Annotated in this window: 65 protein-coding genes and 5 tRNA genes (2 of these 70 running past the window's edge); 29 read left to right on the top strand and 41 right to left on the bottom strand. The window is 43.3% G+C overall.

From position 1 onward, the window contains the following. From rplS to PHS53_01905, 10 genes are all read right to left on the bottom strand, one after another. Window positions 1–354, bottom strand: the 5' portion of a protein-coding gene (gene rplS, locus PHS53_01950; GenBank protein ID MDD5356889.1) for a 50S ribosomal protein L19. Its footprint begins 159 nt before the window's first position; only the first 354 of its 513 coding nucleotides appear in the window; it begins with the start codon at window positions 352–354; its stop codon lies off the left edge, out of view. A 209-nt stretch (window positions 355–563) separates the two neighbouring features. Then, on the bottom strand, window positions 564–1193 hold the full coding sequence (locus tag PHS53_01945) for a hypothetical protein (GenBank protein ID MDD5356888.1): 630 nt from the start codon (window positions 1191–1193) through the stop codon (window positions 564–566). 263 nt (window positions 1194–1456) lie between these two features. Then, window positions 1457–2260, bottom strand: coding sequence for a hypothetical protein (locus PHS53_01940; GenBank protein ID MDD5356887.1), 804 nt, complete (start codon window positions 2258–2260; stop codon window positions 1457–1459). Window positions 2261–2264: 4 nt separating this feature from the next. Then, window positions 2265–2987, bottom strand: coding sequence for an RluA family pseudouridine synthase (locus PHS53_01935; GenBank protein MDD5356886.1), 723 nt, complete (start codon window positions 2985–2987; stop codon window positions 2265–2267). After that, a complete protein-coding gene (locus PHS53_01930; GenBank protein ID MDD5356885.1) occupies window positions 2984–4027 on the bottom strand; it encodes a polyprenyl synthetase family protein in 1044 nt (347 codons plus the stop codon). Before PHS53_01930 ends, PHS53_01935 begins: the two co-directional genes overlap by 4 nt. Next, window positions 4024–4728, bottom strand: coding sequence for a polyprenyl diphosphate synthase (gene uppS / locus PHS53_01925; GenBank protein MDD5356884.1), 705 nt, complete (start codon window positions 4726–4728; stop codon window positions 4024–4026). Before uppS ends, PHS53_01930 begins: the two co-directional genes overlap by 4 nt. Window positions 4729–4730: 2 nt before the next feature. Further along, window positions 4731–5018, bottom strand: a complete 288-nt coding sequence (locus tag PHS53_01920; protein MDD5356883.1) for an acylphosphatase — start codon at window positions 5016–5018, stop codon at window positions 4731–4733. 132 nt (window positions 5019–5150) lie between these two features. Beyond that, a complete protein-coding gene (locus PHS53_01915; protein ID MDD5356882.1) occupies window positions 5151–6152 on the bottom strand; it encodes a YvcK family protein in 1002 nt (333 codons plus the stop codon). Window positions 6153–6220: 68 nt separating this feature from the next. Then, window positions 6221–7690: an ATP-grasp domain-containing protein gene (locus tag PHS53_01910; GenBank protein MDD5356881.1), complete on the bottom strand. Its 1470-nt coding sequence runs from the start codon at window positions 7688–7690 to the stop codon at window positions 6221–6223. 128 nt (window positions 7691–7818) lie between these two features. Further along, on the bottom strand, window positions 7819–8643 hold the full coding sequence (locus PHS53_01905; GenBank protein MDD5356880.1) for a cold shock domain-containing protein: 825 nt from the start codon (window positions 8641–8643) through the stop codon (window positions 7819–7821). A gap of 293 nt (window positions 8644–8936) precedes the next feature. Between PHS53_01905 and PHS53_01900 the strand changes: the two genes are divergently transcribed. After that, a complete protein-coding gene (locus tag PHS53_01900; protein MDD5356879.1) occupies window positions 8937–9677 on the top strand; it encodes an alpha/beta fold hydrolase in 741 nt (246 codons plus the stop codon). A 6-nt stretch (window positions 9678–9683) separates the two neighbouring features. On the opposite strand, the gene PHS53_01895 is transcribed toward PHS53_01900, so the two are convergent. Beyond that, a complete protein-coding gene (locus tag PHS53_01895; GenBank protein ID MDD5356878.1) occupies window positions 9684–10358 on the bottom strand; it encodes a hypothetical protein in 675 nt (224 codons plus the stop codon). Between the two features lie 89 nt (window positions 10359–10447). On the opposite strand from PHS53_01895, the gene PHS53_01890 reads away from it, so the two are divergent. Then, window positions 10448–10520: transfer RNA gene (locus PHS53_01890), tRNA-Val, on the top strand. A gap of 177 nt (window positions 10521–10697) precedes the next feature. Here PHS53_01890 and PHS53_01885 read toward each other — a convergent pair. The 13 genes from PHS53_01885 to PHS53_01825 all read right to left on the bottom strand — a co-directional run bounded on the left by PHS53_01885 (window position 10698) and on the right by PHS53_01825 (window position 18322). Further along, window positions 10698–10769, bottom strand: a tRNA-Arg gene (locus PHS53_01885). Between the two features lie 42 nt (window positions 10770–10811). Next, the gene (locus PHS53_01880) at window positions 10812–11132 is read right to left on the bottom strand and encodes a hypothetical protein (GenBank protein MDD5356877.1); all 321 of its coding nucleotides are present in this window, start codon (window positions 11130–11132) and stop codon (window positions 10812–10814) included. Window positions 11133–11142: 10 nt separating this feature from the next. Continuing rightward, complete coding sequence (locus PHS53_01875; protein ID MDD5356876.1) at window positions 11143–11706, bottom strand: hypothetical protein; 564 nt, start codon at window positions 11704–11706, stop codon at window positions 11143–11145. Then, window positions 11687–12223 carry a PilN domain-containing protein gene (locus PHS53_01870; protein ID MDD5356875.1) on the bottom strand — a complete coding sequence of 179 codons (537 nt, stop codon included), beginning with the start codon at window positions 12221–12223 and terminating at the stop codon, window positions 11687–11689. The genes PHS53_01875 and PHS53_01870 overlap by 20 nt, the downstream gene beginning before the upstream one ends. Further along, complete coding sequence (gene pilM / locus PHS53_01865; GenBank protein MDD5356874.1) at window positions 12216–13340, bottom strand: pilus assembly protein PilM; 1125 nt, start codon at window positions 13338–13340, stop codon at window positions 12216–12218. Before pilM ends, PHS53_01870 begins: the two co-directional genes overlap by 8 nt. Window positions 13341–13433: 93 nt before the next feature. Next, on the bottom strand, window positions 13434–13817 hold the full coding sequence (locus PHS53_01860; protein ID MDD5356873.1) for a hypothetical protein: 384 nt from the start codon (window positions 13815–13817) through the stop codon (window positions 13434–13436). Window position 13818: 1 nt separating this feature from the next. Then, window positions 13819–14256: a Holliday junction resolvase RuvX gene (ruvX, locus tag PHS53_01855; protein ID MDD5356872.1), complete on the bottom strand. Its 438-nt coding sequence runs from the start codon at window positions 14254–14256 to the stop codon at window positions 13819–13821. 3 nt (window positions 14257–14259) lie between these two features. Continuing rightward, window positions 14260–14652: a hypothetical protein gene (locus tag PHS53_01850; protein MDD5356871.1), complete on the bottom strand. Its 393-nt coding sequence runs from the start codon at window positions 14650–14652 to the stop codon at window positions 14260–14262. Between the two features lie 5 nt (window positions 14653–14657). Continuing rightward, on the bottom strand, window positions 14658–15743 hold the full coding sequence (gene ribD, locus PHS53_01845; protein MDD5356870.1) for a bifunctional diaminohydroxyphosphoribosylaminopyrimidine deaminase/5-amino-6-(5-phosphoribosylamino)uracil reductase RibD: 1086 nt from the start codon (window positions 15741–15743) through the stop codon (window positions 14658–14660). A 5-nt stretch (window positions 15744–15748) separates the two neighbouring features. Next, entirely contained in the window at window positions 15749–16354 is a 606-nt protein-coding gene (gene ribA, locus PHS53_01840) for a GTP cyclohydrolase II (GenBank protein MDD5356869.1), read from the bottom strand. Then, window positions 16347–16841, bottom strand: coding sequence for a 6,7-dimethyl-8-ribityllumazine synthase (gene ribH / locus PHS53_01835; protein ID MDD5356868.1), 495 nt, complete (start codon window positions 16839–16841; stop codon window positions 16347–16349). Before ribH ends, ribA begins: the two co-directional genes overlap by 8 nt. Continuing rightward, on the bottom strand, window positions 16816–17394 hold the full coding sequence (locus tag PHS53_01830) for a riboflavin synthase (protein MDD5356867.1): 579 nt from the start codon (window positions 17392–17394) through the stop codon (window positions 16816–16818). The genes ribH and PHS53_01830 overlap by 26 nt, the downstream gene beginning before the upstream one ends. Window position 17395: 1 nt before the next feature. After that, window positions 17396–18322 (bottom strand): DHH family phosphoesterase, encoded by a 927-nt coding sequence (locus tag PHS53_01825; protein ID MDD5356866.1) that lies wholly within the window; start codon window positions 18320–18322, stop codon window positions 17396–17398. A gap of 209 nt (window positions 18323–18531) precedes the next feature. On the opposite strand from PHS53_01825, the gene PHS53_01820 reads away from it, so the two are divergent. The 5 genes from PHS53_01820 to PHS53_01800 all read left to right on the top strand — a co-directional run bounded on the left by PHS53_01820 (window position 18532) and on the right by PHS53_01800 (window position 22006). Beyond that, the gene (locus tag PHS53_01820; GenBank protein ID MDD5356865.1) at window positions 18532–19392 is read left to right on the top strand and encodes an LAGLIDADG family homing endonuclease; all 861 of its coding nucleotides are present in this window, start codon (window positions 18532–18534) and stop codon (window positions 19390–19392) included. Next, window positions 19379–19465: transfer RNA gene (locus PHS53_01815), tRNA-Ser, on the top strand. The genes PHS53_01820 and PHS53_01815 overlap by 14 nt, the downstream gene beginning before the upstream one ends. A gap of 3 nt (window positions 19466–19468) precedes the next feature. Then, window positions 19469–21232, top strand: coding sequence for an ABC transporter ATP-binding protein (locus PHS53_01810; GenBank protein ID MDD5356864.1), 1764 nt, complete (start codon window positions 19469–19471; stop codon window positions 21230–21232). A 27-nt stretch (window positions 21233–21259) separates the two neighbouring features. Further along, a complete protein-coding gene (locus tag PHS53_01805; protein ID MDD5356863.1) occupies window positions 21260–21766 on the top strand; it encodes a metalloprotease family protein in 507 nt (168 codons plus the stop codon). Window positions 21767–21775: 9 nt separating this feature from the next. Then, window positions 21776–22006 (top strand): hypothetical protein, encoded by a 231-nt coding sequence (locus PHS53_01800; GenBank protein MDD5356862.1) that lies wholly within the window; start codon window positions 21776–21778, stop codon window positions 22004–22006. A gap of 162 nt (window positions 22007–22168) precedes the next feature. Here the strand turns inward: PHS53_01800 and PHS53_01795 are convergent, their stop codons facing one another. Next, a complete protein-coding gene (locus PHS53_01795; GenBank protein ID MDD5356861.1) occupies window positions 22169–23356 on the bottom strand; it encodes a hypothetical protein in 1188 nt (395 codons plus the stop codon). Window positions 23357–23617: 261 nt separating this feature from the next. Here PHS53_01795 and PHS53_01790 point away from each other — a divergent pair, with 261 nt between their 5' ends. From PHS53_01790 to pyrB, 6 genes are all read left to right on the top strand, one after another. Beyond that, window positions 23618–24082 (top strand): hypothetical protein, encoded by a 465-nt coding sequence (locus PHS53_01790; protein MDD5356860.1) that lies wholly within the window; start codon window positions 23618–23620, stop codon window positions 24080–24082. A 36-nt stretch (window positions 24083–24118) separates the two neighbouring features. Further along, a tRNA-Arg gene (locus PHS53_01785) sits at window positions 24119–24190 on the top strand. Window positions 24191–24241: 51 nt separating this feature from the next. Next, a complete protein-coding gene (locus tag PHS53_01780; protein MDD5356859.1) occupies window positions 24242–24520 on the top strand; it encodes a YerC/YecD family TrpR-related protein in 279 nt (92 codons plus the stop codon). Further along, a complete protein-coding gene (locus tag PHS53_01775) occupies window positions 24521–25075 on the top strand; it encodes a TIGR00725 family protein (protein MDD5356858.1) in 555 nt (184 codons plus the stop codon). It begins immediately after the preceding gene. Window positions 25076–25205: 130 nt separating this feature from the next. Further along, on the top strand, window positions 25206–26099 hold the full coding sequence (locus PHS53_01770) for a hypothetical protein (GenBank protein MDD5356857.1): 894 nt from the start codon (window positions 25206–25208) through the stop codon (window positions 26097–26099). A 54-nt stretch (window positions 26100–26153) separates the two neighbouring features. Next, window positions 26154–27053: an aspartate carbamoyltransferase gene (gene pyrB, locus PHS53_01765; GenBank protein MDD5356856.1), complete on the top strand. Its 900-nt coding sequence runs from the start codon at window positions 26154–26156 to the stop codon at window positions 27051–27053. Between the two features lie 32 nt (window positions 27054–27085). Here pyrB and rpsT read toward each other — a convergent pair whose 3' ends face one another. Continuing rightward, window positions 27086–27352 (bottom strand): 30S ribosomal protein S20, encoded by a 267-nt coding sequence (gene rpsT, locus PHS53_01760; protein MDD5356855.1) that lies wholly within the window; start codon window positions 27350–27352, stop codon window positions 27086–27088. A 123-nt stretch (window positions 27353–27475) separates the two neighbouring features. On the opposite strand from rpsT, the gene ruvA reads away from it, so the two are divergent. Together ruvA and murE are read left to right on the top strand one after the other, a co-directional pair. Then, entirely contained in the window at window positions 27476–28057 is a 582-nt protein-coding gene (ruvA, locus tag PHS53_01755; protein ID MDD5356854.1) for a Holliday junction branch migration protein RuvA, read from the top strand. Next, window positions 28058–29335: a UDP-N-acetylmuramyl-tripeptide synthetase gene (murE, locus tag PHS53_01750; GenBank protein MDD5356853.1), complete on the top strand. Its 1278-nt coding sequence runs from the start codon at window positions 28058–28060 to the stop codon at window positions 29333–29335. 2 nt (window positions 29336–29337) lie between these two features. Here the strand turns inward: murE and PHS53_01745 are convergent, their stop codons facing one another. Further along, on the bottom strand, window positions 29338–30288 hold the full coding sequence (locus PHS53_01745; GenBank protein MDD5356852.1) for an N-acetylmuramoyl-L-alanine amidase: 951 nt from the start codon (window positions 30286–30288) through the stop codon (window positions 29338–29340). Between the two features lie 25 nt (window positions 30289–30313). Here PHS53_01745 and mutM point away from each other — a divergent pair, with 25 nt between their 5' ends. Together mutM and PHS53_01735 are read left to right on the top strand one after the other, a co-directional pair. Next, entirely contained in the window at window positions 30314–31222 is a 909-nt protein-coding gene (gene mutM, locus PHS53_01740) for a bifunctional DNA-formamidopyrimidine glycosylase/DNA-(apurinic or apyrimidinic site) lyase (protein ID MDD5356851.1), read from the top strand. A gap of 31 nt (window positions 31223–31253) precedes the next feature. Beyond that, window positions 31254–31433, top strand: coding sequence for a hypothetical protein (locus PHS53_01735; protein MDD5356850.1), 180 nt, complete (start codon window positions 31254–31256; stop codon window positions 31431–31433). A 177-nt stretch (window positions 31434–31610) separates the two neighbouring features. Here the strand turns inward: PHS53_01735 and PHS53_01730 are convergent, their stop codons facing one another. Continuing rightward, window positions 31611–32084, bottom strand: a complete 474-nt coding sequence (locus PHS53_01730) for a TrmH family RNA methyltransferase (GenBank protein MDD5356849.1) — start codon at window positions 32082–32084, stop codon at window positions 31611–31613. A gap of 77 nt (window positions 32085–32161) precedes the next feature. On the opposite strand from PHS53_01730, the gene PHS53_01725 reads away from it, so the two are divergent. After that, window positions 32162–32234, top strand: a tRNA-Lys gene (locus tag PHS53_01725). A 154-nt stretch (window positions 32235–32388) separates the two neighbouring features. Here the strand turns inward: PHS53_01725 and PHS53_01720 are convergent. Together PHS53_01720 and PHS53_01715 are read right to left on the bottom strand one after the other, a co-directional pair. After that, the gene (locus tag PHS53_01720) at window positions 32389–33039 is read right to left on the bottom strand and encodes a hypothetical protein (GenBank protein MDD5356848.1); all 651 of its coding nucleotides are present in this window, start codon (window positions 33037–33039) and stop codon (window positions 32389–32391) included. A 57-nt stretch (window positions 33040–33096) separates the two neighbouring features. Beyond that, window positions 33097–33534, bottom strand: a complete 438-nt coding sequence (locus PHS53_01715; protein ID MDD5356847.1) for a GNAT family N-acetyltransferase — start codon at window positions 33532–33534, stop codon at window positions 33097–33099. Window positions 33535–33677: 143 nt separating this feature from the next. On the opposite strand from PHS53_01715, the gene PHS53_01710 reads away from it, so the two are divergent. Then, on the top strand, window positions 33678–34220 hold the full coding sequence (locus PHS53_01710; protein MDD5356846.1) for a hypothetical protein: 543 nt from the start codon (window positions 33678–33680) through the stop codon (window positions 34218–34220). Window positions 34221–34253: 33 nt separating this feature from the next. Here the strand turns inward: PHS53_01710 and PHS53_01705 are convergent, their stop codons facing one another. From PHS53_01705 to PHS53_01680, 6 genes are all read right to left on the bottom strand, one after another. Then, window positions 34254–34628, bottom strand: a complete 375-nt coding sequence (locus PHS53_01705) for a hypothetical protein (GenBank protein ID MDD5356845.1) — start codon at window positions 34626–34628, stop codon at window positions 34254–34256. Between the two features lie 18 nt (window positions 34629–34646). Continuing rightward, window positions 34647–37070: a DNA polymerase gene (locus tag PHS53_01700; protein ID MDD5356844.1), complete on the bottom strand. Its 2424-nt coding sequence runs from the start codon at window positions 37068–37070 to the stop codon at window positions 34647–34649. A gap of 4 nt (window positions 37071–37074) precedes the next feature. Then, window positions 37075–37515 carry a tRNA (adenosine(37)-N6)-threonylcarbamoyltransferase complex ATPase subunit type 1 TsaE gene (tsaE, locus tag PHS53_01695; protein ID MDD5356843.1) on the bottom strand — a complete coding sequence of 147 codons (441 nt, stop codon included), beginning with the start codon at window positions 37513–37515 and terminating at the stop codon, window positions 37075–37077. Between the two features lie 123 nt (window positions 37516–37638). Beyond that, a complete protein-coding gene (locus PHS53_01690) occupies window positions 37639–38523 on the bottom strand; it encodes a hypothetical protein (protein MDD5356842.1) in 885 nt (294 codons plus the stop codon). Between the two features lie 286 nt (window positions 38524–38809). After that, window positions 38810–39745, bottom strand: coding sequence for a hypothetical protein (locus tag PHS53_01685; GenBank protein ID MDD5356841.1), 936 nt, complete (start codon window positions 39743–39745; stop codon window positions 38810–38812). Between the two features lie 181 nt (window positions 39746–39926). Continuing rightward, window positions 39927–40340 carry a hypothetical protein gene (locus PHS53_01680; protein MDD5356840.1) on the bottom strand — a complete coding sequence of 138 codons (414 nt, stop codon included), beginning with the start codon at window positions 40338–40340 and terminating at the stop codon, window positions 39927–39929. A gap of 161 nt (window positions 40341–40501) precedes the next feature. Between PHS53_01680 and PHS53_01675 the strand changes: the two genes are divergently transcribed. From PHS53_01675 to PHS53_01655, 5 genes are all read left to right on the top strand, one after another. After that, window positions 40502–42178, top strand: a complete 1677-nt coding sequence (locus tag PHS53_01675) for a GspE/PulE family protein (GenBank protein ID MDD5356839.1) — start codon at window positions 40502–40504, stop codon at window positions 42176–42178. A 410-nt stretch (window positions 42179–42588) separates the two neighbouring features. Beyond that, entirely contained in the window at window positions 42589–43617 is a 1029-nt protein-coding gene (gene ruvB / locus PHS53_01670) for a Holliday junction branch migration DNA helicase RuvB (protein MDD5356838.1), read from the top strand. A 12-nt stretch (window positions 43618–43629) separates the two neighbouring features. Beyond that, the gene (locus tag PHS53_01665) at window positions 43630–44160 is read left to right on the top strand and encodes a YebC/PmpR family DNA-binding transcriptional regulator (protein ID MDD5356837.1); all 531 of its coding nucleotides are present in this window, start codon (window positions 43630–43632) and stop codon (window positions 44158–44160) included. 5 nt (window positions 44161–44165) lie between these two features. Continuing rightward, on the top strand, window positions 44166–44642 hold the full coding sequence (locus PHS53_01660; GenBank protein ID MDD5356836.1) for a crossover junction endodeoxyribonuclease RuvC: 477 nt from the start codon (window positions 44166–44168) through the stop codon (window positions 44640–44642). Window positions 44643–44787: 145 nt separating this feature from the next. Beyond that, window positions 44788–44961 (top strand): hypothetical protein, encoded by a 174-nt coding sequence (locus PHS53_01655; protein ID MDD5356835.1) that lies wholly within the window; start codon window positions 44788–44790, stop codon window positions 44959–44961. Window positions 44962–45011: 50 nt separating this feature from the next. Here PHS53_01655 and tyrS read toward each other — a convergent pair whose 3' ends face one another. Beyond that, the gene (gene tyrS, locus PHS53_01650; GenBank protein ID MDD5356834.1) at window positions 45012–46214 is read right to left on the bottom strand and encodes a tyrosine--tRNA ligase; all 1203 of its coding nucleotides are present in this window, start codon (window positions 46212–46214) and stop codon (window positions 45012–45014) included. Window positions 46215–46279: 65 nt separating this feature from the next. On the opposite strand from tyrS, the gene PHS53_01645 reads away from it, so the two are divergent. Then, window positions 46280–48793 carry a PBP1A family penicillin-binding protein gene (locus PHS53_01645; GenBank protein ID MDD5356833.1) on the top strand — a complete coding sequence of 838 codons (2514 nt, stop codon included), beginning with the start codon at window positions 46280–46282 and terminating at the stop codon, window positions 48791–48793. A gap of 6 nt (window positions 48794–48799) precedes the next feature. Here the strand turns inward: PHS53_01645 and PHS53_01640 are convergent, their stop codons facing one another. From PHS53_01640 to dnaA, 3 genes are all read right to left on the bottom strand, one after another. Next, window positions 48800–49063, bottom strand: coding sequence for a hypothetical protein (locus PHS53_01640; protein MDD5356832.1), 264 nt, complete (start codon window positions 49061–49063; stop codon window positions 48800–48802). Window positions 49064–49134: 71 nt separating this feature from the next. After that, entirely contained in the window at window positions 49135–50235 is a 1101-nt protein-coding gene (dnaN, locus tag PHS53_01635) for a DNA polymerase III subunit beta (protein ID MDD5356831.1), read from the bottom strand. A gap of 286 nt (window positions 50236–50521) precedes the next feature. Further along, window positions 50522–51868 carry a chromosomal replication initiator protein DnaA gene (gene dnaA / locus PHS53_01630; protein MDD5356830.1) on the bottom strand — a complete coding sequence of 449 codons (1347 nt, stop codon included), beginning with the start codon at window positions 51866–51868 and terminating at the stop codon, window positions 50522–50524. A 192-nt stretch (window positions 51869–52060) separates the two neighbouring features. Here dnaA and rpmH point away from each other — a divergent pair, with 192 nt between their 5' ends. The 4 genes from rpmH to PHS53_01610 all read left to right on the top strand — a co-directional run bounded on the left by rpmH (window position 52061) and on the right by PHS53_01610 (window position 53922). Continuing rightward, window positions 52061–52195, top strand: coding sequence for a 50S ribosomal protein L34 (gene rpmH / locus PHS53_01625; protein ID MDD5356829.1), 135 nt, complete (start codon window positions 52061–52063; stop codon window positions 52193–52195). Between the two features lie 127 nt (window positions 52196–52322). Next, window positions 52323–52631: a ribonuclease P protein component gene (rnpA, locus tag PHS53_01620; GenBank protein ID MDD5356828.1), complete on the top strand. Its 309-nt coding sequence runs from the start codon at window positions 52323–52325 to the stop codon at window positions 52629–52631. Between the two features lie 68 nt (window positions 52632–52699). Then, complete coding sequence (locus PHS53_01615; GenBank protein ID MDD5356827.1) at window positions 52700–53455, top strand: YidC/Oxa1 family membrane protein insertase; 756 nt, start codon at window positions 52700–52702, stop codon at window positions 53453–53455. 5 nt (window positions 53456–53460) lie between these two features. Continuing rightward, window positions 53461–53922 (top strand): hypothetical protein, encoded by a 462-nt coding sequence (locus PHS53_01610; GenBank protein ID MDD5356826.1) that lies wholly within the window; start codon window positions 53461–53463, stop codon window positions 53920–53922. A gap of 81 nt (window positions 53923–54003) precedes the next feature. Here the strand turns inward: PHS53_01610 and PHS53_01605 are convergent, their stop codons facing one another. Beyond that, window positions 54004–54452 carry the end of a hypothetical protein gene (locus PHS53_01605; protein MDD5356825.1) on the bottom strand. It continues 820 nt past the right edge of the window, so 449 of the gene's 1269 nt are visible here — the last part of the coding sequence; the start codon falls outside the window, past its right edge — the gene reads right to left on this strand; it ends in the stop codon at window positions 54004–54006.

Raw genomic sequence — 54452 nt, 5'->3', positions numbered from 1 at the left:
CATTTCTCGGCTGATTTCTTTCGCAGCCTTGTCTCGGATGTGGTAGAGCTTTGCTTGTCGCACCTTTGCTCGGCGAATCATTTCAATCTTATCAATCGTTGGAGAATACAAAGGGAAAATTCTTTCTACTCCTACTCCGCTCGCAACTCGTCGGACAATGAATGTCCCGCCAGCTTCCGTTCCGTGTTTTCGAGCAAGAACGAGGCCTTCAAAAGCCTGAAGTCGCTTCTTTTCTTTGATCTTATCCTTTTCCTTGTATCGTTCAGTAATTTTCTGCCAAACGCGAATAGTATCGCCTGGGCGAATGTCAAGATTCTTTCTTTCTTCAACGTTTATCGGGGAATGAATAGTCATGATTTTATGAGATTTTCCAAAATGTGAACGCATACCAATCTAACACAGGGAGCCTAAATCCGCAACTTTTTTGATTATAGAAATGTTGAAGCCCATATGGTTAGTATGGGCTGGGAGGTTGAAACGCTATTCCCCCAAAGCGGTTTGACAAAAATTGCCGAAAAGACAAAGATTCAGGAATCAAAATTAGAGGTTCTGAATCCACAGTGCTACTTGCGAAAAGCAAACCAGCAGTACACGTCGTCAAGACTTTCAACACAGAACAGGCTCGACTTGCGCTCCGAAGCGTCCAACCAGACACAGAAGGCAAGCCGGTCGCCCTTTACGAGACCCTCCTTCCCCACGATACACTCCGTCGCCACGACAGACACCGGGGCCATCTCGTGCTTTGTATGCAGGCGAAAATGATTTTCGCCAATCGCAGACACTTCACACGGGACCGTGCGCTTGAGGCCAGCACCTTCGGCCCATGCCAAAGCCTTGTCCCAATTCCCATCGTCTTTCGGGCAATTGAGCAAAATGAGACATTCTTCAATCTCCTCGGTGTCAATCGATGAGTATTGATCGCCCACCTTCCGGACACCGAAGTTCTCCGCAGTATTCGAGCCACCTTTAGTGATGGCCTCCTGCCACTGCCGATCCGGTTTGAAGCGGATGCGGACGACCTCGATGCGCGCACCTTTGGGCGGCACATACTCGCCCATCTTCAATCCGTCCAGAAACCGGGCGAATCGACCATCGTCCAAAGCCTGCTGAAATGCGACGCGACCGACATGCTTGTCGTTTGCGATCTTCTGCACGCACTGCCCTTGCGGTAAAGTTACGGGCTCTTCGCTCATAACTCCTCCTTTTTTTTAGTCCACCTCAAGCTCCAACATACGTTGGTACCAGAAGCAGACACCTTTGCAAAATGGCTAGACCACAGTGGTTTCGCCACACAAGAAAATCTCGAGTCCCTCGGGACTTTTTTGTGTGGCAAATCCTATTTTCGCAAGTATTTGAAAGTTCTAAACTGATGGGTATTATACTGCAAATCATTGACAAAATCAAGGATTTGCGGTGGTTTACAAGCTTTATTTGAGGCTATTTTTTAGAAAGAAACTTAAGCACCCTTTCTATAATGCTCAGCCAGCATAGTAGCCATTAACTTAACGTCTTTTCGAGATTCTTCCACTACAGCCTGAAATAACTCTTTGTGATCTGGATTCGCACGATGATTCTTCGAAACAGTGGAGTGCAAACTTTTAGATTGATTGAACACTCCTTCATAGGGGTGCGAATCCGGGGAATATGCAATGTTGGGTGCCCCATTGCAGGCGGAGTATATGGTAGTACCAAATTTTTTCTGAAGGTCATTTCTCATCTTAAAATATTCCTCGACAGTCAAAGGTTTTTCTCTTCCCCCAGTTATACCGATTGTCATAACATCATGCTTTATGGGAAGTTTAGCAAAAGCATTTTCAAACTGTGTGAGTGTTCGACCGGTCTGAATAGCTTCAGTGATAAAAAGAATATCACCCTTACCGGAATATCTTTTTTCTATACCATGAGCAACTTCTTCCGCATTTTGATTTAAAAAAGACGCATCTGTCTCACCATGGTGTCCAGAAAAAAACAGTGCTTCGGGAACTTTTTGAGAAGTCCCTTCATACATTTGCCTAAGAAATTCTCTGAATATAAGAGTTGGAATACGGCCAGAAACATCATCTCCAACAAGAAGAGTGTAGGCACCAGAATCTATTTTGGATCGCATCTGATCAAGAAGGGCTTCGAAAGGTTTCTTTAACTCATAGATGTCTTCAAAAAGGAGCCCCTCTCCATCTTCCGGTTTTCGATTTTCTATCGCCGCTTTTTGAAAAGCTTCCAAACTCTCTATTTGAGGCTTTTCATCTTTTGGTGATTCCATATCTTTATTTTAACATAAGCTTTTTTGCCTCGAGAAAATCTTTCGGAATTGGAGCTTCAAGGGACATTTCTTTTCCGCTCGGAAGAGTAAATTTTATCTGATACGCGTGAAGCGCGAGGCGACTGAAGCCGAGCGCGTAGCCAAGTTTCGGAGCGTAGAGAGCATCGCCCAAAATCGGATGCTGAACAAATTTGAAATGCACGCGGATCTGGTGAGTCCGACCAGTCTTCGGTTTTACTTCCACATACGAATATCCCTTCCCTGTTTCGAGTGTCGTGTAGGCAGTTACCGCATCGCGAAGCGTGCCTCGTGCACCCTTCCCGCTCGTCCATCTGCGGAAATCAGTCGAGCTTCTGCCGATCGGCTTATCAATAACACCTTTTTTATTTTTCAATTCCCCGCTTACAAATGCGAGATAGGTTTTCTCTATCGTCCTGTCCTGAAATTGTTTTTTCAAATATTCAAATGCTTTTTGATTTTTGGCGAGAAGTAAAATTCCGGAAGTTTCTCGGTCAATACGATGCACGATTCCTGGTCTCAAAATTTTGTCTCCGTTTGCGAGAACAGTCGGCTCCCCTACCTCTTTCATTTTCGGATAGTTTTTCAAAACCCAGTCCGCGACAGTCGCCTCTTTCGTCTTCCCATCAGCATGAACAACAAGCCCGGAAGGCTTATTTAAAACCAAGACATCTTTGTCTTCAAAAATAATAGGAATTTTTTTCATCATACGAGCGGGATAAGAGCATCAATAATAGTAAGCAGTATGTCCTTTTTTTCATTTGGAAGCGAGGTCGCTTTGGCGGCGTCGCGAGAAAGTACGACAGCCTTTTGAATCGCAGATTTTGTATATTCTTTCGCGTCAGTTGCATTAATAAGACGGAGTACTTTTTGAACCGACGTACTCGTTAGCGACGAAGAAGCGTTATACATCTTCGCGAAACTCTTCCGTTCACTTTCTGAAAGGGATTGAAATGCGTGTATGACAGGAAGCGTCTTTTTCTTTTCTTTCAAATCGCGGCCTAAATCTCTCCCGGATACTTCTTGACCACCCCAAATATCAGCATAATCATCATAAAGCTGGTAGGCAAAACCAAGCGATTGCCCGAAGCGGAAAAATTGTTCACTCTCTTTCGGAGAACATCCTCCGGCAAGTGCGCCCGCTTTCGCTGAAGCGCCTACCAAAACAGCGGTCTTTTTCTCTATCATTGCGCGGTATGCTTTTTCAGTGACACCGCTGTCATCTATCGGTAATTTCGCCAAAGCAAAATCCAAATGCTGACCCTCTGCAACTTCTCTATAAAAAGAGACCAGCGATTCTGCAATCCTTACTCCGGTATCAGGATATTTTTGCGCACACTCGATAAGTTTTTGACAAGCGAGGAGCGACTGCGCGTCTCCAGTATTTATTGCCTCATCGACTCCCCAAATTTTCCAAACGGTCTCGCGCCCGCGCCGTAGCGTATCGCCATCGACGATATCATCATGGATAAGGGTGAAATTATGAAAAAGTTCGATAGACATTGCAGCATCCATAACGCGTTTCTTTGCGTTGAATGCATCGGCGATGAAAAGTGCTAGCGCCGGACGAAAACGCTTCCCTCCATATACTTTCGTAGGGCGAAAAGACACATCGGTAAATCCCATGAAATACCGCATCATGCCATACATCTTCGAACTTCCCCGACTCTTTAGGTATGCTTCGATAAGAGGATCGAGTTCTTTTTGATATCGCTCGAACAGAGCCAGCACCTGATTTGGTTTTTTCATACGCCGAAGTTACGCTTTCGCTCCCTAAAAGTGGAAAGAATGGATAGAAATTCTTCGTGAGAAAAATCCGGCCACAAAGTCTTCGTAAAAAATAATTCACTATAGACCGATTGCCACGGAAGAAAATTGGAAAGACGCATTTCCCCGCCGGTACGGATAATCAAATCCGGATCTGGAATTTCAGCGGTGTAGAGATATTTTTCAAACTCTTTCTCCGTGATCGCAGAAATTTTCTCGGGAACCTTTTTTGCCGCTTCTTGAATAGCTTGTAAAATTTCTTCCCTTCCTCCGTAGGAGATGCAGACATAGAGCGTAATGCCTTCGTAGTCGGCAGTTTCTTTTTCTGTTTTAGCAATCGCTTCCTGCAAATCTTTTGATAACCGCGAAAGATCGCCGATGCATCGCACTCGAATTTTCTCATTTCGAATCGAATCAGCACTGTCTCCAAAAACAAACCGCGCAAGATTCATGAGAAATGACACCTCTTCTTTTTCTCGCTTCCAATTTTCAGTTGAAAAAGCGTAGACGATCAAGTTTTGTACGCCCGACTCTTTTGACCATTTAATGAGATCTTTCAATCTCTGGTAGCCCTCTTCATGTCCTTTCCAAGGGAAAAGGTTTTTGGCTTTTGCCCATCGGCGATTGCCATCCATGATAACTCCGACAGATCGTATTGTTGGCTCTCCCATGTTTCCTGCCATAATCAGTAGAGGATATCAAACTTGGTGAAAGTGTGCACGGGTTCACTCCACACCGCCTCTATATTTTCAATTCGAGACACAATTCGGGACAAAAGAGGCCTTCGCTCTAATTTTTTAAGAAAGGTCTGAAGATCCGATTCTTCGCCTACTGCAACAATTCGTACCGAGCCGTCTTTCATATTCTGAACCGTACCCACAAGCCGAAGGCCTCTCGCGTTTCTTTGAGCGAAATCACGAAACATCACCCCTTGCACTCTCCCAGTAACCGTAACTACAATTTCTTTTTTCATATTCGATATATTAGAACTTTTCAGATTTGAGGAAAATTCGAGACGCCTGCGAGGCTTGCGACTAAAATGTAGTATTCTACATTGCAGGAGCAAACGAGCGGGCAACGAAGAAGTTTACCAAATATGAAAGTTCTAGCTGAAATAGATTTTCATAAGGAGGCGAGCAACCCTATTCCCATCATGACGAATAAGCGGACGAGGTATCTTATCCCCCGCTTTCGGCTGTATCACTTTTGAAGAAACCAGATTCTCTCCAACTGGTACATATCTCTTTCCTTCAAAATCTTTTTTATCAGATGAAACAAGCTGTTCACCCTGACGCGCGTAAGCATCTATGAATTCCTGCGGGGGTTTCTTGTTATTGAACACAACAAAATCAAACAGATCTTTCCCTCCATATTTTTCTACTTCATCCACAAAATCCGCCACAGTATAGAGCTCTGTCTGTCCTGGCTGAGTCATCATATTGCAGATATATATCTTCTTTGCTCTCGCCCTTTTCAAAGCTTCTGAAACTCCAGCGACAAGAAGAATAGGCACAAGCGATGAATGAAGATTCCCGGGGCCGAGAATTATCATATCGGCTTCGAGGATTGCTTTTTCTGCAGCTGGATTTATTTTAGCTTCCGGCTCGAGATAAAAAGTATTATTCTCTCCCTTCTTAAAGCCGGATGAAATCATATATTTCTGCCCCTTCACAACTTCTCCATTTTCTCTGCGGACACTTAAACGAATATCATCTGTCGTTACTGGCACAACATTTCCCGTGATCTGCAAGATCTCTCCCGCAGTCTGCACAGCTTTTGGAAAACTTCCCGTAATTTTCTCAAGCGCAGAAAGAAAAAGATTCCCAAATGCGTGGCCAGAAAATACTCCGGTCGAATAGCGATAATTAAAAAGTTCGCGCATCACTTCCGATGAAGAAGAGAGCGCGACAAGAGACTGGCGAATATCTCCGGGAGGAAGGACGCCGTATTCATCGCGTAGTACTCCAGTGGAGCCCCCGTCATCCGCCATCGTCACGATTGCAGTAATATCGCTTATGAAATGTTTGAGCGAAGAAAGCACCATGAAGGTCCCCGTGCCTCCGCCCATTACTACAGCCTTTATTCCATTATGATTCTTGCCTCGCATGATTTGAAACGAATATCGCTAGTCTAGCGTATTTTAGACAGAAAAGGTAGACAGAAACACTCCCTTATTTATTCCCTATTTTCTTTTGCTGCTTCAATCAAAGAGAGCGAAAATCGCTCGAGAAGATACCCCGCTTCCTTATCTATTTCATAGGAGGATTTAGCAATGCTTCGCTTGAAAATAAATTTAAATAGTCGCGGCACATTTTGTTCAATGGGAGCTTTCATGGTTGGGACAGTATCGATCACCAAAAAATCCTTTTCATCTTTGAGATCATGGAGTGAAATGCCCGCACCTTTGTACGATAATTCTGATTTTGAAGAATTATACGAATAGAGGCCCGCAAGCAAGGGCAAATTCATAAAAGGAATATCTTTTGGAGAAAAAGCGATGTGGGCACAGGGCAATCTTTTTTTTAAACTCACATTCACTTTTTCAAAATCATACGATGATTCAATTCCAAGATGCGCCATAAGATGAAAAAACTCCAGGGGAGGGACTCCGATTTCAAGGAGCATCAAGGAATACAAAGTAGTCGAGCCTGGACTTCTAGGGTTGCACTCATTTGGAAATATTTTGTTGCGTCTTTTATCATACAAAAAATCTATGCCGAATATCCCCAAATAGCCTTTCTCTCTTAAATGCTCACCGATCCTCTCGACGACTTTTTGAGCAGTTGATTCAATTTCAGCATCCCAAGGATGATACCCCATATCATTGCCGAAAAAACATCCGCCCGGTTTCATTCCGTGCAAAGATTGCGGTATATCGATAAGTTGCAATTGCAGAGGTCCAGTCAAGATCCCTTTCGGCATAACGCATCCAAGCACAGAGGTAGAATCTCCTTCTATAAAGGCAGTTACGACTACTGTGGTAAATCCTGTCTCTTGAGAGAGAAGTGCGGTGCAGTATTCAAATTGTTTTTTCTCGTGGATAAAAAAAGTTCCATCATTTCCGCCCACCTCCTTATCTCCTCTTTGAACAACGAAAGGGCCTTCGAATTTTTGCCAAAGGGCATCGAAAGAAGAAGCGAGAAAGTCCTGAAGTGCATATGTTTCAGATGGAAGAGAAGGAAGTCCGTATTGCCTGACTAATTCCCTAAAAGACCCTTTGTATACAACACTTTCAAAAGTTTTCGGCGCGTTCCCAAGCCAGGGCACCTTTAGACCCTCAAGCGTTTGGATGGTCTTTTCATTTATTGTATTAAAAACGAGTGCGGGTCTTCTGCGCCATGACCGCAAGAAACTTTGAAAAACATGATTGCCGACAAGATAGCCGGTGCCGTGCACTTTTTTAGCAATAGCAGGATGGTGGTCTTCAAGCACATGCATGCGCAGATATTCCTGCAATATATCCACATCGCTTGAATGCTGGACGGTATAGATAGAATACGTATTCAAAAAAAATGCGGGAATGATGCGAGTATAGGGAGTAACACCTACCGAGAGAACATCCGTCTTCTCCATCTCCCGTATTACAGAATCGATATCAGGAATAAGCTCTTTCCATTTGCTCCAAGGGTAAGGGTTTTTATTCATTGAGAATATAGTAACAAAAAATGCTCCTCCCCGCATATAAAATTGGAGACAAATGAAAAGGCGGAACGCAACCTTTTCAGTTGTGCGTTCCGCCTACTACTTTTTCCCTCCTTGTTGTTTTGGTTTGGTCAGACCATGCGAACTTCGCTGGCCTGGGTTGTCCCGGGTTTCTGACCGGGAATCTGCTTGAATACGACGCGCGCTTCCGGGCGAAGTGCGAACTCCTCGATCTTCGAGAAGTGGACGAAGATGTCCTTCTCACTGTCGCGGCAGCGGATAAACCCGATGCCCAAGACCATATTGAACCACGTCACGATGCCCATTTCTTCGGTGCCCATGAGCGTCATGTCTTCTCCATCTTCGGGATTCCACTGCGCCGCCGTGAATTCGCCTTCCTTCACGTACCCGATTCGCTGCGCGTAAGGGATGAGGCTTCCGGCGTTCGTGTGGCAGTTCTTTGCAAAACCGCTCCCCGGATAAGCATTGCCGGAATAAACCGGAATCCCGCCCACGTTGCCATCGGCGCCATGCACCAACTGACCGCCGTACTTCTCCTGACAACAGATGTAGAAACTGCCGTCGCGGGTGACCAGCGATATTTGGAGCACCAGGAACGCGCCGTTCGGAGCGAGGAGCAACAAATCGATGTTGTCCGCGTCCGTCTTGCGTGTATACGGAACTGTCTCGCCCCTCTTCCACGTAACCTCGACGTCGAGCTGTGGGATTGCGCCCGTGGTAACGTCGGTCATGGCACTCCCCACGTAGTGGAGAAGTTTGATCCCTTCCGCCAAGTGTGCCGCAAACGTGAGCGACAACTTGGCAGGATGCTGATCCTCTCCCGCATCCATGTTGATGCTCGCCGAGTGGTTCGGGCCGTCAGATTCCGGAGCAAAAATTTCCCGCCCCGTGACGCCGATCTCGATTTCGCCGAGCGCCGGATGTGAATAGACCATGTTGCCATTCCGGAATGCCCACTGTGCTGCTCCCTCGCGACCCATTGCCGCAACGACCGCCGCACAAGCTGACAAAACTCTCGTTGTAACCATGTTCCAACCCCTTCCTTTCAGAGACCAAACCTATCCGCTCCGTACCAATACGGAAGCGATAAAACAACATAGGTTCTGGGTTAATGATAGCATATTTAGAGTTAAAAGTCAAGTGCTTCACTTGAGAGAATATGGCTCTATTGCTTGCTAAAATCTTCGTTTATTAGGGTCAAAATATGATATGCGCTACAATCAATCTTATGGAAAAAACTGAGATTCCGGGGAATGGCTATTCCCTTGATGGACATATCTTCAGGCCTGATTCAAAAGTGGCCAAAAAAGCTGCCGTTTTGCTTCTCCATGGGTGGAATAGTACGCAAGAAAGAATGTTTGATACGGCAAAAATGCTTGCGGAGAAATTCGGCTTCGTCTGTCTCACTTTGGATTTACGAGGACACGGGAAAAGCGCGGATGATAAAAATTCCCTCTCCCGCAGAGATTTCCTTCAAGATGTAATTGCCGGATATGATTTCCTTGCGAAACGGTCTGAAGTAGATACAGAAAAAATTGGAGTAAGCGGAAGCTCTTTTGGAGGATACCTCGCGCTCCTCCTTAGTCAAAAAAGAAATCTGAATTTCATAATACTTCGAGCTCCGGCAGATTATCCTGACGAGACGTTTGAAACACCGAAAGGAATGATCTTCGAACAAGCAAAAATAAATGAATGGCGTGAACACAAAAGAGATTCTGAATCCACATTTGCTTTGCGAGCCATACATACATTCCCCGGAGAAATTCTCATTATCGAATCAGAAAAAGACGAAATGGTCCCCCACCAGACAATTCTTAATTTCAAAAATGCGATAACAGATTCGAAACATCTCGAACACGCGCTTATAAAAAATGCACCGCATAGTCTCTCGAAATATCCAGAACTTCAAAAAGAAGCGAATGAAATAATAGCGAGATGGATTCAAAAGAGACAAAGACTTTCTAGTTAATATTTCTTAGTTCTCACCCAAAGAAGGGACAGAGCCGATTTTTCGAATCCAACCCATAAGTTGCAAAAAAAGCTTCGTATCATGGATAGAAACATCAATAGTTCCGTACGGAAGGGTATCTCGTTTGCCCAAACTTGCTTTGCTCGGTTTAGAATAAGTTTTAAAAAATTGCGTTAGCGGTATGCGAGTTATGCGCGACCAGTACTCTTCAGATTTGGAAACATTCAAATGTGAATAAGTATGAATATGACATCTAAATCTATCTTCTTTCACTCGGCATATTGTACGGAAAAATCTCATCATTAAGCGAATCATATACGGATCGCTATTAGAAAATCTCGCTCCCCCGCTTCTTGTCTTTCCTCCTTCTGCCCAATAGAGGCAAATACCAGCAATACGAAGTGTTGCAGGAGTAAGTGTTTCTATTTCTTTCTCGGCTTGTTTTATAACAGAAATTCTTTTTTGTTTTTCGTTCGAAAGCCGAGACTTCCTTCTTTTTTCTATCGCGTCTCTTGTAAAGGGTTGCTCGGAAAGCTTCTTCTTCAGTTTTGGATCAAGTATCACATCCCTAAGCCATAAACTTAGACTGCTTTTTGCCACACCAATCTCTTTCGCAATTTGCCTAAATGACTTCCCGTTCCTTCGCAAAATGATAGCCTTGTCTCTTTCTATTTTTTTCATACCATTGAGTTATGTATTATATACACTATATTCTATATTATCTTTAAGTTTTTGAAAAGACGTGCTACTATTATTTGCAGTCTGATCATGGGCGATTAGCTCAGTTGGTAGAGCGCTTCATTTACACTGAAGATGCCGCAGGTTCGAGTCCTGCATCGCCCACAAAATAGAAAACCAGCATGTGCTGGTTTTTTATTTTATCTGTGGTCACGAATAATTTACTCGTCGTCACTCACAAATTTCCGCAACCCCGACTCGCGGCCTCGCCTACTGGCTCGGCAACGCTCCGTCCGGCCCATGTAAAAGAAAAAGCCAACTGTTTGGCTTTTTCTTTTCATGTGCCCCCGGTAAGAATCGAACTTACATAACTGGCTTAGAAGTCCAGTGTTCTATCCATTGAACTACGGGGGCGAGAAACTTCATTATCTTACTTGATTCCGTAAATTAGTCTATTTACAGCGACGGATCCCCAATCACCTTCGAGTGAGTAGTAATCTCCTTCAAATTCAGCGCCTTATTCTCATAGAAATCAATCGTCTTTTTCAAAAGCTCGCTATCGATAATCGAAGTGTCATCTTGCGAAGATTTTTGAATCTGGAAAATTTCTCCGCGGGAAATGTTAAGAAACAGAAAGCCTGAAGCGATAGCTCCCGCAATGAGAAGAAAGAGGAAACCGCCAAGAAGAATTTCCCAATCCCTTTTCGAGCGAGGCCAAGCTCGCCTCACAAGCTGTTTTTCTTTCTTTTTAAAGAGATTTTTTAGAAAATGTTCCATGGTGTGTGTATTATTCTGCTTCAAGGACAGTGAAATCAAACGTCCCTATCCAAGCGCGCTTTGCTTTAGCCTGAACCGATTCTGTCTCTAGAGAAGCCACCAGAGAAGCATTTTTTAGCTCTATTTTATAAGGAATGGAGAGAAGCGCCGAGAAAAAAGTATGGAGTGAGCTCCAAGGACAATTTGCAGAAACAACAAGATGTATTTTGGATACTTTTGGATCTTTAATCTCCTCCACAGTTTTCACCTTTGTCTCACAGCCAGTCGTTTTCCCAAGCGCATCGACGCTTTCCAAAAAAGCTACAACATTATCCTTCCCCACCAAAAATGAATTGAGAGTTTTGCTGTCCGCCTCGATAGCACTCACCTCTTTCTGAAGCGATTGCATATCACTTTTTTCTGTAAGAGCTCGTTCCAGATCGTTATTCACAATTGATGCGTGTTCATTCTTGTCGCGAATCATAATGAAAAGGAAAGCCACGCCCGCGATCGCGAGAAGATTCAAAACAAACACAAGCGCAAAAAGCGATTTGGTCTTGGTCCGAGGAATTTTTTCAGAATGTTCCGGTTGCATTGATGGTGAAATTAATATCTTTATCCGAAGCAAGATTCGAAATCGGGAAATCAACTTTGCTGAAAAATCTCTGGCTTTGAAGCATTTTTACATAACTCACGATTGCATCGCGGCTAGAAGCAGTGCCGATAATCTGGAGAGCGCCTGAACCAGTTAGCTTTGCATACTGGAAAGACTCGATCTGTATTCCGGAAGGCCGGTTCAACGCGGCATCAATAACTTCAGTAGGCAAAGGAGATGAATCTGAAACAATCTTTAGACTTCCCAAATTTTTCTTGAGAGACGCCAAGCTCGCATGGAGCGATTTGCTTTTCTGAAAATCCTCCGAAGAGAGAACTGGCTTGGCCCGCTCGACTGCTACATTTTCTTTGACTTGTGATAGGAAAAAAGAAGGCAGAAGAAAAGCACCATACAGAACAAAAAGCATGAACGAAAGAAGGAAGCCGAGCGTTGCTACCCGAAGCGCGTATTCGTTCTTCAAAAACTTTTTTATTTCTTTTGGAAGAAAATCAAGCATGATAGATTTGTGCAGAAACGGGCCATGGAAGCGCGAGACCGACAGTGGACGCGAATGAGAGAGATTCGAGTAAAGAGATAGGGGGAATATATACATCTTGCGAGGCAACGTTCGTCCAAATATTGGCGACATCGACTTTTTTGTTCATCTCAAGCGCCATATGTTCCCGAAGTCCTGACATCGCGGCATTTTTCCCAGAAAGAATGATTCTTTCGATCTTTTTGGCAGAACCTTTAGGATCGCTCACTTTATCTTCCCAGTACCCATTCACTTTTCGCATTTCATCCTTAATAACTGAAACAGAACTTAAAAGAGAGGAGAAAAATTCCTGATTATTCGTCGTATTTATGAAACTCTTTTTCTCTTTCATCTGACTCGCTTCTTCATTTGACACGGAAAAAGTCCGGGCGACTGCTGCAGTGAGCGTTGTCCCTCCAACAGCAACGACGGAAGAAAATTGCACAGCGCCTCCCTGAACGACGGCAATGGTGGTTTTTGAATGACCAATATGTACAAGAAGTGTCGCGCGCATATCACCCCTTTGTAAAACCGCGTTAGCGAGCGCTTGGGACCTTATTTCAAATGAAATAGGGAGGAGCCCCGCAGAATGAAAAAGTGAAAGATACGAAGAGACTACATCTTTCGGCACTACAGAGACGATGACAGGGATGCGCTCATGCGGAAGTGTTCCTGGCATCACAGCATATTCAAACAATGCGTCGGTTGGATTCAGAGGCACGTTTTCTTCCAAAAGAAATTCAATGCTCTCTTTCAAATCCGAGCCTTGTATAAATGGAACATCTGCGCGGAAGAGATATGTTTTCTCGTCAGGCAAAGACACTTTCACAAATTGAACCTTGAACGCTCGGCGAAGTGCTCGGATCGCCTCGGCAATTGGCCCTGGCCGCTCCACAGAACCAGAGAGAATCGTTCCGGGAGGCAAAACTTGCTCGAAATATTTTTCGACATGGAAGCCGAATGCTGTCTTTTCAAGTTTTACAGCCCGAATTGCTCCTTCGGAGATATCGACTCCAGCGAAAGGCATTTCGAGAAATTTTGGAACGGGAAAAAATTTTGCCGCGTCCGGATGAGGATGTTTTGAAGAAACAAAGGACATAAAAAATAGCTTATAGCTTGTAGCTGTTAGCTTGTAGCTTCATAGAGATAGTATACCAAAGAAAAAAGGGTCCTTATACACACCAATGCCGAATTATTTAGCTTTTGTTCCGGGAACAATCCCCTCCTTCGGCTCGAGAAGAGAGAAGACACCTTCTGGAGTACTTATTGCGAAAAGCATACCATTGCTTTCAAAGCCTTTTATTGTCCTAGGCTCAAGATTCGTCACAAACATACAAGTTTTTCCGACTAAAACAGCAGGATCAGGAAAATATGCTGAAATACCAGAAACAATTTGGCGAGGCGTGCCTTCGGCGAAATCCACCATAAGCTTCAAAAGTTTATCAGTATCAGGAATTTTTTCGGCAGAAAGTATTTTTCCCGCGCGAATTTCTACTTTTGCAAAATCATCATAAGAAATTTTTGCCGGCGCAGCGGGTTTTGATTCGATCTTTTTCTCTTCTTTTTTTTCTTCCATATTATTTTTTCTTGTCTAAAAAGTTCTGTAAAATGAGCGCTGCTGCAGATGCATCTACTGATTCTTTCGCTTGCGGTTTTCGTCCTGCTCTGCCGTCTTCCCTTTCATTCGCCATTGTCTGCATTCTATTTTTATTTTTCGAAGCCTCGTGGGAAGTCATGAATTCTGGTTCGAAATGGACTGGCAGAGAAACTTTTCCCAAAAGAGCAGTTTTGAAAATTAAAATATCTTTCATGATCGAGTTAGGCTGTCCTTTGTAATCAACTGACTCACCTATCACAATTTCGCCGATTTCTTCTTCGGTGCAGATTTTTTGAATTTCATCGAGGAGTTTCGCATCTCGAGGCAAAATCACCTTCGGAAAAGCAATTTTGCCTCCTTCATCCGAGGTCGCGATCCCTACCCTTTTTGAACCATAATCAATTCCGAGGTATTTCATAAATTAAATATGCTTAATATCGCCGTCCCAATATCCCTCTACTCCCTCGATAGAAATTGGTTCTTTAAGATATTCAACAGAGTTTCCTTTCATAGCTCGCTCTAGCAACTCATTCGATTCAATAGGATGGCCAGTCGGAGAACAAGAAAGCGTTATGTGCGGATATTTTAATTTTGATTTTTTGTTTTCTACAATGAGCACATCACATTTTTCATCTGACACTCTGCCCATAATTTTAAGTGTGCAATGTTTCCCAACTTCTACATCATCTAAGGAAACTGGATCATACGCAATTGAAGAATGAGTTCCGAAAAGTTTGGTATGTCTTGGCGGGAATTTTTGAAATAATTCCTCAGGGTTAACGAAAATAGCAGTTACAATTTTAGGCGGTTTCATTTTAATTAGCTTAAAGAACCTATGACAAGAAAATTATCTTCAAAATGCTTGATGGAAAAATTTTTGAAGGTTATTGCATCCCGCATTTTTTGTATTCCATCTCCTTGAATCGTTACGGCTTTCTCACCGCCAACGAGAATCGGCGCATAAAAAGCATACAACTTATCAGCGATTTTTGCATCAACAAAACTTCCCAAGACTTTTCCGCCTCCTTCTACAAAAACACTGATGATTTCCCTCTCTCGCAATGCCGAGATGAGTTTCGGAATTGGTACTTGTTTGCCTTTAAAAGTGAGAATCGTAATGCCACGTTTTGCCAAGAGTTTTTTCTTTCCCGCTTGAGCATGCTCAGTCGTTGCGATTATAACATTGGTATCCCTCAATACTTGGGCATTCAGGGGGATGTCCAGCTTGGAATCTAAAATAATCCGGATTGGGTCTTTTTTCCCGCTTTGGCGCGCGCCGAGATTTGGATCGTCGTGTATAACGGTATTAATCCCCACGAGAATAGCCTGGTATTCACTCCGAAGTGCCCGAGCAAAACGGCGAGCCTTTTCATTCGTAATCCATTTTGAATCTCCCGTAGAGGTCGCCATTTTCCCGTCGAGGCTAGCTGCGAACTTGAGGGCAATAAAGGGGCGTCTTTTCTCATGGAAAGTAAGAAATGCTTCATTGAGCACCCTCGCCTCTTTTTCTCTGACACCTACAGAAACTGCGATTCCGGCTTTTTTTAATTTCGCTATCCCGCGACCGCGCACTTTTTTGTTTGGATCGAGCGTTGAGCAGACAACGCGCTTGAAACCCGCTTTGATAACTGCGTCGACACATGGAGGTGTTCTTCCGTAATGACTGCACGGCTCGAGATTCACATACAGTGTGGCTCCTCGAACGCTCTCCTTGGCCGCCTTGAGCGCTTCAACTTCAGCATGATGAGAACCCACTCGCTTATGATATCCACGGGCAATAATTTTACCGTTCTTTACAATCACCGCCCCAACCATCGGATTGGGATTGGTCCAGCTCTGCGCTCGTCTGGCGAGCTTCAACGTCTCATCGATAAAATATTCGTCGGAAAGACGGGGAGATTTCATAGAAATTATCTAATTTTTAATCGGTGTCCTAGTTTATTTTTTTTAACCAAAAGATAACCCTTATTAGAGCGGGTAGGAGGAACCTCGAGAGGCAGTTGCTCAACAACTTTAATACCACGGCCTTCCAAAGCTTTCACCTTTGCCGGATTATTAGTGAGAAGCTTCACTCTTTTTTTGCCCAAAACGGCGAGGATGGAAATTGCCACACCATAATCCCGAAGGTCGGCAGGAAAATTGAGTGCTTCGTTTGCTTCAACCGTATCAAGACCGCCTGCCTGAAGTTTGTATGCGCGAATTTTATTGGTCAAACCAATGCCCCGTCCTTCTTCTTGAAGATAAATGATTGCACCGCCTTTTTCGGAAATTATTTTCATAGCCTTGAGAAGCTGGCCGCGACAGTCGCATTTCCCCGAGAGAAATATTTCACTGGTGATACATGACGAATGGATACGGAGCAAAAGCGGATCATTTTTTTTGATATTCCCAGCGGAGAGGACAATATGTTCGCGACCCTGCGCGTCTTCAAACACATCAAATGTAAAATCGCCGTAGACGGTCGGTAAAAGAGTCGAGGCTACTTTTTTTACTTTCGGCAAATCTTTTTTACGCATGTTTTCTGTTTATATCCTGAAGCGTAGAGGCGATTGCGAGAGCTCCATGCGCTGCTTCAATGCCTTTATTGAATCCATTATTCCCCGTGCGAGCCTTGGCCTGCTGCATATTATAAACAGAGAGAATCTGGCAGATGATGGGAATATTCCATTTGAGAGAGACGTCCATGCAGCCGCGCGCGGATTCATTGGCCACTAGTTCGAAATGATAAGTATCTCCTTTAAAGACTACACCGAGAGCAATAAGCACATCATACCGCTTCTTTTTCGCTAAAGTTTGAGCAGTGATCGGAATTTCAAGCGCACCCGGCACGGTCGTAGTGGTAATATTTTTCTCTTGTACTCCAGCTTTCAATAAAGTTTTTCGGCAAGCATCTTCCAGACTCTCCGTCATTTCCGAATTAAAAACACTTCGGACAATGCCGATCTTTATTTTGCCCGCAAAAACGCGCGGGATGTTTTTAGTACTTTGAGATTTTTTCAGCATATTTTGCAAGAATATCGACTTCTATGTTCACCTTGTCCCCTAATTTTATTCCCTTAAGCATCGTATGTTCCCATGTATAAGGAATAATACCGAAGGTAAAACTTTTCTGCTTTGCCTCGATAACCGTAAGTGAGATCCCATTCACTGCGACAGAACCTTGATCCACAATATAGCGCATTAATTTCCTCTCGACGACTATTTCCAAAACCCTGCTACTCCCTTTCTTTTCCATTTTCGAAAGAGTCCCGATTCCATCGATGTGCCCTTGCACGATATGCCCAGCAAGAAACGAACGAGGCGTTGCAGGCAATTCCAGATTTACGACAGTCTTGGGAAGCAAAGTCCCGAGCATCGTTCTTTTTACTGTTTCAGGCATAAGATTCACTAAAAATTCTCCCTTGGTTTTTTTCACCACAGTCAGGCACGTGCCGTTTACCGCCACACTATCGCTTGAATGGAGCATATCGAGGAAAGATGCCGAGGCAGAGAAGAAAAATTTCTCCTTCTCGTTTCGTTCGAATTTTCCAAGATGTGTAATGATTCCAGTAAACATATTATTTTTCTAAAGCTTTTTTGAAAAGCGGGGTGATTTCTTTTCTCATAAGAAAACCTTTCTTTTCTGCAATATTATTTTTAAATTCCACATGCAAAATATCCTCTAGAATCCGCATTGTATCTTTTTCGTCGCAAATGAGGAAGGCCTCCCCTTTTTCAAGATCGACAGCATTCAAAAATATCATATCGAGCTTCTCGTTCTTTTTAATGCGATGGAGAAGCTCAAGAATTTCTGAAAGCCGGCTTTGAATCAAAGCTTCTGCGCCGATCATCTCGAGTTGCGCCATTCCGACTCTCTTGCCGTATAGATTTTTTAATGAAAAATCCCCGTCCATTTTCTCCCAGAGTTTCTCTCCTGTCATATCAGATTTCGCCTCGAAAAGTTCCCTCCAGAAATTTTCCGGCAATTTGGCGATGGCATTCAGCCACTTTGCCGCTTCCTTGTCGCGATCTGTTGTAACAGTGGCTTTGAAATTGAATGTGTTTGAAATGATTCCGGTAGACAAAAGTATCGCGGATTCTTTTGAAATCTCAACTTTGTTTGCGATAAATTTCTCCGCTACAAGCGTTGCCGCCGCTCCAACAAGCTCAATTTGCGCTATGGCATTTGGGAATTTTTCAAGCTCGTGCGTTTGACGGTGATCAATGATTTCAATGACTTGTTCCGGTTTAATCCTGTTTTCAGTTACGGCAATAGAACTCCCGTCGAGCATAATCACCTGATCGAATGCATCCGTATTTTTAAATGTCTCGGGGTATGAAATCTTAAAACGATCGAAAACATATCTCGCTTCTTCGTGGGGAATGCCGATAATTCCCGCGACGACATTTTTCCCCTGGCTTTTCAAAAATTCTGTGTAAGCAAAGAGGCAAGAGAGCCCGTCGAGATCAGGGTTGACGTATGAAGTGACAAGGATTGGTTTCATAAAGAAGTATTGTATATCTTTTCCGTAGGAAGTATAATAGAGGTATGGCAAAGTCGTCTAAATATAATAGAGTTTTGTTCTCCGAAGGTAGGCAAAGAAAATTTTTACAGAAGGCACTAAGCTCTCTGTCTTTATCTCAAAGCAAGCTGGCTTCTCTCCTTAAAATCCATCCCCGCTCTTTTTCAGATTGGCTCCGAGAAAAGAATACGATGACCCTTTCTTCTCTTGAAACTTTATGTACCCTTTGTAAATTAGCAAGACCTAAAAATATAGAAATAAAGGAGAGATACTGGTACGCGAAGATTGGGGCGCCAATCGGAGGAAAAGTTGTGCATGAAAAATACGGACCTCTAATCGGGAACCAGGAATACAGAAAATCTCAATGGAAAAAGTGGTGGGATACGAAGGGTAAATTCCGGATGAATTCTGTTCTTTTGGAAAAGAGGGTCCATTTACCCAAACAAAGTCCGCTTCTCGCAGAATTCATGGGAATAATGCTTGGGGACGGAGGTATAACAAAATATCAGTTTCGTATTTCATTAAATGGAAAAACTGACAAAAAGTATTCTCTTTACGTCCGAAATCTAATCAAAAAATTATTCAGAATCAGGGCAAAAAAACAGCTAAGAAAACAATCTGATGGGATAGACATTGTTGTCTCAAGAAAAGGGATAAATAAGTATCTCATCCTTCTTGGCCTCAAGTCGGGAGACAAATTAAAACAAAATCTTGATATTCCTGAGTGGATTATGAAAAATAAAAAATACCAAAAAATGTGCCTGCGCGGACTTATCGATACCGATGGGTGTTTATTTTACGAAACACATCTCATAAAAGGTAAAAAATATTCCTATCCTCGGCTGAACTTTGTGACAGCCTCCCCATCGCTAGCAACTTCAGTTTTTAATATTCTTATCGATCTAAATTTCAAAGCACGATTAAGAAAAAACGGCCGCAATTCAGCAGTACAACTTGAAAATAAGGCGGAAATATGGCAGTATTTCAAAACTATCGGCACGAGTAACCCCAAACACTTGAACCGATGGCATATATTAGGGAGGCGTGTCTGAGCGGTCTAAAGAGACAGTCTTGAAAACTGTTACCTGGGCAACTGGGTCGTGAGTTCGAATCTCACCGCCTCCGCAAATGAAATCCTATTTTTCAAGAATTCTCTTCTATCTCAAGCCTCATATCAAAAAATATAAGGTCTCTTTCTTTTTGATTTTTTTCAGCTACGCATTCGGAATTATTTTCGACAGCATCGTAAAACCCTACCTCTACAAGGAAATCATAGACAACGTTTCTTCCGGCGTCGCACCCGACGCGATTCTCGCTGCACTTATGCCAATCGTGGGATTTTTGGTACTTAGCATCATTCTGCACAACGTCGGCTTTCGTGTTGGTGATTATGCGAGCTCGTACTTTCAAAGCAAAGTCATGAAAGATCTCTATGATTCCACCTTTGATCGGCTTCTGAAACATTCGTATTATTTCTTCTCAAATAATTTCTCCGGAAGCATCGTCGCAAAAACAAAACGCTTTACCAGGTCATTCGAGACTCTGGCAGACATCATCTCGTACCAAATATTCTTTTCTCTGGTTACTGTTTCGGGAATCATTACGATACTTTTCATAAAAGCACCTCTTCTCGCTTGGATATTTTTGGCCTGGGCGCTTCTCTATATCGCGATCACTATCCTCTTCATAAAAAGAAAGATGTCATACGACATAGAGGAAGCGGCCGCCGATTCTCGTGTTACCGCCCGGCTTTCAGACGCAATCCTTAACGTTCTTACAATAAAAATATTTGCGAGAGACAAAGAAGAAAGCAATGCGTTCCAAGGAGTAACTTTAGACGAAGAGAAAAGACGCAGGCATGCGTGGTATATGGGGAATTTCCAAAATGCCATGCAAGCTTTTCTCATGGCAATTCTTCAAATCACTGTGATATACGTAAGCATCGGTTTATGGTATCGGGGATTACTGTCTATCGGAACTTTTGCTCTCATGGTTTTTTACATGTTCAATCTTTTTGACATTCTCTGGAGCTTGGGAAAATCTCTCACAAAAGCAATAAAAGCGAGTACGGATATGAAAGAGATAGTGGATATTTTTGATTTGGAGATAGATGTCTCAGATTCTCCAAAACCAGAGCAGGCGAAAATCGGAAAGGGTGAAATTCTCTTCGATGATGTGTCTTTCGTATATAAAGGAGGAATAAAAGTGCTTGAACATTTTACCCTCGCTATTCGCTCTGGAGAACGAATAGGCGTTGTCGGGCATTCTGGAGCCGGGAAATCAACCATCACGAAACTACTCCTCCGATTCATCGATGTCACAGAAGGCGCAGTGAAGATTGACGGACAAGATATAAAGGAAATCACACAGAACGATCTGCGATCAGTAATCTCTTACGTACCGCAAGATTCGATTCTTTTTCACCGAACCATCCGAGAAAACATATCCTACGGAAAACCGGAAGCAAGTGAGGAGGAAATACAAGACGTGGCGAAAAAGGCGCACGCTCATGAATTCATAATAAAACTTCCAAAAAGATACGAGACCCTAGTCGGAGAAAGAGGAGTAAAGCTCTCCGGGGGGGAGAGACAGCGGGTCGCGATCGCCAGAGCAATGCTTAAAAATGCGCCGATCCTTATTCTCGATGAGGCTACGAGTTCCCTTGATAGCGTGAGCGAATCATATATTCAAGAGGCGTTCACAGAACTTATGAAAAACAAGACCACTATCGTCATCGCGCACAGATTAAGCACTGTGCAGACAATGGACAGAATTGTGGTTCTCGAAAATGGCGAGATCGCGGGAATGGGAACGCATGCCGAGCTTGTAGCCGAAAACAAAGTTTACGCAGAATTGTGGAATCATCAGACAGGTGGATTTTTGCAGGAATGAAAAACGTGAAGGTGTTATAATTTTTGGATGGCATGGTTCATCTGCTTTCTCACCTTCCCCGGCGTTATACTCCACGAATTCGCCCACAAGAAATTTTGCGATTGGTTCGGTGTGGCGGTTTTTAAAGTTTCATACTTCCGCCTCGGAAATCCTGTCGGGCAAGTCATTCACGCCGAGCCGACGAAATACCGCCAAGTGTTCTGGATTTCTTCAGGACCCCTCATCTTAAATACGATCATTGCTCTCGTCGCCGGCTATCTTGCTTTTCACGGGGATACAGAAATGAATTTGCGCATATTTTTAATTTGGATCTCTTTTTCGGCAGGCCTCAACGCATTTCCAAGCGATCAGGATATGGACAATATTATAGATGCTTCGAGAACGCCCTTGCGGTTTATGGATCTCGTCACTCTGGGATTTGTCTTCCGCTACGCATCGCTTCTCTTTGTATACCCCATGAAATGGGTAAATAATGCGAGGTATCTCTGGTTTTTGTATGCAATTCTCCTTGTAACGATAAGCTTTTATCTTTAAACTATAGCTATGGCAGACTTCAATCTAGATGAATCGAGAAAATATCAGAATCAGGTCATAGACCAGTTGCGGGTCATTCGCGACGAGATGGATCGGGATGTTATCAATTATTACTACACTGACGGCGCGCAGGATGAAGGAGAAGCACAAAGCAATCTCCGAGGAATCCACCGATATCTCAAAGATGTATATCAGAAAATTGACCGGATGCTTACGGACCTAGAAAGACATACGTATTGATTTCAAAAAGCTCCGAGCACTTTGTGCTCGGAGCTTTTTTTAAAACAAATTAAATAGCCCTGAATGCGAGGCGCGGAATATATTTTCGAAAGAGACGTACGGATGCTACGTTGAGAGAGAAAATATGTTTCGCAACGAAGCAGACGGGTTATTTTATTTGTTTTACATCCTCTTTAAATACATATCCCACACTGCCGAGGCGACATTAGAAGGCTTCCCTTCGAGCGGATCATGATGAAGATTAATGAACGGCACCGCATTGCATTCGATAATTCCCCACTTCTGCATATCCGGGTCTTTCGTAATATCTTCGGCAATAAAATCAAAGCCCAAGATTGGGTCATCAATAAATTGCGCAGCTTTATTTAAAGCCGGAATAAATTTCGGATGAGCAATATCCATAACCTCAATGCTTTTCCCTCCGTACGAAACCCCGATCTTTTCAGTCAGATCAATCTCTTTCCCTTTCGGTAAAACGCTGTCCCGAGAAAAACCCCGCCTCTTTAAATAGCCGTCTAGAAGAGCGTGTACAGGAACATCTTTTACTTCGCCAGTTTTGCGAGCATCTTTTTCACGAATAAGCTCAAGAATAGTATGAATTCCATCTCCAATGATTCGCGGAGGCTCTCCGGCAAGAAGTCCTCTGACTTCTCCATCAATAGCAGTCGCGCGAAAAACCGGTCCCACAAGATGCTCTTCAACTATGACAAATGGACAAAGTGTTTTTGTAACTTTAAATGCTCTCCTAAATTCTTCTTCTGTCGAAACAAAAGTGGTCGTATGTCTTCCGCGGGAACCAAACCTCGGCTTCACCACGACCGGCTTTTCTAATTTCCGAAACATCCGCAGTGCGCTCCAGTACCAAAAAAACCCAGCGCCTTTGGAAACGGAAACTCCTGCTCTCGCAAGTTTTTTCTTAAGCACCGCTTTATCATCTATCCACGCAGCAGCAGGAACTTCGATCGAATCTGGACGAGGAAGGCTTGTAAAAGGGCGCCACTTATCGCCAAGATAAACGCGATAGATATCCGTCGCCCGTCCAAAAACCATAAGCTGTTCCATCGCTATGCCCCGTTTCTCGGCTTCTTCCCAAAGCACTTTCCCGCGGGCGATTTTTGTTTTCGAAATGTCATTGCTCCACTTTGCAATGTGAAGCGGGAACCAAATCCAGGATAAAAGAACAAGGCCTTTTTCAATTGCGTGCATGAGCCTTCTCCCTGGGTATGAATAGAGGACATATTCATTAAAAGAGGCGGTCGCCCCATTGAAAAGCCCCGTAAGCTTGTCCATAGGGTGATTTGTCTGATTATTTCCGCAGTAAAGGCATCTATTCTTTTGTGATAAAGGCATGGTTGTTATGGTCTGAAATACAAAATTAATTCTAAATGATATACTAACTTTGGTCGACTTATCAGTGCAAACCGAAACTCTTATGATCGGACACTAAGTCGCACGCAAAGAGCCGGCAACGCCGGTTTTTTGCATTTTATGTCCTTGCTTACGTAAAGATTTTCTCAATATCCGATTCTCTATTACACGATCTTCCCATTCTACTCTCTCATCACAAATTGCAAACACAACTTTCGCGAACATATTTGTTATACTATAACGATGGCGCAAAGACCTCTCATTTGGCAAACCTACGAATACTCCTACCGGCATAAAACGGCTGATTGGTACTGGACGGTTTGGATTGTCGTCATCTCACTCGGAGCCATATCGGTGATTTACGGCAACATTATGCTTGCAGGGGTGCTTATCGTGGGAACATTCGCTCTCTCTGTTTTTGCAAGCAGGGCGCCTCAATTGCTTCGTTATGAAATAAACGAAAAAGGAATCGTTATCGGAAACACGATGTATCCATATTCAACACTCGACTCTTTCGGAATAGACATCTACGCTCCGGAAATGCCCAAGCTTGTTATTAAATCGAAGAAAAAAATGATGGCGTTCATTATCATTCCCCTCGATACGATAAATGAAGAAGTGGTGAGAAAATATCTAGCATATTACCTCGTCGAAGCTGAACACGAAGAACCCCTCACTCAAAAAATAATGGAATACTTGGGATTCTAAGGAGTCTATGATAAGTTAGAACTGTTTTATTTTAAACTCCCCGTCGTTCAACGGATAGGACACTTCCCTGCGAAGGAAGAAATTTTGGTTCAATTCCAAACGGGGGGACAAATATATACTTTACTTGACTAAAGTACTCCACTTTGCTAAACTGGGGGTATGGATTGGAATAGTAAAGAAAAAACAAAGTTTATCAGGGCAATTTTAGCTTTAAAAACAACTGCGGAAGCCGAGTGTTTTCTTCGTGATCTCATGACCGAAGGAGAAATTGAGGAATTTTCAAAACGCCTTAAAGCGGCCGAAATGCTCTCTCAAAACATTTCGTATGAAAAAATCGAGAAAGAAACGGGTCTAAGCTCGACTACAATTGCTCGTGTATCTAAATGGCTGAATGGCAGAGAAGGTGGCTATAAACTGGTGTTAAAGAGAATAAAGTAAATGAAAACACAATCACGAAAAATACAGATAGGAGTTATGGGTTCCGCTGCCGATCTTAAGTATTCAAAAAATCTTGAAAAACTGGCGGAAGAAGTCGGCTACTGGGTCGCAAAGAAAAAAGCCGCACTCATTTTCGGTGCTGAAAAAGACTACGATTCCCTCTCTACCGCAGCCTGTCGTGGAGCAAAAAAGGCAAAAGGAATGACTATCGGTATTACCTATGACAAAGGTTTGGATATTTTTGAAAAACAATATGCAGATATTGTGATTGCAAGCGGTCTTGAACGAGGTGGTGGAAGAGAATTAGCTCTTGTCTTAAGTTGCGATGCGATTATTACTCTGAACGGTGGTTCTGGAACTCTGACTGAAATTGCAATTGCATACCAGGCAAATATACCAATCATCACACTTTCCGGAACTGGCGGATGGAGTGAAAAGCTGGCTGGAGAGTATCTCGATGACAGAAAAAGAATAAAAATTGAAACCGCAAAAACACCAAAAGAAGCGGTCTCACGAGCTTTTAGGCTTATAAAACAAAAATATGCGAAAAAATAAGCAAAAATTTTCGACCACACACCATCACAATCAACTCTTCCGAGAAGAGCTTGGTTGTGGCTTTTAGAATTATCATTTTTCTCCACATTCAATCCCTTCTCAGAAGGGATTTCTCTTTTCTGATGGAAGGATGTTCTTTTTTAAACCCCCAGTGGAGGAAGAAAGCATGGACAAGCCCTACGTCGTTTCGGCAGACATTCAATTGCTCTTGCGTAAGTGGGCATTGCAAAGAGGTTTTGCGCTACCAAGCGATGAATTTTTCTCTGAATTAAGAGGAAAATTTGTCGAATTCATGAAACAAATTTTTCCGAATTTTGAATTTGTTTCGGAAAAAGAATTGTTGGAAGGAATTTCTGAACTACTCGTGGAAAATACCTTGCCTGTTGTCTCATTGGATCGTGTGTACTCTCACAGCGAACTTGCTTTTGAGATCGCACGTCTTTCTGATGAACATGGAAACGATTACGGTCTCGGACATCGTGCCGGAACTCCTTCGATTCTTCATCAACTCAGGCACGTGAAGAAAAGTGGCAACACAGAGGTTGCACTGATCGACGATGTCATCTTTTCGGGTAGCCTCATCGAACGAGTGATAGACTTGTTCGAAAAAGTTGGGATTCATGTCCCCGTGGTATACGCGGGCATCAGTATTGTAGAAGGAATAAAACGCACCGAGAAAAGATGCGAAGTTCGCTCCGTCCGTATTTACGAGCAAGTGATCGATGAAATTTGCGAACGCGACTTCTATCCTGGAGTGCCACTTTCAGGCAGGTTGCTTACTGGAGGTGAAGATGTTGGAATTCCATATCTTTTGCCCTTCGGTCATCCTGGAAAATGGGCTTCGGTTCCAGACGAGTGGCAGAAACCTTTCTCTCGTTTTTGTATTCAACAAACCATCTTCCTGTTTGAGGCGATAGAGGAATGTTCAGGAAAGGACGTCTGTTGTGCTGATCTTGAACGGAAAGTCATTGGCCTTCCAACTAATAGCGCACGTTTTGTTATTGCGCTCAGGAAGTGTTTTTAAGTATTTTGCTGACCGATTGTACAATCGGTCAGTTTTTAATGTACAATACCCCCAATGCATCACATCGTAGGATCCGAAGAATTTGATACAAAATTCATCGAAAGAATTTTCTCCATTGCAGATAGATTAAAAAAGAAAACCGATACCCCGCTACGGGGCAAAATATTAGCTTCACTGTTTTATGAACCGAGTACCAGAACTCGGTTTTCTTTTGAATCGGCGATGCTACGGCTCGGAGGAAGCGTAATTAGCACGGAAAATGCCAGAGAATTTTCTTCCGCTTCAAAGGGAGAAATTCTGGAAGATTCGATCAAAGTTATAAATAATTATGCTGATGTTATCGTAATGAGACATTATGAAGCAGGTGCAGCAAAAAGAGCTGCTTCCGTGTCGAAAATACCACTCATAAACGCAGGCGACGGGCCCGGACAACATCCCACCCAAGCTTTACTAGATCTTTACACGATTAAAAAAGAACTTGGAAAAATTGATGGGATTCGAATTGCTTTGGTTGGTGACTTAAAAAACAGCAGAACCATAAGATCACTCTCATATCTTTTAGGGAAATACAAAAACATAAAAATATATTTTGTCTCGCCGAAATCCCTTCAGATAAATAATGAAATCAAGACATATTTAAAAAAGCATAAAGTTGTTTTTGAAGAAATGGAAAATACAAAATCCATAATCAGCTCTATTGATGTTTTATACCAGACACGAATTCAAAAAGAACGATTCAAAAATCAAAAAGAATATTTGAGACTTCGAGATTTTTATCGGGTTGATATGCATCTAGTTACTCAAATGAAAAAAGAAGCGATCATTATGGATCCCCTGCCGCGAGTACATACGATCGCTACAGAAGTAGATGCTTCTCCAAAAGCAATGTACTTCAAACAAGTCCATTATGGACTCCTGATTAGAATGGCTTTGTTGAAATATCTTTTGACTTGATCTAAAAACAAAAACACCCTCTCGGGTGTTTTTTAAGCTGAAATTTTTGTGAGAAGCGCTGAGAGTCGTGACTTGTATCTCGCAGCAGTATTTTTCTTGATATATTTGGTTTTTGCCGCTTTGTCGATCGCCTGAAAAGTCTGTGGAAGCATTGTCTCAAATCCTTTTTTATCTTTCTTTTGAGCCATAATTCGGATCTCTTTGATAAGATCTTCCATCACCCGCTTTCGGCGAATATTGAAAACTCGCTTCCTGTCGGAAACTCGGATAGCCTTTTTTGCAGATGTCGTAATTGCCATATGGGTAGCGTCGAGCGTTTAGCGTCGAGCGTCCAGAAAAGATAGCAAAAGCAGCGAATAAAAGCAAATTTCTTTGCGTTTTTACCCTAAACGCTATACGCTATAAGCTATACGCTACCCACTATGATCTCTGAACTCACAGGCAAAATCGTCTCTAAAGACCTGAAAAAGGTGGTTTTGGACGTACATGGCGTGGGTTACAAGATATTCATTTCCGGTGATACCTTTGAAAAAGTGAAGAAAATGGGGTCTGAACCAGTGAGATTTTTCACTCATTTAGCTGTCAGAGAAGACGCGCTCGACCTGTACGGCTTTCTCGATGAAGAAGGCTTGAATTTTTTCGGACTTTTAATCTCTATCTCTGGCATCGGTCCAAAAACTGCAATGGGAATTCTTTCCGGCGCCACAGTATCTACGCTTCGCCAAGCAATTGCCTCCGGAGATTCGTCGCTTCTCACTAAAATGGGAGGAATCGGACGGAAAAATGCCGACAAAATTATTTTGGAACTTCGCGACAAGATCGGCCTTGTCGAAGAAAGCGAAAAAACTGATTTCCGCGGCGCCTCTGACGTGCTTGAAGCTTTGAAGTCTCTCGGGTATCCTGAACGGGAAGCTCGCGAGGCGCTCAAGAAAATTGATAAGAAAATCGAAAACACCTCGGAAAAAGTGAAACACGCTTTAAAAATTTTAGCAATGCACTCATAAATGATTTCTTTTTTACGAAAAATTATTCCGCAGAGCATATTTAAAAAGCTCCAGCCGATATATCACTACAAAATCGCTCTTCTTGGGGCGATTCTCTATCGCTTCCCTTCTCGAAAGATCAAAGTAGTTGGAATTACTGGAACAAAGGGAAAGACGACAACTACAGAGCTCACTGCAAGAGTACTTGAGGAAGCGGGGTTTAAAGTTGCCTCAATGGGCACGCTTCAGTTCAAAATCGGAGGAGATACAAAGCGAAATCTTTACAAAATGACAATGCCCGGGCGATTTTTCACCCAGAAATTTTTGCACGATGCTGTAAATGCAGGCTGCGATTGGGCTGTGATTGAAATGACTTCTGAAGGAGCAAAACAATTTCGTCACAAATATATTGACCTCGACGCGCTCATTGTTACCAACATCTCTCCAGAACATATTGAATCCCACGGTTCGTATGAAAAATATGTTGAAGCAAAACTCTCTATCGCTCACGCGCTTGAACATTCCGAGAAAAAAAATCGAGCGATTATCGTAAATAAGGATAGTGCCGAATCAGAAAAATTTCTCTCGCTGAATATTCCTCGAAAATACCCATACTCGCTGAAAGACGCAGGTTCGCACACGCTTGGTGGAGCAGGAATTGAATTTGGTTTCAATGGAGTAAGAATTTCCTCCCCTCTTCCCGGACTTTTCAATATCTACAATATGCTCGGCGTCGCTACATTTGCAAAAAGCCAAGCCATTGAGACTCCCGTGATAAAAAAAGCTCTTGAGAAAGTGACGCTGGTGCGAGGCCGAATGGAAAGAGTAACTTTGCCAGGAGATGTGAAGACGAAAAAAATACAGGACTTCACGGTGATCGTAGATTACGCCCACACTGCGGATTCTTTGGAAAAAGTGTATCAAACATTCGGCGCATCCGAAAAAATCTGCGTCCTCGGCAATACCGGAGGAGGAAGAGATAAATGGAAACGGCCAGAGATGGGGAAAATAGCTGATACCTATTGCTCTCAAATCATTCTCACCAATGAAGATCCGTACGACGAAGATCCCGAAGGGATCGTTAAGGAGATGGCAAAGGGAATGATAAAACATCATCCGAGGATCATTATGGACCGGCGAGAAGCTATACATTCAGCACTCAAAGATGCTCGTAAAGGTGAGGTGGTCATCATCACCGGCAAAGGAACTGATCCTTATATTATGGAAGCGAATGGGCAGAAAACTCCTTGGGATGATGCGACTGTAGTGCGAGAAGAACTTGTGAAAGTACTGAACTAATCCTACTGAATCGGATTAAAGAAATTTTCAACTCCGTTATAGGTCAAAAGCGCAAGATTTGAAATCGCCTGAGTGCGTTTTTGCAATGTCAAAAATTGCGGTTCATAAATATAGCCGTATTCAATGAGCATTCCTGCTGAATCAAGCGAGTTGTGAGAACCGATAGCAATGAGATCCTGCTCGGGCACAACTCCCAAATCTTCGTGCGAAAGGGTGCTTACCGAATATTCTTTCGAGAGTTCATTGAACACAGAATTCGCTATCGCCTGGCTTCCTTTCGAATTTGAGTACTGACCTTCCGGAATATAGATCGTGAATCCTTTGTATATTCCTGGGGTAGTAAGATCCTTTCGAGGATAATTGTTGAAATGGATATGAATGACAAGATCCATCTTGTTATCATTCGCCCATTTATTTATAGCGTAAAGGTGATATGCCACTTCGCTTACCGCGGTTCGATGAGGAACCCCCGTGACGGTTTGGAGAAGTCCTTTCGCTTCCAAATCATCCATCGTCGCAATTTGATTTTCCATAAAATCATTCACCATCTGTCTTTGTGTTGCGAAATATTCCTGAAAAATAGGGTTGTACCCGTCTTTGTGGGTACGGGAAAGTGTTACGACAAATCGAGGATCTTTTGAAAGCATGTTCGCGAGCTCTCCTCCAAGTTCTGCCGTCATATCAGCCTCCCTTATGCCCCAAAATTCGGTTCCGCTGTATTCATCATCATGTCCAGGAACAATAAGGACTCGAAACTTTTCTCCATTTTCTGCAGCTGCATACTTCTGGTGAAGAATTTCAGAGGTGGAGCTATCCACAAAAAATACTGATGCTACAAAATGACGGACTGATTCAAACGTCAGTCCGCGAGAAATGTTGCTGTGAATAAAAAAGAAAGAAACGCCGGTGAGGAGGACAATCCCGATGCAAACGATAAGAAGAATGTTCCTCATGGATAAATGTGCTATATATACTAACATGCCTGAACTCCCCGAAGTCCAAACAACTGCACATGGAGTAGACACGACGCTTCGCGGTCTCAACATTACCGACGCGTGGACTGATTACAATTCCTCATTCCATTCCGGAAAAGGAAACATCAAAAATCCTGTTTATTTTAAGACATTCCGGAATGAAATCGTTGGAAAAAAAATCCTTGGAGGCGCTCGACGGGGAAAAAATGTCTTGATTCATTTAAGCGGAAATCTCGTTATTCTCGTCCACATGAAAATGACAGGACATCTTCTCTACGGAAAATTTTCGCGGAAACAAAAAACATGGGTTGCTGACGAAAAGGGACCTCTCCAAGATCCATTCAATAAATTCATTCACCTGGTCTTCTCGCTTTCAAACGGCAAACAGCTCGCACTTTCTGACATGAGAAAATTCGCGAAAGTCTGCCTCACAGAGGAAGAGAAACTTCCCCACCATCCTGATTTGGCGCATCTCGGTCCAGAACCACTCGATACAAAGTTCTCTTTGGAAAAATTCCAAACCCGGCTCATGATGCGCCCAAATGCAAAAATAAAACAAGCGCTCATGGATCAAACGCTTGTCGCTGGAATCGGAAACATCTATTCAGATGAAATACTTTGGGCTTCTGGAATTCACCCAGAGACAAAAGTTCTCAAAATTCCTGTCAAAGAATCGCGCCTTATGTATACCTCAATGAAAGAATTGCTTCTCAAAGGAATCGACTTCGGCGGGGATTCCATGTCTGATTATCGAAATCTTTTCGGCGAAAGAGGGAGATTCCAGGCAGAGCATCATGCTTATCGCCTCACTGGAAAAAAGTGTAGTAAATACGGATGCAAAGGAATTATAAAACGCCTTAAAATCGGCGGAAGAAGCGCCCATTTCTGCTCTGTACACCAGAAAAAGTGGTAATGATGAAATAGAAAGAGTAAAATAGAAACATATGGCACACGAAGAAGGAGCTCCAGACGCGATCGAAGACCTAAAATATTTAGTGCTTATTGTTATTGGTCTTGGAGTTATTTGGTATGCAAGCGGTGGGTATGATCGTTTTAAAGCGAGTCGCGCGGGAACCACAGCCACATCTACTGAAGCAACGAGCACGATCTATATTGTGCAGTAAAAGTAGCTCGGAACAGTTTTTGAGAAACCCAGAAAAACCGCCAGCGGCGGTTTTTCCTTGTGCTGGGCGCCGGCTGCTTTGTGGTATAGTTTTTGCCCAAAGCAAAAATTACACCACAAAGACCATGCCAGCCTGGCGTGCGCGGGTTTCTAAAAACTATTCCTCGCTTAGACGTTGTCAGATACCTAAAATTCTAAAAAGAGCGATCCCCGCTGATACTGAAACGTTCAGCGATTCTTTTCTACCTTTCATCGGAATAAAAGCAATCTCATCTACTTTTTGTAAAAGCGATTTTGAAATTCCCTCAACCTCATTTCCGAAAACAAAAGCTGTTTTCAAGCCGATTTTTATTTTTTTATAATCCACTGCTTTTTTATCCTGTTCAATAGCTAGGATTTTGAATCCTGATTTTTTAAGTTTAGAAAAGAGAGATGCGGGAGTTTTTAACTTTTCCCAAGCAATAAATTCCTCGGCACCGAGCGCAGTTTTTGCAATCCCCTTTGCCTTTCGTCCAAATTTGTCGAGAGGAGCAGGAGTATAACCAGTCAAATATATTTTTGAGACCCCCGCAGCATCCGAGGTGCGAAAAATCGAGCCGACGTTTTGCTCGCTTCGGATGTTGTGAAGGATTACAACTATTTCTTTCTTCATATTTCGGAAGCATACGTTAAATCCAAAGTCTTTTCAAATATCGTTTTCTCTGTTATATTTTGCTGGTATTTTCAAATGCGCCCATAGCTCAGCTGGTAGAGCAGCTCCCTTTTAAGGAGAAGGTCGCAGGTTCGATCCCTGCTGGGCGCACAACAAAAAATTTCCGCGAAAGCGGATTTTTTGTTGTGCGCCCAGAGCAAGCAAACAATTTTGCTTGCGTCAGGGATCGAAACCCGATTGAGCATTTTTTCGGAGAAAAAATCCAATCGGGGTACTGACCCTGTAAGGGTCGATTCCCCGCTTTTTACACCCCCAAAACAAACCTCTCTAAAGCAATCTCAAACTCATGAATTCCCCGATGAGAATCATGGTAGAGAGAAACAAGATCCGAAGAATATTTTTCAAGCTCTGCTTGCGAATAGCGATTGCTTCCTGAAAGAACAAGTGTCTTTATCTTCCAGAAAAGCATGCCTGCGATCGCTTCTGGGGCAGATTCTTCTTCTAAAGCTTTGAGATAAAGGGCCCAAAGACCTTTCGCATCACGACGGCCGAACGCATCGCTCAAAGCGAAGACATTGAATTTTGGTTTTTCAAACTTTTTTTCTTCAAATTGGTCAATCTTGAAAGCATATTTTTTATATTTCTCCAGTGTTTTTGCATCAAGTTTCCCTTCAAGAATTAAAAACAAATTTTCTGTTTCTTTCATCTCCGGCAATTTTTCTACCAAGATTTCCAAAAACTCTTTATTTTCCGCAATCCTATCCACACAAACAATAAATTTCTTTTCAAAAAGCCCTGCGGAGCCGATGAACTCCTGAAGTTTGGAAGCGGAAAAATCTTCCCCATCCATTGAAAAAACCTCCGCATCAGGGCGCTTCTTCTGGGCTCCCAAAAGCGTCGCGTTTCTTTTTGCTCGTGAAGCATCCCTATCCGTACCGTAGAAAAGGTAGAACATATGATAACTATAACAAAAACAGGCAGTTCCCTAAAGAACTACCTGAAGAGCAAACGCTTACCCCGGGAGCCGAAGAACGAGACGCTCCTCTTCTTCCCCGAGAGGCTTCTTATCTTTAAAATTCCGACTGCGAAAACTTGCCTGAGACCTTGCATTACTTTTCTTCACCACAGCGCTCAGCTTTCGAAGACCCGCCGCTTGAGCTCTGCGTATGATTTCATTTATAAGAGTGCCGCCAATTCCTCTTCCCTCGTATTCAGGGTGAGTGGCATACTTATAAATAAATCCCTGCGATCTCAAAACAAAAAAGTCACAGAACACAACGGAGAGGACTCTCTCGTCCCGAACAGCGACGAGATAGAAGCCGTTTTTCATCTTCAGGGTTTGCTGAAACTTGGTTTCCGTAAACCATTTCGCCCAAAGACCACGCTTCTTCAGAATGTCGAGAACCGCTGGGAAATGCTCCAGTTGCATTTCACGAATTTCGTAATCCATGCGACCTCCGCTTCCAATTGCCAAAGAAAAACTACACTACCCCAGACTGGCATTATTTTATAATTTTGTCAATTAAATTTTTTGCGTCGCTACAGCACCGAGCATCTAGTGTAAAAAAATCTCTGACAGACTATAATAGAACTATGGACGAGTCACCTCTTTCAGATAATAAAAATGAAGCATGGGTTGGCAGAGACAAGGTTATCGCTCTTATGACGGATATTCTTGCCGGCTCGCGAGCTATGGTACAGCATCTCGACACCCAAACAAACATCCTCATCGGAGTAAGCTCTGCTCTCTTCGTCTTTTCAGCCAGTATCATCTTTTCAAACAAAAATTTTATTTTCTTTCTTATCTTGAGTTTCTTCAGCGGGATATCCGCCATTATTGGACTCTACGCGATCCATCCGCCGAAAAAAAGCCGAAAGAAAGGGCAAAAAGAAAGCATTATCTACAACAAGGAGATTGCCAGTTTCTCTTCTGGAGAAAAATATGAAAAAGTCTTGAAAGAGCGGATGCTTGATCTCGACAAAGCATTTTCTGAATATGCACTCGAAACATACAACGTGGCGAGATATTATTACCGTCCCAAACGGGCACTGTTCAAAGCAGCTCGAAATGTTTTACTGACGGGAATTATTCTCTGCACTCTTACGTTCATCATTCAGTACCTCTTCTGGAGATGAAAACGTTAAGCTCGAAGTTTTTAAAGAAAAAAATTAGAAACCCGTACTTGCCACAAGACTAATCATCACGTCAAGAAAGGCGACGAAAGATGCAAAAACAATACCTGTAATTGCAAGTCCTTTTCCCCCCAAAGAGGGATTTCTTTTTATTGCAACAAGGGAAGCGATTCCACAGATCAGAGAAGCTAACCAAACGATTATTGTAAGACAAAGAAAAAATATTGCTCCAGCCAATGTTGGAGGCCTCATTACTATAGAAGTTTCGCCTAAGAGAGCTCCTTGAGAAAGGAAAAAAATAACACTTAATATGAGTGAAGCAAGCGCCAATTTTGACTTTGATCTAAAGAAATAAGCCAAAAGAGCAAAAAACAGGAGATATAAGAAAGGTATGAGATAAGAGGTAATCATATAAATAATTATATCAGATTATCGTATCTCCTCCATTTCTGACCAGTTTTCCCCTACCGAAGCCTTAGTCTTGCACACAATTCCAAATATTTTTTCTGGGGGAATGACATTTTCCATGATCTTTTGAATTTCTGGCAACACTTTTTTCACCAAGTCAGTTCTGATTTCATACATGAGCGAGTCATGAATTTGGAGAAGCAGATAGACATCTTTGCCTAAATTATTTTTCTCAATATATTTATCGACATTGCCCATCGCGAGTTTTACAATATCAGCCGAAGTTCCCTGGATCGGTGCATTGATGGCCATTCTTTCTGCCATCGCTTTTATAAATGGCAGTCTTGAGCGAAGATCTGGAAACAATCTTCGACGTCCGAAAAAAGTTTCTGTGTAGCCTTTTGCAGTGGCTTCTTTTTTCACATTTTCGAGATATTCCGCAAGTCCGGAAAAATTCTTGAAATATTCTTCGTAAAACTTCTGCGCCTCTTCGCGCGTCGAACCCGTCGTCGCCTTAAGCGCATTCACTCCCATTCCGTAGATAATACCGAAATTAATGACTTTCGCTTTTCGGCGCATTTCATAATCCACTTTGTCCGCGGAAACACCAAATACAGCGGCCGCCACTTCATTGTGAATATCTCGATTATTTTTGAAAATCTCTATCATTCTTTTATCTTTTGACAAAAACGCGGAGACACGAAGCTCCATCTGCGAGTAGTCGAGCTCCACAAGAGAGAATCCTTTCTCTGCCACAAACGCATTTCGAATTACTCGTCCAAGCTCGCTTTTTATCGGAATATTCTGCATATTCGGATTTGCTGATGCCATTCTCCCCGTGGTCGAACCTGCTTGAATAAATTCAGCATGAAGCCGTCCGTCGTCTGAAATGAGCGTCGGAATGGTGTCTATATAGGTAGAGAGAAGCTTCTGAAGTTCGCGATAATTCAAAATTTCAGAAACAATCGGATGAAGGTCTTTCATCTTCTCGAGCTCGGATTCTTTCGTAGATTTTGCGCCTCCCGCGGTCTTTTTCTGATTTTTGGGAGCCAATCCCATTTTGTCGAAAAGAATTTCACCGAGCTGTTTGGGAGAATTAATATTAAATTCCTGCCCCGCATGTTTCCAAATTTTCGCCTCGAGGGCTGAAAGTTTTTTGTGATACTCCTTTGAAAGTTCTGCCAAATATTTCGCATCGATTTTTACTCCTCTCTCCTTCATTTTTTCGGTGATGCGAATGAGCGGAAACTCGATATCTTTGTATACATTTTCTAAATTTTGCTTTTTGAGTTCGCTCATTATGACATCCTGTGCTTCCGCAAATGTGTTCTTTCCGCTCCATTCCAAGACATCCTTGAGAGACGGGTTGGTAATATTTGAATCCAAAAGCCAGAGGGCAACAGATACTTTTTTGAGCTGTTGCGGTGCGACATTTTCTTGTACAGTCGGCGAAGAAAGAAACGCTCCCTGGGTTGGCTTTCCATTTACCAACTCGTCTACTCGCGCGCCAAGTGTTCGAAATTCCAATTCTTGGAAAAGTTTTTTGAGTGCGTCAAAATCCACATTCTCTTTCCAATGTTTTGCGGGCAATTTGAAATCCATCGGAGCATCCCGGCGAATAAGAGCGAGCATCTTTGAGAAAATAGCCTCTTCTTCGTGTTCTGAAAGCAAAGCTACAATCCTTTCCGTAAGACCAGCTTCAATAAACTGCTTCTTATTTTTCTTTAATGCTTTATAAATTTCCTCTACTGAACCGAATTTCTGAATGAGAATCGAAGCAGTTTTGTCTCCGATGCCTTTGATACCAATAATATTGTCTGATGGATCGCCTCGAAAGCCTTTGTAATCAGGCAAAAGCTTCGGCCCAAATCCGAACCGCTCCCGCACCATGTCCTCGTCATAAATAATCGTGTCTTTGATGCCTTTTTTCAAAGTGTAGACCTGCACTTTTTTATCATCGACAAGCTGGAGCGTATCCATATCACCCGAGCAGATGACAACCGAAATATTTTTATCATCCTTCACTTTTTCTACAATCGTCCCCAAAAGATCGTCCGCTTCAAATCCTCCCACTTCAAAAAAGGGAATGCCAAATACCTTTAACACATCGCGAGATTTTTTAATCTGCGAAACCAGCGCCTCATCCGTTTTCGCCCGCCCAGCTTTGTAGTCCTCGTACAGCTCATGGCGATAGGTGGCCTGTGGCAAGTCGTAGCAAGCGATAATATAGTCAGGCTTAATATCTCCAATAAGCTTGAGAAGCATGGTAATAAGACCATATAGAGCCCCAGTAGGCACGCCATCACGTGTGGCAAAATCAGGAAGTGCGTGATACGCGCGATGAATAATCGCGTGCATATCCAATAGGGCGAGTTTTTTCTTTCCGCCATTTTCAGGCGTACTTTTCGTCTCCTCTTTTTTTATTTTCTCGGTTTTTTTCGGCATCGTATTATTCAAAAGAAATTTCTCGGGTCGTTTCGTCTACGTGTTTAAAATAAATATGCTGCATTTCTTTGGGCAGAATATCTGAGACTTTTTCCGGCCATTCGATGAAAATAATATTCTTTGGATTTTCAGAAATTTCTTTCCAGCCCAAATTCAAAAGTTCACGCGAGCTCTCGAGGCGATACGCATCAATATGAATGAGATGATCAAACTCTCTAGCTTTCAATTTGAAAAGTTTTTCAATAATAAACGTAGGGCTGGTTATATCTTCCTCTATTCCAAAAGCTTTTGCTATACCTTTCATGAAGGTGGTTTTGCCCGCGCCCAAATCCCCATGCAGACCGACGAGGGTAGCTTTTAGCTTGTTGCTCGTAGCTGGTAGCTTCGATACAAAATCCTTCGAAATTTTTTCTGTTTCTTCCAAACTCTTGCTCACTTTTTTCATATTCAAAGTCTACTCTACCACCCCATCATCATCAACACAAAAACCCAGGTAACAAAAGAGGAGAACACTGCACTAGCTGTGTTCTCCTCGCCTCATTTCGCCTCTTTGTTCAATGTCTTGTGACTAGTGGTGCCCTCCTCCTCCATACTGGAAGCCGAATCCAACTCCCCACCTTGAGGTGTCTGGACTCTGCCACCAACCCCTGGGATTCCACTCCCAGTTATTACCGTACGGACGAGGCGGCTGTTCCCAGCGCCTATTCCCAGTATGGTAATAATGCCCAGGATGGGGTGGTGCTTCCCAGCAACCCTTATGCTCGATCCAGCCCCATCCTTCATGGGGACAGACATTGCGGTCGCGGTAGACAATGACAGTCTCCTTCACCACCGGACGTACTGCTGTGCGAGTGTTGTGACACCCGCACTGTTTTCCCACTTCTACTACTTGTCCACAATGACCGCAGGTCGTGCCGTAGAAGCGGCCCGGTTCGAGCGGCGGTAAGCCACTCGCAACGTGGTGTTCCTCGTGGTGTTCTGCATGTGGTGCCGCTGCTTTATGCTGCGGCGCCGCGTGCCACTTCCCGCTCTTGGAATCCTGAACCATATCTGAACTTTTCATCGTCCAGGTACCAATCCAGTTTTCCTTTGACTCGTACCAGACCCAGTCCACTCCGGGAGTTCCAGGACACTTGGGCCGTTGCCAGCCCCAGCTTCCATCTTCGGGTCGCTGGAATTTTACATACCCCGGATGCGGGCACGGACCACATTCGCCGTTTTTTTGAACGGGAACGTCTTCCGTCTTCTTCCCCTTCCCTTGGTAAGCCGCGCGCCAGTTCTGCGCGTTGATACGCTGTTTGACCAGCGCTTCGTCAGTTTCAGCGAGGCGTTTCGTTGCCTCCGCATTCACCAACTCCTGGTTCTTCAGGGGGTCACCCGTGACCGAAACATTAACGGTCGTGGGAACCTGACCTTCTTCGCCCGCGACCACACTGGCCGAGAGCACGAACACGAACAGTACGAAAACGATGCTTTTCATCCTCAAATCCTCCCAAAGTTTGCCGCTTCAGAGCGACATGATTGACGGTTGAACTTCCACTTCTACTCTACATCACAAGGTCCTTCTGGCTATAATGATAGCACACAAAGCACTGCTTTGTCAAGTGCCTCTAGTGCCCGCATAAGAAGACGGGGGTAGGAGACGAAAGTGACGAAAGATACGAAAAAAGGAGCACCAGATTGTGCTCCCATTCTTTATTCCTCTTTGTTCAACTTGTACTGTACTACCGGCCGGCTTTTTACGGCTTGCCAGTTTCAGGAAGGGTCAGCGTATTCTCGCCGCTCGTGTCCTTTTCGGTCACAACGATCGGGCACTCGAGATCCTTGACCAGCTTGTTCTCACGTTCGAACAGCGGATCGTGCACCTCGAGAAGTACGCGCATCATCCTTTCGGATTCAGCGTTCATCGCTTTTACGTTGCCGGCTGTTGCCCGCCAGCGAGACGCGTTGCGATTGGCTTTGACCAAGGCTTCATCGGTCAAGGCGATCCGCCGAAGCGTCTCACCATTGACTGCGGCCTGATTCTTGGCCGGGTCGCCCGCGACCACGACGATCACTTTGCCGTTCACGAGCGAAACCTTGCGGTCCTTGCTGGTATCCGCACCATCAACAACGATGTTTTCCGGCGGTTTGCCGGGGGCATCGAGGTCGATGGTAGTCGTCTTCCCGTCGTCCGACGCGGTCGCGGGCGTGAGCTTGACTGCGTCCTTGGCCGTCGCGGTCTCACCTTTCGGTTCGTCCGTTTTCGGCTTGTCAGTCGCATCCTTGCCGTCGCCCTTGCCCTTGTCGTCCTTCGCCACAACTTCGTCCTTCGGCGCATCGCCCTTCGGAGCCGTCTTGTCGCCAGCCGTCAGAGCGGCAGGCGCCGGTTCCAATTTGACGACAGCCACCTTCGCCGTTGAGGCCGAGAAGAGACTGTTGCGGAAGAAGTATGCGATGGCCAAGCCGAGCACGACGAGCGCTGCGACCTTCGTCCAGCGCCACCACGCGGGCTGGAGAATGACCTTCAGCCCTGTGATTTCATTGCTGGCGGACTCGATCTCCGCCTCCGCCTTGCGCATCTCGACATGGTCGCCCATTTGCAGAGCATCAGCGTATTTACGCTGGGAATCGCTGAGACGCGACTTCAAATGCTCCAAACGCGCCTTCTTTGCTGACCGCTGTTGAACCGTCATCGTACACCTCCCTGTAAATGTTCGAAGAGTTGCCCTCGTGGCGAAATTGCCTCCAAGGATTCCTCGATCTGTTTTCCCGTTACCATTATAGCACTTCGTATGAAAAAGTCAATAGCCTCGCTTAATTATTAAAAATGGAACTTCGGAGCAGTAAAAAAGGAGCGAAACGCTCCTTTTGGGCCTATTTTGTGTTGCGAAGCGCTCTCATCTTCTGAATAGAGAGCCGGTTCACTTCATCAACATTATCTGCCCTTACTTTTGGAATTTTGGGAACCATCCAGATGGTGGGGTTCTTCTGAACAGGGGGAGCTACGTAGGTATTCTCCTCAGTTAAGACACCTTGCTCATTCTCGGTTGGTAGAGCAGTGTCCTCACCCTCGGTGACAACCTCCACTTCCCCTTCTTCTTCCTGAATTTCGGTCTGGACAATGGGAGCTCGGTGAAAGGCTCCCTTCACGAAGCCAATTCCCTTGCCGATACCGACAATGGAAAGGAAAATTGGAAGAAGGAAAAGTCCCATACCCGGAGTTCCTTTCCCTCCGCCTCCTCCGCCTCCGCCTCCGGAGGATTTGTGACTGTCACCACCGTGAGCCATAACTCCTCCGAAGTTGATTTGTTGAAAAAAATCAAGGGAATCCGCACGGATTCTCGCCTTGTTACTCTTTTGCCTTTTATGTTTATATCATTAATGTGAAAAAAGTCAAGCAAGAAAATATCTTTGTAGAAAGATAAAAAAAGGCTACACTAATAGCTACGATGGTTGAATTCGACGACGACAAGCAAAAAAAGAAAGTTAAAGAACTCTATAAACTCGAGGAGGAAGAACTCGCTCAGGAACTTTCTGAAAAATATGAAATGGGTTACCTCGATCTTTCCACAATTTCCATCAATACCGATGCTCTTGGAATCGTGCCGGAAGAAAAAGCTCATGAAGCAAAGGTGGCGATCTTCAATATGGTGGGGAAAAAACTTCAAGTTGCCGTCCAAGCTCCTCAAAATGAAAAAACGATTGAAACGCTACGGGAGCTCAAAACCCGCGGATATGAATGCACCTTATTTCTTGTTTCGAACGCGAGCCTAGAAAAAGCATGGTCGCGCTACAAAGACATTTCTTTCGCCTACGAAACAAAAGCGGGAGCGCTTGATATCTCAAATGAGGAGATCGCGGCAATTCTTAAAAATGTAAAGACGATCGGAGACGTCAAAAAACTCATCGAAGATGTGTTGGTGCAGAAAAAAGGCTACCGAATTTCAAAAATTCTCGAGATCATCGTTGCCGGAGCGCTCGCAACTTCTGCATCCGATATCCATATCGAACCTGAAGAGGGATACGTGCGCCTTCGCTACCGACTCGACGGCGTACTCCTCGACATTCTCACCTTTGATCGCGACACCTATTCCCTGCTTCTCTCTCGAGTAAAGCTTCTTTCGGGATTGAAACTCAATATTAAAGCGAATGCGCAAGACGGACGATTCAGCGTTCATATTGATACCCAGAATATTGAGATCCGAACCTCGATCTTGCCCGGAGCGTACAGCGAATCAATCGTGCTTCGTATTTTGAATCCGAAAACCATCAATGTCCCGATGGAAGAGCTTGGCATTCAGCCGAAACTTTTGAAACTACTCGAACATGAAATTTCCAAGCCGAACGGAATGATCCTCACCACTGGGCCTACTGGTTCCGGAAAGACGACGACTTTGTATTCATTCCTGAAAAAAATTCACAGTCCGGAAATCAAGATCATCACCATCGAAGATCCGATTGAATATCACTTGCCCGGAATCGTGCAGACACAGACTGACGCGGAAAAAGGATACACCTTCCTCACAGGACTTCGCTCCGCACTGCGACAAGACCCCGACGTCATCATGGTCGGTGAAATTCGAGATTCAGAAACTGCAGAGATTGCTATCAATTCCGCTCTCACGGGACACCTCGTCTTCTCGACACTTCACACCAACGATGCTGCGGGCTCTTTCCCCCGCCTCATAGACCTCGGCGTGAATCCAAAAATTCTCACTTCAGCGATCAACATTGCTCTAGCCCAAAGACTTGTGCGAACGCTCTGTCAAAATTGCAAAAAAGAAATCCCGCTTGAAGGCGAAACCGAAAAACTTATCAAATACATTCTTTCGACCATCGTCTCGGCTGAAAATAAAATTGAAGCGAAAACAATTTGGGAAGCGGTAGGCTGTGAAAAATGCAACGGAACCGGATATAAAGGACGAATCGGAATTTACGAGGCAATCCTTACTGATCAGGCAATCGAGAAAGTGGTGGAAGAAAATCCAAGCGAACGGGAGATCCGCGCTGCGGCAGCTCCGCAAGGACTTCTCACTTTGGAGCAGGATGGGGTGATAAAAGTACTCCAAGGAGTAACTTCCCTTCCTGAATTACAGAGGGTGATTGAAATAAAAATGGTTTCTTGACAAAAAATCTTCACATGCATGTGAAGATTTTTTGTCACACAACCAGACATTGAAATTCCGGGTTGTAAATATGGAAGAATGAAAAAAGAGGAGTAGTATTGAAAACAGAAGAAAGAGATCGAATTCAGAAATCTCCAAGCAATTCTTTTTATAGCAAGCTATAAAAAGTTAAATATACCCTCTAAGGATTTTCCCAGAGATGAACCGAAGTTCAGACCAGAAAGTCCTCGAAGGATACTAATAAACGGTGAGGTTTAATTGCTTAGAGATTTATGCACTCGATACGAGCCTAAAGTTGAGTTTTTGACTGGCTTTTCAAACAAAATCTTTTTTTCGGAACTGGCACCATACTAGCATGAATTAGTTTTAATGTCAATGCCTCATACTCTGTGGTACACTATTGATAAGGAATGAAAAAAGAACAGAAAAAAAATGAAAAAGGCGAAATAAAAGAAGAAAGTGGCTTTCTGGACCAGACGCTTCGGCCTTCCCGCTGGCAAGAATACATAGGACAGAAAAATATTAAGGATAATTTGCAGGTTCTCCTCTCTGCCGCGGCCGAAAGGAAGCACCCGCCGGAGCATATCCTCTTTTACGGACCCCCGGGACTTGGGAAAACGACGCTTGCGCACCTCATCGCGAAAGAAATCTCTGCCCAGATGAAAATTACCTCTGGCCCAGCAATCGAAAAAGTAGGCGACCTTGCTTCGATTCTCACCAACCTCTCTCCCGGAGACATTCTCTTCATAGATGAGATCCACCGGCTCAATAAGACCGTCGAAGAAATGCTTTACCCCGCAATGGAGGCGGGCTCGCTCGATATTATTATCGGCAAAGGCCCTTCAGCACGCACAATTCAGCTTGATCTGCCTCCATTTACGCTCATTGCGGCCACTACTCGCGTCGCACTTCTCTCATCGCCCTTGCGCTCCCGTTTTTCAGGAGGAATTTTCCGCCTTGAGTTTTATACGGAAAAAGAAATCGGGGAAATTCTGAAACGCTCTGCAAAAATTCTCGGTGTCGAAATTCATGAAGACGGCATAAAAGAAATCGCGAAACGAAGCCGGTTCACTCCGCGAACTGCGAACTATCTTCTGAAACGATGCCGAGATTTTGCCCAGGTTGGGAAAAAAGCGCTCGATAAAAATACTGTCATGGAGGCGCTCTCACTTCTTGGCGTAGACGAACGAGGACTTCTCGCGTCGGATAGAAGCCTCATCGATGTCCTTATCAACAAATTCTCCGGCGGACCAGTGGGACTTGGCACGCTATCGGCAGCGCTCTCCGAAGAAGAAGCGACTATCGAAGAATTCAACGAACCATATTTAATTCAACTCGGCTTTCTTGAAAGAACTCCTCGTGGAAGAACCGCAACAATCAAAGCCTACGGACATTTAAATATAGACGCACCCTCGCATTTGCAAAACAAATTATTATAATAATGAATATATATGTCAGGTCATAACAAATGGAGCCAGATCAAGAGACAGAAAGGTGTTTCAGATGCAAAAAAGAGCAAAATGTTTTCAAAATTCGGCCGCTTGCTTGTTATTGAAGCCAAAAAGGCAGGGGGAAATTTGAATTCTCCGTCTTTAAAGGCTGTTATTGATAGAGCGAAAGCGGCAAATATGCCGAACGACACTATTGATCGGGCTTTGAAGAAAGCTTCGACTGATAAAAGCGCAGCTATGGATTCGATCACGTATGAATCATACGGGCCGGGCGGATGCGCGATAATCATTGAAGCGCTTACCGATAATAGAAACAAGGCGGCGCAAGAAATAAAATTTATTCTTTCTAAATACGGGGCATCGCTTGCCGGCATCGGCGCAGCAACGTGGGCATTCAAAAAAGTCGGCACAGGATGGGAAGCACAGACAACTGTTCCCCTTGAAGATGTTGATATCGCTACACTTGAAAAACTGGTGGACGAACTTGAAGAAAATGATGAGGTGCAGGAAGTCTTCACAAACGCTGAATAAAAATTATGAAGGTTCTCGCTATTGATCCTGGGTACGAACGCCTTGGCATTGCTATTATCGAAAAAGAAAATCGCGGAAAAGAAAAACTTCTTTTTTCAGAATGTTTCCAAACTAAAGCGGCATTCCCCTTCCCCGAACGGCTTCGCCAAATCGGAGAGGAAATAGAAAAAATCATAAAGGAATACAAGCCTGAATTTTTCGCTATTGAAAAACTTTTTTTCAATAAAAATCAAAAAACGGCGATGCTTGTGTCTGAAAGCTATGGAGCAATCTTGCAGATCGCAGCGAAAAATAACCTTGAGATTCGCGAATTCACACCTCCCGAAATTAAAGTAGCGACGACAGGATCAGGACGCGCGGACAAGCGTCAAATTATTCAAATGCTCCCCAAACTTCTCGAAATAAAAGAAGAAATAAAGCACGATGATGAGTATGATGCTATCGCTGTTGGACTCACCTTTTTTGCCGTTTATAGGCCTTAAATCAGCGATTTTCAAGAAAAATACTTTTCCACAGAGATTTAAAAGAATAACTAGTTGCAAAAAAAATACAATCTGGTACAAATAGGGCGTCTAGAAGTTTTTTACTCAAAAAACTTAGAGAAAAAGTCGTTTTTAACAATTTTTAATGAACTTGCTGGAGGATACTATTCTCCACACAATCATTATGCCAAGAAAAGATGATGACGAGTTAGAGGATGACGAAGAAGAGGAAGATGTGGACGAGGATAAGGATCTGGAAGAGGGTGAAGAAGATGATGAAGACGTCCTCGATGCCGATCTCATGGACGACGCAGAATAGAATACTTTTTTCTCAAAAGAAAAATCCCGCATTTGCGGGATTTTTCTTTTTTATGAAACTTTGATCTTAAGAAATCTATGCTTGCCCACTTTTACATTTATATCCTTGGTAACTCCGAACGCTTGGTCAGTGATCTTCTCTCCTCCTATTTCAGATACCGCCCCTTCGTCGAAAAGACGGCGAGCTTCTGTTTTTGAGGCAACTAATTTTGCTCTGACGATGACATCAATAATTTTTTCTCCTGATGCGGCGGAAAAAACTTCCGCATCGTCAGATATTCCTTTTCTTGAAAAAGTTTCAGTAAAATTTTTCTCAGCCTCGTCTGCATCTCTTGAGCTGTGATAAAGGGCAACGACTTCTTTCGCCAATCGGACTTTAATATCTTTTGGATTAGTGCCGTTTTTTAAATCATTTTTAATATTTTCAATTTCAAGAGAAGAGACGTCCGTACAGAGCTCGAATCCGGACAAAATCATCCCGTCAGACCAACTCATCACCTTTCCAAACATCTCGTTTGGGGAATCAGCGAGAGAAACGGCATTATTGGTCGTCTTCCCCATCTTAAGTCCGCCTGAATCTGCGAGGAGCTTCATGGTGATCACAAATTTTTCTTTTCCCTTGAGCTGTTTCATGAGCGTACGGCCAGCAAGCATATTGAATGTCTGATCGTTCCCGCCGATCTCTCCATCAACATCGAGCGCTACAGAGTCGTATCCTTGCATCAAAGGATAGAGAAATTCGTGAAGGTGAATCGGCTTCTGTTCAGAAAATCTTTTTTGGAACATATCTCGTTCAAGCATCTGTTGTACTGTAAAATGCGAAGCGAGATGCACCACATCTTCAAACGACATTTTGGAGAGCCATTTTGAATTATATTTGAGCTCCGCCTTGTTCGCTCCGCTAAATTGCAAAAAGAGCGAGGCTTGTTTCTTATAGAGCTTGGCATTGGCAAGCACTTCTTCCTTTGTTTGGGTTTTGCGGACAGCAGTCTTATCAGTCGGATCACCAATCATCCCAGTAAAATCTCCGATAAGAAGAATTATTTTGACGCCAAATCTTTGGAAATCGCGCAGTTTTTTAAGGACAATAGCATGGCCGATATGAAGAGATGGCCCTGTAGGGTCAATACCGAGGTAGAGGGAGAGCTTTTCACCTCTCTCAAGTTTTGCCTTAAGAAAGTCGCGAGTAGGATAGATCTGTTCAATTCCGTGATTGAGGAGATTATCAATCTCGTCTTTTTTCTCTAGTGTCATACCCAACAATTTAGCATATATTTGGACTCTCTGGTACAGGCCCACTCTGTGCTATTATAGCTTCTATGCAGATTAAGAAAAAAATCCTGCGACTCATAAAAAAGAAGTGGTTTCCTCAAGCCCTTCTTATCTGTCTCGCTCTCTTCTTCCTTGGAAGCGGAGCTTTTATTATTTGGATTTCCACCTTGGAAATGCCGAATCTCAACACTTTTGAAACCCGTACCGTAAGCCAATCCACAAAAATATACGACCGAACCGGTAAAGTGCTCCTCTATGACATCCACCAGGGTGTGAAAAGAGACAGTATCCCCTCGAGTGAAATGTCGCAAAACATAAAAAAAGCGGTGGTGGCCATTGAGGACGCTGAGTTTTACGAGCACCACGGCATCAAGCCGACAGCGATACTTCGGGCTTTTATTGTAAATATCATGTCATTGCAGTTGAGCCAAGGCGGTTCAACTATTACTCAGCAAGTGGTGAAAAATTCCCTCCTCACAAACGAGCGCACTATAACCAGAAAAATCAAAGAATGGGTTTTGGCGCTCAAGCTTGAGCGGATGATGGATAAAGATTCAATTCTCACCTTATATCTCAACGAAAGCCCGTTCGGGGGCAACATCTACGGAATTGAGGAAGCAAGCCAGACTTTTTACGGCAAAAAAGCGTCAGAACTTACTATCGCAGAGAGCGCATATATCGCTTCTCTTCTTAAAGCTCCCACTTTCTTCTCCCCTTACGGAAAAAACAAAGACCAGCTTGAGGCGAGAAAAAACTTGGTGCTCGATAGAATGTTTCAGAATAAATTTATAACACAAGAGGAATATTCAGCTGCAAAAGCTGAAGTGGTAGCATTCCTTCCGCAAGAACCGACCGGCATACGCGCTCCCCACTTTGTCGCATATGTTACCAATCTTCTAGAAAAAAAATATGGCACTGAAGCTCTTCAGGCAGGCGGATTAAAAGTTATTACTACGCTTGATTACGGACTTCAGCAAAAGGCAGAAGAAATTGTAAAAAAATTCGCGCTTGAAAATCAGAAAAAATTTAACGCAGAAAATGCTGCGATGGTAGCCATCGACCCCACTACTGGAGACATTCTCGCAATGGTTGGTTCCAGAGATTATTTTGACAAAAAAATTGACGGTAATTTCAATGTCACTACGGCACTGCGCCAGCCCGGTTCAGCATTCAAACCAATCGTCTATGCAACAGCATTTAATGAGGGGTACCAGCCTGAAACAGTCCTCTTCGATCTTCCCACTGAATTTTCAAGCGAATGTAACCCCGACGGCACGCCAAAACATCCCGATGCGACTTGTTACAAGCCGTCCAACTACGATGATCAATTCAAAGGGCCTTTGAGTTTGCGCCGAGCGCTTGCCGAATCAAGAAACATTCCTTCAATTGAGACGTTGTATTTGGCAGGAATCAAAAGTTCAATTAAAACCGCTCAAGACCTCGGTATCACAAGCCTCACAAATCCTGACAATTACGGACTCACGCTCGTGCTTGGAGGCGCAGAAGTGTCTCCGCTCGAACTCACAAGCGCTTACGGCGTATTTGCAAATAACGGAGTGAGAAACCCGTATCAAAGTATTCTTGAGGTGAAGGACCATACAGGACAAACATTGGAAAAAGAGGAATTGCATCCATCTGAGGTTCTTCCTGAACAGTCAGCTCTTAAAATATCCAGCATCCTCTCGGACGATGACGCCCGATCCGGAACATACGGGAGACATTCTGTCCTTTATTTTGAAGGAAGAGATGTTGCTGCAAAAACTGGTACCACAAACGACTACCGGGATACTTGGATCGTTGGATATACTCCTCACTTGGTTGTGGGAGCATGGGCAGGAAACAATGACAATCGTCCGATGGAGAAAAAAGTGGCGGGACTTGTTGTTGCACCGATGTGGAGCGCATTTATGAATGAAGCTTTGAAACAGCTTCCCGTGGAGAATTTCAAAAAACCAGCGTTCGAAGATCTTTCAAACCTCGCTCCTCCTATGCGAGGGGTGTGGCAGGGAGGCCAAACCTATTTTGTCGACAAAATTTCTGGCAAAGTCGCGACGGATTTCACTCCACCAGAGCTCCGAGAGGAACGAGCTGTGCCTGACATCCATTCAATCCTCTATTGGATAGACAAAGATGACCCGACAGGAGGAAGACCGGCGAATCCGAACGATGATCCGCAATTTTCACATTGGGAATACGCTGTAAGGAAATGGGTTTCTGGACAAGGTATCGCCGAGGGGGGAAGCATCCCCACAGATACTGACCCGCTCCATAATCCCCGATTCGCTCCAGAGGTCACTATCACAAGTCCAACACAAGAAAGCGTTCACCAATCCAGGGAAAGAATAGTTGTGAGCGTATTGCATTCCGGACATTTCGATCTCTCTAAAATTGATTACTTTCTGAATGGCACATATCTCGGATCAAGCACGGGAGAGCCATACTCATTCTCGTTCGTACCGAAAGATTCTCAATTCGCAAAAGGAGAAAACACTTTAAAAGCTGTCGCGTATGACGCTGCCCAAAATAAGTCGGAAACTTCGGTTTCCTTTATGATTCAATGATATCCCTTAGCGGATATCATGCGGAGCTTCCTCTTTGCACTTTTCTCGCAAAATTCTAAGAAGTTCTTGCTTTTTTATAAAAATCTGACTCTTCAAACTCCCGCTGGAATGGAGAAATACCACGACGTTGTTTTGAATTTTAAAATCTTGGGGAAGAATGCTAACTCCCAAACCCTCTGAAAGTCCTTTGGCGATCAATTCCCGCGTAAGGGCGCTTTTCTGACCCGCAACTTTGAATTTCTCCAGAAATTGAGAGATGTTGAAAAGCATAGCGGTTAGCGGTTAGCGGTTAGCGGTTAGGATATTTTCACGACACCCTAAACGCTCGACGCTATACGCTGTTATTTATTCATTGGCATCACAAGATAGGTAAATGACCTGTCAGCCACGCCTCGCATCACCATGGGCCGATTAAGCGCGCTAAACTCGAGAGAAACACTGTCTGCATCAATGGACTGGAAACAATCCATAATGTATTTGAAATTAAAATTAATTTCGATAGGTTCTCCGGTAAGAGCAGCTTCGGGAGAGCTTATGCTTTCTCCAACGTCGGCATTTTTTGTCTGCACTTCAAAAATCTCTTTCTTTGGATCAGCTTTCATGTGGACTTGCCGGAAAGCATCTGAAAATATATTTGAAATTTTCAGGGTGTTCACCAAGTCTTGTTTCAAAAGAATAACCTCGGTTCCGAATTTTTTTGGAATGATCTGTTTATAGTCAGGAAATACTCCGTCTACAACTCGAGACGTAAGATAAATCCCATCTGCAGAGAACGAAATCTGGTTTTTATTTGCTTCCACAGTAATTTCTCCCTTCACTTCCTCAAAAATTCTCACAATTTCCAAAACATTTTTAAATGGGATGAGAACATGCGAAAAATCTTTCGGTTTTTTGGTTTTTATTCTCTTTTCTGCAAGGCGGAATGAGTCAGTAGCAACAAAAACAAGAGAATCGTTCTCCGCATACATATAGACGCTTGAAAGTTCTGGCTTCATACTTGAAGTTCCGGAAGCGTACCAAACAGAGGTAAGTCCTTTTAAGAGGTCATTGGACTCGAGGTGAAAAACTGTTCCATCTTGTATCTTGGGGATAGTTGGAAAATCTTCATGAGGAAGAGATTTTATGGTGATAGAGGTTTTCCCGCCGGTAAGGGAAAGATTTCCTTTAGTTGTTTCTAATTTTATATTTTTATCAGTATAAAGATTTGAAAGGAAACCAGAAAGTACCGAACCAGAAACTGCGACAATTCCTTCTTCATCTACTTTCACTGGAAAAGATATTTCAACTCCCACATCTAAATTTGTCGCTCGTACAAATAAAGCATTTTTCTTCGCTTCAAGAAGAATACAACTTAAAACAGGAAGGGTAAGATGCTTGCCTGAAATTTTTTCTGCTTTTGATACAGCTCCGAATAATTTTTCTTTTGTACACTCTATCTTCATTGTTTGTTTTTATTCTTTATATAAATACCTATTACTACTATTAACCTTGTGTATATGTGGATATCATTTTTAACCGCTCTGTAACAACCTTTCTTAAGCTTATCTCTTTCCCCTTTCTGTGTATATGTTTTTTAGGTTGTAGATTCGAAAAACGGTTCTTCGGGGCTATCCACTTTTTAGCCTTCTTTAGAGCCGTTTTTCTACAATGAGCTCACATAAAATCCACGAAAATTCCACACTCTTTCCACACATTATCCACAAATCATCTCCCTCAATCAAACTCTCGCTAAATAAGAGCTCTGATTCTGCTCAACTCTTGCACGAGGAGCTGGTCGACTTTTAAGTCGTTTTTAATTTTTTCACAAGAGTGCATGACGGTTGTGTGATCTCTCCCGCCAAGTTTTTGGCCGATTGATGGATACGACACATTGAAATCTTCCCGGAGGATGTACATGATGAGCTGTCGAGGCTTTACGATCTCCTTCTTTCTAGTCTTTTCGTAGATACTCGCCTCTTCAATATTGTAGAAGTCAGAAATAATTTTAATGATATCTTTCGGAGAAATGTTTTTCTTCGGTTTCGAAGTATTTTTGATGAGATTTTTAATATCAGCGAGCCCGAGTTCGCTGTTCTTAAGCTGTGTCTGGCAAATAATTGAGTTTAAAACTCCTTCGAGCTCTCGGATGTTCCCTTCAATGGAAGAAGAAAGATAATCGATTGCTTCATCGGACAGGGTAAAATTATTTTGCTTTGCTTTCGCTTTCAAAATTGCTACTCGGGATTCGTAGTCAGGCGGAGGGATTTCTACGATCATTCCTGCGCTGAAGCGCGATTTAAGGCGCTCCTCGAGATCTGGAATGTAGTTCGGATGTTTGTCGGATGAAAATACGATCTGCTTATTGTTCTCGTACAAAGCATTGAAAAGGTGAAATAACTCTTCCTGCGTCTGGGTTTTTTTGGAAAGGAACTGGATATCATCCATGATTAACACGTCGTATTTTCGATATTTTTCTTTGAATTGGTTTGGCTTATTATTTTGAACTGAAGTGATGTAATCCACCGCGAATGTTTCGGAAGTGACGTAGAAAATTTTTCTTCCCGGGTTTCCGCCTTTCAAAGAGTTTCCGATGGCTTGGATAAGATGTGTTTTTCCGTGGCCGGTATTTCCGTACACAAAGAGAGGATTGTAAGCGGTCCCGGGTTTTTTTATTACTGCTTGCGATGCGGCGAATGCAAGATCATTGAAAGGGCCGACAACAAAAGCGTCAAAAGTATATTTTGGATTTAAATTGTCTTCTTTGTTGATGTAGTAGTCATTCAAAGGAAGCTCGTTGCTTTGAATTGGCGTAGCTTGCCGAGTTGCCTCTCCCTCTTTCTTCCTTCCCTCATCTTTTGAAACAACATATTCTAAAGATCGGACATTTTCTCCGTATGTTCGGAGAGCTTTCAGGATATCTCTATGATATTTGTTATACAGCCAATCTTTTACAAAAGCATTCGGGACATTGAGGTACACCATTCCCTCTTCTTGCTTAGTAACAGCGGTATCTTTGAACCAAGTATGAAAATTTGCCTTGGAAAGGGATAATTCCAGTTCAGCTAAGACAGACCCCCATAGTTTTTTGTTGTCCATAGAGTGAAAAAAATGCTTTTAAGATGTGAAAAGATAGAAAAAGAAAAACAGTATCATTATATACCGAATGGAAAAAAGTAAAGCTTGTCCACAGTCATTAAAAATGTTGAAAGACTGTGGAAAGAATGTGGATAGTGAAAAATACCATCTTATTTGCCAGAAATCGTTTTTTTGTGATAGAGTGATGGAACTATGTCAATCACATACCAGCCGAAAAAGAAGAAAAGAGCTCGAACGCACGGCTTTTTAGCTCGAAAGAAGACAAAAGGAGGTAAAAATACTCTTAAGAGAAGGATGCAGAAGGGTCGTAAAAGACTCTCGGTCTAAGGACAGCGTTTAGCGTAAAGCGGCTAGAAATAAAATTCAAATTTATGGAGTATTCCCTTACGCTATCCGCTATCCGCTTTACGCTATTCCCCGTATGCTAGCTCGAAAACAAAGAATTTCGAGAGTTATGTTTGCCGATGTCCTTAAGAGGGGTATGTGGTACCACTCCCCTCACCTCACCCTACGAGTGTTAGCTGTTTCTCTACAAATAAAGAGCCGTTTTGCAGTGTCAGTTTCTAAGAAAGTTGCCAAGAGAGCGGTGGCCAGAAATCTCCTGAAACGAAGACTTTTAAGCATCATACAGGAGGTACTTAAGGAGACGAGACCTGATTCGAACGGCATTTTTTTCTACAAAAGTGGCGGTGCGGAGCTAACCTTCAGTGCATTGAAGGAGGAAGCCCTCTCTCTCTTAAAAAAGTCCCGGATTCTCCCGTAACATTTCCCGAAAAGTCCGTTATAACCGCTTAATTTGTATTCACAAAGCTTTTTCTGTAGAATGGCGCTATGTTTTCATTTATTGGCCATCTTTTTTCCGTCGCCTACAATGGCGTTTTTTACAGACCTCTCTACAATGGATTGGTATTTTTAATTGGTTTTATTCCGCATGGCGATGTCGGCGCTGCTATTATCCTGTTTACCATATTGATCCGGTTTGTTCTCTATCCCCTTTCTAAGAAATCTCTTGAAAGTCAGAGAAAAATGAAGGAGCTTGGTCCTCAGATGGAGCAGATTAAGATCGATTTTAAAGACAATAAAGACGAGCAGGCGAAAAGAACTCTCGCCCTCTACAAGGAGAACAAAATAAATCCTTTCTCGGGGATTCTTTTTATGTTTATCCAATTGCCGATCGTTATCGCTCTCTACCAGGTGTTTCGAGGAGATCTTTCCAAGGCGATGATAGATCTGAACCTTCTTTATTCTTTCATACATACTCCGAGTGTAATTAATCTCCATTTTCTAGGGTTTTTGGATATTACTCATACAAAAAATATCGTTTTGGCGCTTCTTGCTGCAGCGAGCCAATTTTTCCAGGCGAAGTACACACTTTCTGCCACTACTCCTTCTAAAGTTCCAAGTGATCCAAATAAAAAAGCGTCATTTCAGGATGAGTTTTCCAAGGGCATGAGCCTCCAGATGAAGTATATGTTGCCAGCGATGATCGGGATTTTCGCCTATGGGTTTTCCGGAGCGGTCACTTTATACTGGATTACCAACAATCTTTTCAGCATTGTCCAAGAGCTTTTAATTAAGAAAAAATAAATGTCATGCATACGGAGGATATCAAGAAGGTAATAGAAGAACTTTTGTCCCTAATGGCTTTGCCTATCGATCGTATTGAAGTTGGGGGTTTAGAAAAAGAACCAAAATTCTTGATTTCAACGAAAGACGCCCGGCTTCTTATTGGGAAAAATGGAGAGACATTTTCTGCCTTTGCTCATATTGTAAGAAAAATTGTCGAAAAAAAGATTCCTCTGGAGGGGAAAATTCCTTTTTCACTCGACGTAAACGGCTACCAGGATCAAAAAGTGAGAGAAATGTACGCGAAAATCCAAGTATTGGTAGATAGGGCGCGCACACTCCAGACAGGAGTCGAGCTTTCCCCTATGCCAGCGTATGAGAGAATGATGGTGCATGAGGCACTCGCAAATATTTCAGATATTACGACTGAATCTACAGGAGAGGGGAAAGAACGGAGGGTCGTTATTAAATATGTGAAAGCAAAGTGATTAGGGTGTAGGGTAAAGGGGTAAGGGTATAAAATTCAAAATCTCTTCACTTTTTCAACCCTACACCCTTCACCCTATCCCCTACCTTAAATCAAATGACCAGAGAACGTCATTTTTTTTGTTTGTGAAAAAGAGATGATCTTCAGTGTTGTCTGTAAATAGATTTATTCCATCAATGGTTATGCCGTTGTCTACAGAAACGAGAAGCTCTGATTCTCCTGTCTTTACATTGATTTTCCAGATATTATCCGAAGAAGAAATCTTTCCCTGGTACCAATCATCGGGGTACGTTGCGGAAGTTCGGGTTCTTGGAACCAGGCACCAGGCGCTCGCTGTGTCTTTATGGCTCCATAAACATTTTTCAGGAAGAGTTTGAATTGGGGCAAGGTTTGTATCACCCGTTTTCACGTTGAATATGTTCAAAGTAAACCCTTGTCCTTGAGACTCAGAATAAAGAATATATGAAGCGTCCGGATTGGTGAGCGTGGTAAGTCCATTGATTCCGCCCAGAATTTTTTTCTGGCTTCCAT

This window comes from Candidatus Paceibacterota bacterium (assembly GCA_028714635.1).
GTDB lineage: Bacteria > Patescibacteriota > Minisyncoccia > Phycocordibacterales > JAQTLZ01 > JAQTLZ01.
This window is presented reverse-complemented; position numbering and strand designations above follow the sequence as displayed.

Excerpts from the sequence above, each read along its gene's own strand:
- rnpA (MDD5356828.1), top strand. The coding sequence starts at position 52,323 with ATGTTTGCCGATGTCCTTAAGAGGGGTATGTGGTACCACTCCCCTCAC.
- PHS53_01935 (MDD5356886.1), bottom strand. The coding sequence starts at position 2,987 with ATGATGAAAAAAATTCCTATTATTTTTGAAGACAAAGATGTCTTGGTT.
- PHS53_01715 (MDD5356847.1), bottom strand. The coding sequence starts at position 33,534 with ATGGATTACGAAATTCGTGAAATGCAACTGGAGCATTTCCCAGCGGTT.
- ribA (MDD5356869.1), bottom strand. The coding sequence starts at position 16,354 with ATGCGTAAAAAAGATTTGCCGAAAGTAAAAAAAGTAGCCTCGACTCTT.
- PHS53_01825 (MDD5356866.1), bottom strand. The coding sequence starts at position 18,322 with ATGAAACCAATCCTTGTCACTTCATACGTCAACCCTGATCTCGACGGG.
- murE (MDD5356853.1), top strand. The coding sequence starts at position 28,058 with ATGATTTCTTTTTTACGAAAAATTATTCCGCAGAGCATATTTAAAAAG.
- PHS53_01700 (MDD5356844.1), bottom strand. The coding sequence starts at position 37,070 with ATGCCGAAAAAAACCGAGAAAATAAAAAAAGAGGAGACGAAAAGTACG.
- ribD (MDD5356870.1), bottom strand. The coding sequence starts at position 15,743 with ATGAAATCTCCCCGTCTTTCCGACGAATATTTTATCGATGAGACGTTG.
- PHS53_01905 (MDD5356880.1), bottom strand. The coding sequence starts at position 8,643 with ATGGTCTATTCACATCCGGCGCTCGGCGAAATCGAGATCGGCGTCACG.
- PHS53_01945 (MDD5356888.1), bottom strand. The coding sequence starts at position 1,193 with ATGAGCGAAGAGCCCGTAACTTTACCGCAAGGGCAGTGCGTGCAGAAG.
- ruvA (MDD5356854.1), top strand. The coding sequence starts at position 27,476 with ATGATCTCTGAACTCACAGGCAAAATCGTCTCTAAAGACCTGAAAAAG.
- PHS53_01780 (MDD5356859.1), top strand. The coding sequence starts at position 24,242 with ATGGATTGGAATAGTAAAGAAAAAACAAAGTTTATCAGGGCAATTTTA.
- ruvB (MDD5356838.1), top strand. The coding sequence starts at position 42,589 with ATGAAAAAAGAACAGAAAAAAAATGAAAAAGGCGAAATAAAAGAAGAA.
- PHS53_01735 (MDD5356850.1), top strand. The coding sequence starts at position 31,254 with ATGGCACACGAAGAAGGAGCTCCAGACGCGATCGAAGACCTAAAATAT.
- PHS53_01895 (MDD5356878.1), bottom strand. The coding sequence starts at position 10,358 with ATGAAAAAAATAGAAAGAGACAAGGCTATCATTTTGCGAAGGAACGGG.
- PHS53_01810 (MDD5356864.1), top strand. The coding sequence starts at position 19,469 with ATGAAATCCTATTTTTCAAGAATTCTCTTCTATCTCAAGCCTCATATC.
- PHS53_01615 (MDD5356827.1), top strand. The coding sequence starts at position 52,700 with ATGTTTTCATTTATTGGCCATCTTTTTTCCGTCGCCTACAATGGCGTT.
- PHS53_01665 (MDD5356837.1), top strand. The coding sequence starts at position 43,630 with ATGTCAGGTCATAACAAATGGAGCCAGATCAAGAGACAGAAAGGTGTT.
- PHS53_01775 (MDD5356858.1), top strand. The coding sequence starts at position 24,521 with ATGAAAACACAATCACGAAAAATACAGATAGGAGTTATGGGTTCCGCT.
- PHS53_01860 (MDD5356873.1), bottom strand. The coding sequence starts at position 13,817 with ATGGAAGAAAAAAAAGAAGAGAAAAAGATCGAATCAAAACCCGCTGCG.
- PHS53_01940 (MDD5356887.1), bottom strand. The coding sequence starts at position 2,260 with ATGGAATCACCAAAAGATGAAAAGCCTCAAATAGAGAGTTTGGAAGCT.
- PHS53_01800 (MDD5356862.1), top strand. The coding sequence starts at position 21,776 with ATGGCAGACTTCAATCTAGATGAATCGAGAAAATATCAGAATCAGGTC.
- PHS53_01640 (MDD5356832.1), bottom strand. The coding sequence starts at position 49,063 with ATGCTTTTCAACATCTCTCAATTTCTGGAGAAATTCAAAGTTGCGGGT.
- PHS53_01900 (MDD5356879.1), top strand. The coding sequence starts at position 8,937 with ATGGAAAAAACTGAGATTCCGGGGAATGGCTATTCCCTTGATGGACAT.
- PHS53_01820 (MDD5356865.1), top strand. The coding sequence starts at position 18,532 with ATGACCCTTTCTTCTCTTGAAACTTTATGTACCCTTTGTAAATTAGCA.
- PHS53_01880 (MDD5356877.1), bottom strand. The coding sequence starts at position 11,132 with ATGGAACATTTTCTAAAAAATCTCTTTAAAAAGAAAGAAAAACAGCTT.
- PHS53_01730 (MDD5356849.1), bottom strand. The coding sequence starts at position 32,084 with ATGAAGAAAGAAATAGTTGTAATCCTTCACAACATCCGAAGCGAGCAA.
- PHS53_01915 (MDD5356882.1), bottom strand. The coding sequence starts at position 6,152 with ATGCGAGGCAAGAATCATAATGGAATAAAGGCTGTAGTAATGGGCGGA.
- ruvX (MDD5356872.1), bottom strand. The coding sequence starts at position 14,256 with ATGAAATACCTCGGAATTGATTATGGTTCAAAAAGGGTAGGGATCGCG.
- PHS53_01705 (MDD5356845.1), bottom strand. The coding sequence starts at position 34,628 with ATGATTACCTCTTATCTCATACCTTTCTTATATCTCCTGTTTTTTGCT.
- PHS53_01910 (MDD5356881.1), bottom strand. The coding sequence starts at position 7,690 with ATGAATAAAAACCCTTACCCTTGGAGCAAATGGAAAGAGCTTATTCCT.
- PHS53_01930 (MDD5356885.1), bottom strand. The coding sequence starts at position 4,027 with ATGAAAAAACCAAATCAGGTGCTGGCTCTGTTCGAGCGATATCAAAAA.
- rpsT (MDD5356855.1), bottom strand. The coding sequence starts at position 27,352 with ATGGCAATTACGACATCTGCAAAAAAGGCTATCCGAGTTTCCGACAGG.
- uppS (MDD5356884.1), bottom strand. The coding sequence starts at position 4,728 with ATGGCAGGAAACATGGGAGAGCCAACAATACGATCTGTCGGAGTTATC.
- pilM (MDD5356874.1), bottom strand. The coding sequence starts at position 13,340 with ATGTCCTTTGTTTCTTCAAAACATCCTCATCCGGACGCGGCAAAATTT.
- PHS53_01870 (MDD5356875.1), bottom strand. The coding sequence starts at position 12,223 with ATGCTTGATTTTCTTCCAAAAGAAATAAAAAAGTTTTTGAAGAACGAA.
- mutM (MDD5356851.1), top strand. The coding sequence starts at position 30,314 with ATGCCTGAACTCCCCGAAGTCCAAACAACTGCACATGGAGTAGACACG.
- PHS53_01790 (MDD5356860.1), top strand. The coding sequence starts at position 23,618 with ATGGCGCAAAGACCTCTCATTTGGCAAACCTACGAATACTCCTACCGG.
- PHS53_01680 (MDD5356840.1), bottom strand. The coding sequence starts at position 40,340 with ATGGCTCACGGTGGTGACAGTCACAAATCCTCCGGAGGCGGAGGCGGA.
- tsaE (MDD5356843.1), bottom strand. The coding sequence starts at position 37,515 with ATGAAAAAAGTGAGCAAGAGTTTGGAAGAAACAGAAAAAATTTCGAAG.
- PHS53_01770 (MDD5356857.1), top strand. The coding sequence starts at position 25,206 with ATGTTCTTTTTTAAACCCCCAGTGGAGGAAGAAAGCATGGACAAGCCC.
- PHS53_01805 (MDD5356863.1), top strand. The coding sequence starts at position 21,260 with ATGGCATGGTTCATCTGCTTTCTCACCTTCCCCGGCGTTATACTCCAC.
- PHS53_01710 (MDD5356846.1), top strand. The coding sequence starts at position 33,678 with ATGGACGAGTCACCTCTTTCAGATAATAAAAATGAAGCATGGGTTGGC.
- PHS53_01685 (MDD5356841.1), bottom strand. The coding sequence starts at position 39,745 with ATGACGGTTCAACAGCGGTCAGCAAAGAAGGCGCGTTTGGAGCATTTG.
- PHS53_01830 (MDD5356867.1), bottom strand. The coding sequence starts at position 17,394 with ATGTTTACTGGAATCATTACACATCTTGGAAAATTCGAACGAAACGAG.
- tyrS (MDD5356834.1), bottom strand. The coding sequence starts at position 46,214 with ATGACACTAGAGAAAAAAGACGAGATTGATAATCTCCTCAATCACGGA.
- PHS53_01875 (MDD5356876.1), bottom strand. The coding sequence starts at position 11,706 with ATGCAACCGGAACATTCTGAAAAAATTCCTCGGACCAAGACCAAATCG.
- ribH (MDD5356868.1), bottom strand. The coding sequence starts at position 16,841 with ATGCTGAAAAAATCTCAAAGTACTAAAAACATCCCGCGCGTTTTTGCG.
- PHS53_01660 (MDD5356836.1), top strand. The coding sequence starts at position 44,166 with ATGAAGGTTCTCGCTATTGATCCTGGGTACGAACGCCTTGGCATTGCT.
- PHS53_01720 (MDD5356848.1), bottom strand. The coding sequence starts at position 33,039 with ATGTTCTACCTTTTCTACGGTACGGATAGGGATGCTTCACGAGCAAAA.
- PHS53_01920 (MDD5356883.1), bottom strand. The coding sequence starts at position 5,018 with ATGAAAAAAGAAATTGTAGTTACGGTTACTGGGAGAGTGCAAGGGGTG.
- PHS53_01655 (MDD5356835.1), top strand. The coding sequence starts at position 44,788 with ATGAACTTGCTGGAGGATACTATTCTCCACACAATCATTATGCCAAGA.
- dnaN (MDD5356831.1), bottom strand. The coding sequence starts at position 50,235 with ATGAAGATAGAGTGTACAAAAGAAAAATTATTCGGAGCTGTATCAAAA.
- rpmH (MDD5356829.1), top strand. The coding sequence starts at position 52,061 with ATGTCAATCACATACCAGCCGAAAAAGAAGAAAAGAGCTCGAACGCAC.
- PHS53_01645 (MDD5356833.1), top strand. The coding sequence starts at position 46,280 with ATGCAGATTAAGAAAAAAATCCTGCGACTCATAAAAAAGAAGTGGTTT.
- PHS53_01675 (MDD5356839.1), top strand. The coding sequence starts at position 40,502 with ATGGTTGAATTCGACGACGACAAGCAAAAAAAGAAAGTTAAAGAACTC.
- PHS53_01745 (MDD5356852.1), bottom strand. The coding sequence starts at position 30,288 with ATGAGGAACATTCTTCTTATCGTTTGCATCGGGATTGTCCTCCTCACC.
- dnaA (MDD5356830.1), bottom strand. The coding sequence starts at position 51,868 with ATGGACAACAAAAAACTATGGGGGTCTGTCTTAGCTGAACTGGAATTA.
- PHS53_01850 (MDD5356871.1), bottom strand. The coding sequence starts at position 14,652 with ATGAAACCGCCTAAAATTGTAACTGCTATTTTCGTTAACCCTGAGGAA.
- pyrB (MDD5356856.1), top strand. The coding sequence starts at position 26,154 with ATGCATCACATCGTAGGATCCGAAGAATTTGATACAAAATTCATCGAA.
- PHS53_01795 (MDD5356861.1), bottom strand. The coding sequence starts at position 23,356 with ATGCCTTTATCACAAAAGAATAGATGCCTTTACTGCGGAAATAATCAG.
- PHS53_01610 (MDD5356826.1), top strand. The coding sequence starts at position 53,461 with ATGCATACGGAGGATATCAAGAAGGTAATAGAAGAACTTTTGTCCCTA.